Origin of the sequence: Ferdinandcohnia sp. QZ13 (assembly GCF_031324165.1) — a bacterium.
GTDB lineage: Bacteria > Bacillota > Bacilli > Bacillales > Bacillaceae_L > Ferdinandcohnia.
The window spans coordinates 748306-805976 of the sequence record NZ_JAVIVW010000015.1 but is presented as its reverse complement, the minus strand read 5'-3'; the positions used below and the strand labels follow the sequence as shown (position 1 = coordinate 805976).

Annotated in this window: 58 protein-coding genes, 1 riboswitch and 1 other annotated feature (2 of these 60 only partly in view); of the genes, 39 read left to right on the top strand and 19 right to left on the bottom strand. The window is 38.2% G+C overall.

Annotated features, from left to right (window positions below):
- The 6 genes from RGU12_RS17640 to menC form a co-directional block, all read left to right on the top strand.
- On the top strand, positions 1-901 hold the 3' portion of the coding sequence (locus RGU12_RS17640; RefSeq protein WP_309537217.1) for an isochorismate synthase. Its footprint begins 491 nt before the window's first position; only the last 901 of its 1392 coding nucleotides appear in the window; the start codon falls outside the window, past its left edge; its stop codon occupies positions 899-901.
- A complete protein-coding gene (menD, locus tag RGU12_RS17635) occupies positions 894-2642 on the top strand; it encodes a 2-succinyl-5-enolpyruvyl-6-hydroxy-3-cyclohexene-1-carboxylic-acid synthase (protein WP_309537216.1) in 1749 nt (582 codons plus the stop codon). The genes RGU12_RS17640 and menD overlap by 8 nt, the downstream gene beginning before the upstream one ends.
- Position 2643: 1 nt before the next feature.
- The gene (menH, locus tag RGU12_RS17630) at positions 2644-3462 is read left to right on the top strand and encodes a 2-succinyl-6-hydroxy-2,4-cyclohexadiene-1-carboxylate synthase (protein WP_309537215.1); all 819 of its coding nucleotides are present in this window, start codon (positions 2644-2646) and stop codon (positions 3460-3462) included.
- Positions 3463-3495: 33 nt separating this feature from the next.
- Positions 3496-4317, top strand: coding sequence for a 1,4-dihydroxy-2-naphthoyl-CoA synthase (gene menB / locus RGU12_RS17625; RefSeq protein WP_116351855.1), 822 nt, complete (start codon positions 3496-3498; stop codon positions 4315-4317).
- Between the two features lie 75 nt (positions 4318-4392).
- Complete coding sequence (locus RGU12_RS17620; RefSeq protein ID WP_309537214.1) at positions 4393-5871, top strand: o-succinylbenzoate--CoA ligase; 1479 nt, start codon at positions 4393-4395, stop codon at positions 5869-5871.
- Positions 5867-6973, top strand: coding sequence for an o-succinylbenzoate synthase (gene menC, locus RGU12_RS17615; protein ID WP_309538281.1), 1107 nt, complete (start codon positions 5867-5869; stop codon positions 6971-6973). Before RGU12_RS17620 ends, menC begins: the two co-directional genes overlap by 5 nt.
- 31 nt (positions 6974-7004) lie before the next feature.
- Here the strand turns inward: menC and zupT are convergent, their stop codons facing one another.
- The 3 genes from zupT to RGU12_RS17600 all read right to left on the bottom strand — a co-directional run bounded on the left by zupT (position 7005) and on the right by RGU12_RS17600 (position 9209).
- Entirely contained in the window at positions 7005-7814 is an 810-nt protein-coding gene (gene zupT / locus RGU12_RS17610) for a zinc transporter ZupT (RefSeq protein WP_309537213.1), read from the bottom strand.
- A gap of 222 nt (positions 7815-8036) precedes the next feature.
- Positions 8037-8192, bottom strand: a complete 156-nt coding sequence (locus RGU12_RS17605; protein WP_116351852.1) for a DUF1540 domain-containing protein — start codon at positions 8190-8192, stop codon at positions 8037-8039.
- Positions 8193-8288: 96 nt separating this feature from the next.
- Complete coding sequence (locus RGU12_RS17600) at positions 8289-9209, bottom strand: metal ABC transporter substrate-binding protein (RefSeq protein WP_309537212.1); 921 nt, start codon at positions 9207-9209, stop codon at positions 8289-8291.
- A 216-nt stretch (positions 9210-9425) separates the two neighbouring features.
- Between RGU12_RS17600 and RGU12_RS17595 the strand changes: the two genes are divergently transcribed.
- Positions 9426-9986, top strand: coding sequence for a beta-class carbonic anhydrase (locus RGU12_RS17595; protein ID WP_309537211.1), 561 nt, complete (start codon positions 9426-9428; stop codon positions 9984-9986).
- Positions 9987-10127: 141 nt separating this feature from the next.
- Positions 10128-10892, top strand: a complete 765-nt coding sequence (locus tag RGU12_RS17590) for a FixH family protein (RefSeq protein ID WP_309537210.1) — start codon at positions 10128-10130, stop codon at positions 10890-10892.
- Between the two features lie 17 nt (positions 10893-10909).
- Here the strand turns inward: RGU12_RS17590 and yidD are convergent, their stop codons facing one another.
- Entirely contained in the window at positions 10910-11149 is a 240-nt protein-coding gene (gene yidD, locus RGU12_RS17585; protein ID WP_116351848.1) for a membrane protein insertion efficiency factor YidD, read from the bottom strand.
- Between the two features lie 153 nt (positions 11150-11302).
- On the opposite strand from yidD, the gene RGU12_RS17580 reads away from it, so the two are divergent.
- Positions 11303-11776, top strand: coding sequence for an S-ribosylhomocysteine lyase (locus RGU12_RS17580; RefSeq protein WP_116351847.1), 474 nt, complete (start codon positions 11303-11305; stop codon positions 11774-11776).
- 32 nt (positions 11777-11808) lie between these two features.
- On the opposite strand, the gene RGU12_RS17575 is transcribed toward RGU12_RS17580, so the two are convergent.
- Together RGU12_RS17575 and ytzI are read right to left on the bottom strand one after the other, a co-directional pair.
- Positions 11809-13272, bottom strand: a complete 1464-nt coding sequence (locus tag RGU12_RS17575; protein WP_309537209.1) for an amidase family protein — start codon at positions 13270-13272, stop codon at positions 11809-11811.
- The gene (ytzI, locus tag RGU12_RS17570) at positions 13262-13426 is read right to left on the bottom strand and encodes a YtzI protein (protein ID WP_309537208.1); all 165 of its coding nucleotides are present in this window, start codon (positions 13424-13426) and stop codon (positions 13262-13264) included. Before ytzI ends, RGU12_RS17575 begins: the two co-directional genes overlap by 11 nt.
- A gap of 177 nt (positions 13427-13603) precedes the next feature.
- Here ytzI and RGU12_RS17565 point away from each other — a divergent pair, with 177 nt between their 5' ends.
- Both RGU12_RS17565 and ltaE read left to right on the top strand, forming a co-directional pair.
- Entirely contained in the window at positions 13604-14044 is a 441-nt protein-coding gene (locus tag RGU12_RS17565) for a Dps family protein (RefSeq protein ID WP_309537207.1), read from the top strand.
- A gap of 75 nt (positions 14045-14119) precedes the next feature.
- Positions 14120-15136, top strand: a complete 1017-nt coding sequence (gene ltaE / locus RGU12_RS17560) for a low-specificity L-threonine aldolase (RefSeq protein WP_309537206.1) — start codon at positions 14120-14122, stop codon at positions 15134-15136.
- Positions 15137-15316: 180 nt separating this feature from the next.
- Here ltaE and RGU12_RS17555 read toward each other — a convergent pair whose 3' ends face one another.
- Entirely contained in the window at positions 15317-15577 is a 261-nt protein-coding gene (locus RGU12_RS17555; protein ID WP_116351842.1) for a DUF6154 family protein, read from the bottom strand.
- A 177-nt stretch (positions 15578-15754) separates the two neighbouring features.
- On the opposite strand from RGU12_RS17555, the gene RGU12_RS17550 reads away from it, so the two are divergent.
- Both RGU12_RS17550 and ytkD read left to right on the top strand, forming a co-directional pair.
- Positions 15755-16093 (top strand): hydrolase, encoded by a 339-nt coding sequence (locus RGU12_RS17550; RefSeq protein WP_116351841.1) that lies wholly within the window; start codon positions 15755-15757, stop codon positions 16091-16093.
- Positions 16094-16458: 365 nt separating this feature from the next.
- Complete coding sequence (gene ytkD / locus RGU12_RS17545; RefSeq protein WP_309537205.1) at positions 16459-16947, top strand: RNA deprotection pyrophosphohydrolase; 489 nt, start codon at positions 16459-16461, stop codon at positions 16945-16947.
- A gap of 20 nt (positions 16948-16967) precedes the next feature.
- On the opposite strand, the gene RGU12_RS17540 is transcribed toward ytkD, so the two are convergent.
- Genes RGU12_RS17540 through RGU12_RS17530 form a run of 3 tightly spaced genes read right to left on the bottom strand, consistent with a single transcriptional unit; the run spans position 16968 to position 19531 of the window.
- The gene (locus tag RGU12_RS17540) at positions 16968-17777 is read right to left on the bottom strand and encodes an ABC transporter permease (protein ID WP_309537204.1); all 810 of its coding nucleotides are present in this window, start codon (positions 17775-17777) and stop codon (positions 16968-16970) included.
- Positions 17755-18534, bottom strand: a complete 780-nt coding sequence (locus RGU12_RS17535; protein ID WP_309537203.1) for an ABC transporter ATP-binding protein — start codon at positions 18532-18534, stop codon at positions 17755-17757. The genes RGU12_RS17540 and RGU12_RS17535 overlap by 23 nt, the downstream gene beginning before the upstream one ends.
- Before the next feature lie 10 nt (positions 18535-18544).
- Positions 18545-19531 (bottom strand): ABC transporter substrate-binding protein, encoded by a 987-nt coding sequence (locus RGU12_RS17530; protein ID WP_309537202.1) that lies wholly within the window; start codon positions 19529-19531, stop codon positions 18545-18547.
- 158 nt (positions 19532-19689) lie between these two features.
- Between RGU12_RS17530 and RGU12_RS17525 the strand changes: the two genes are divergently transcribed.
- Complete coding sequence (locus RGU12_RS17525) at positions 19690-20499, top strand: alpha/beta hydrolase family protein (RefSeq protein ID WP_309538280.1); 810 nt, start codon at positions 19690-19692, stop codon at positions 20497-20499.
- A gap of 27 nt (positions 20500-20526) precedes the next feature.
- On the opposite strand, the gene pckA is transcribed toward RGU12_RS17525, so the two are convergent.
- On the bottom strand, positions 20527-22116 hold the full coding sequence (gene pckA, locus RGU12_RS17520) for a phosphoenolpyruvate carboxykinase (ATP) (protein WP_309537201.1): 1590 nt from the start codon (positions 22114-22116) through the stop codon (positions 20527-20529).
- Between the two features lie 266 nt (positions 22117-22382).
- Positions 22383-22544: riboswitch (SAM riboswitch) on the top strand.
- A 257-nt stretch (positions 22545-22801) separates the two neighbouring features.
- On the opposite strand from pckA, the gene metK reads away from it, so the two are divergent.
- A complete protein-coding gene (gene metK, locus RGU12_RS17515) occupies positions 22802-24001 on the top strand; it encodes a methionine adenosyltransferase (RefSeq protein ID WP_116351835.1) in 1200 nt (399 codons plus the stop codon).
- 525 nt (positions 24002-24526) lie between these two features.
- Entirely contained in the window at positions 24527-25810 is a 1284-nt protein-coding gene (gene ltrA / locus RGU12_RS17510) for a group II intron reverse transcriptase/maturase (protein WP_309534225.1), read from the top strand.
- 84 nt (positions 25811-25894) lie between these two features.
- On the opposite strand, the gene RGU12_RS17505 is transcribed toward ltrA, so the two are convergent.
- On the bottom strand, positions 25895-26437 hold the full coding sequence (locus tag RGU12_RS17505) for a gamma carbonic anhydrase (protein WP_309537200.1): 543 nt from the start codon (positions 26435-26437) through the stop codon (positions 25895-25897).
- 150 nt (positions 26438-26587) lie between these two features.
- On the opposite strand from RGU12_RS17505, the gene tbcS reads away from it, so the two are divergent.
- Positions 26588-27625: a tetraprenyl-beta-curcumene synthase gene (tbcS, locus tag RGU12_RS17500; RefSeq protein WP_309538279.1), complete on the top strand. Its 1038-nt coding sequence runs from the start codon at positions 26588-26590 to the stop codon at positions 27623-27625.
- Between the two features lie 192 nt (positions 27626-27817).
- On the opposite strand, the gene mnmM is transcribed toward tbcS, so the two are convergent.
- Together mnmM and mnmL are read right to left on the bottom strand one after the other, a co-directional pair.
- On the bottom strand, positions 27818-28390 hold the full coding sequence (mnmM, locus tag RGU12_RS17495) for a tRNA 5-(aminomethyl)-2-thiouridylate-methyltransferase MnmM (RefSeq protein ID WP_309537199.1): 573 nt from the start codon (positions 28388-28390) through the stop codon (positions 27818-27820).
- Positions 28387-29349, bottom strand: coding sequence for a tRNA modification radical SAM protein MnmL/YtqA (gene mnmL / locus RGU12_RS17490; protein WP_309537198.1), 963 nt, complete (start codon positions 29347-29349; stop codon positions 28387-28389). The genes mnmM and mnmL overlap by 4 nt, the downstream gene beginning before the upstream one ends.
- A gap of 398 nt (positions 29350-29747) precedes the next feature.
- Between mnmL and RGU12_RS17485 the strand changes: the two genes are divergently transcribed.
- The 6 genes from RGU12_RS17485 to RGU12_RS17460 all read left to right on the top strand — a co-directional run bounded on the left by RGU12_RS17485 (position 29748) and on the right by RGU12_RS17460 (position 35797).
- On the top strand, positions 29748-30029 hold the full coding sequence (locus tag RGU12_RS17485) for a YtzC family protein (protein ID WP_309537197.1): 282 nt from the start codon (positions 29748-29750) through the stop codon (positions 30027-30029).
- A 15-nt stretch (positions 30030-30044) separates the two neighbouring features.
- Positions 30045-30206, top strand: a complete 162-nt coding sequence (locus RGU12_RS17480) for a glycogen biosynthesis protein GlgD (RefSeq protein WP_116351830.1) — start codon at positions 30045-30047, stop codon at positions 30204-30206.
- A gap of 518 nt (positions 30207-30724) precedes the next feature.
- The gene (locus tag RGU12_RS17475; protein WP_309537196.1) at positions 30725-31915 is read left to right on the top strand and encodes an MDR family MFS transporter; all 1191 of its coding nucleotides are present in this window, start codon (positions 30725-30727) and stop codon (positions 31913-31915) included.
- A gap of 92 nt (positions 31916-32007) precedes the next feature.
- A complete protein-coding gene (locus tag RGU12_RS17470; protein ID WP_309537195.1) occupies positions 32008-33381 on the top strand; it encodes a sigma-54 interaction domain-containing protein in 1374 nt (457 codons plus the stop codon).
- Between the two features lie 304 nt (positions 33382-33685).
- Complete coding sequence (locus tag RGU12_RS17465; RefSeq protein ID WP_309537194.1) at positions 33686-35005, top strand: GntP family permease; 1320 nt, start codon at positions 33686-33688, stop codon at positions 35003-35005.
- A 15-nt stretch (positions 35006-35020) separates the two neighbouring features.
- The gene (locus RGU12_RS17460; protein WP_309537193.1) at positions 35021-35797 is read left to right on the top strand and encodes a 3-hydroxybutyrate dehydrogenase; all 777 of its coding nucleotides are present in this window, start codon (positions 35021-35023) and stop codon (positions 35795-35797) included.
- A 132-nt stretch (positions 35798-35929) separates the two neighbouring features.
- Here the strand turns inward: RGU12_RS17460 and RGU12_RS17455 are convergent, their stop codons facing one another.
- A complete protein-coding gene (locus tag RGU12_RS17455; RefSeq protein ID WP_309537192.1) occupies positions 35930-36991 on the bottom strand; it encodes a multicopper oxidase domain-containing protein in 1062 nt (353 codons plus the stop codon).
- 407 nt (positions 36992-37398) lie between these two features.
- Positions 37399-37630 (top strand) — a binding site (T-box leader).
- Positions 37631-37690: 60 nt separating this feature from the next.
- Here RGU12_RS17455 and leuS point away from each other — a divergent pair.
- Positions 37691-40108, top strand: coding sequence for a leucine--tRNA ligase (leuS, locus tag RGU12_RS17450; protein WP_309537191.1), 2418 nt, complete (start codon positions 37691-37693; stop codon positions 40106-40108).
- Positions 40109-40158: 50 nt separating this feature from the next.
- Here the strand turns inward: leuS and RGU12_RS17445 are convergent, their stop codons facing one another.
- Positions 40159-41214, bottom strand: coding sequence for a M42 family metallopeptidase (locus tag RGU12_RS17445; RefSeq protein WP_309537190.1), 1056 nt, complete (start codon positions 41212-41214; stop codon positions 40159-40161).
- A gap of 136 nt (positions 41215-41350) precedes the next feature.
- On the opposite strand from RGU12_RS17445, the gene RGU12_RS17440 reads away from it, so the two are divergent.
- From RGU12_RS17440 to RGU12_RS17425, 4 genes are all read left to right on the top strand, one after another.
- The gene (locus RGU12_RS17440) at positions 41351-41653 is read left to right on the top strand and encodes a rhodanese-like domain-containing protein (RefSeq protein ID WP_309537189.1); all 303 of its coding nucleotides are present in this window, start codon (positions 41351-41353) and stop codon (positions 41651-41653) included.
- A 174-nt stretch (positions 41654-41827) separates the two neighbouring features.
- Entirely contained in the window at positions 41828-42358 is a 531-nt protein-coding gene (locus tag RGU12_RS17435; RefSeq protein WP_309537188.1) for a hypothetical protein, read from the top strand.
- Positions 42359-42559: 201 nt separating this feature from the next.
- On the top strand, positions 42560-43144 hold the full coding sequence (locus RGU12_RS17430; RefSeq protein WP_309537187.1) for a hypothetical protein: 585 nt from the start codon (positions 42560-42562) through the stop codon (positions 43142-43144).
- A 48-nt stretch (positions 43145-43192) separates the two neighbouring features.
- Entirely contained in the window at positions 43193-43378 is a 186-nt protein-coding gene (locus tag RGU12_RS17425; RefSeq protein ID WP_309537186.1) for a sporulation protein Cse60, read from the top strand.
- Between the two features lie 31 nt (positions 43379-43409).
- Here the strand turns inward: RGU12_RS17425 and RGU12_RS17420 are convergent, their stop codons facing one another.
- Together RGU12_RS17420 and RGU12_RS17415 are read right to left on the bottom strand one after the other, a co-directional pair.
- Positions 43410-44684, bottom strand: coding sequence for a BaiN/RdsA family NAD(P)/FAD-dependent oxidoreductase (locus RGU12_RS17420; RefSeq protein ID WP_309537185.1), 1275 nt, complete (start codon positions 44682-44684; stop codon positions 43410-43412).
- 13 nt (positions 44685-44697) lie between these two features.
- The gene (locus RGU12_RS17415; RefSeq protein WP_309537184.1) at positions 44698-45090 is read right to left on the bottom strand and encodes a thiol-disulfide oxidoreductase DCC family protein; all 393 of its coding nucleotides are present in this window, start codon (positions 45088-45090) and stop codon (positions 44698-44700) included.
- Positions 45091-45307: 217 nt separating this feature from the next.
- On the opposite strand from RGU12_RS17415, the gene RGU12_RS17410 reads away from it, so the two are divergent.
- Together RGU12_RS17410 and RGU12_RS17405 are read left to right on the top strand one after the other, a co-directional pair.
- Complete coding sequence (locus RGU12_RS17410) at positions 45308-46942, top strand: putative polysaccharide biosynthesis protein (protein ID WP_309537183.1); 1635 nt, start codon at positions 45308-45310, stop codon at positions 46940-46942.
- 440 nt (positions 46943-47382) lie between these two features.
- The gene (locus RGU12_RS17405; protein WP_309537182.1) at positions 47383-48102 is read left to right on the top strand and encodes a pseudouridine synthase; all 720 of its coding nucleotides are present in this window, start codon (positions 47383-47385) and stop codon (positions 48100-48102) included.
- Positions 48103-48618: 516 nt separating this feature from the next.
- Here the strand turns inward: RGU12_RS17405 and RGU12_RS17400 are convergent.
- Positions 48619-48837, bottom strand: coding sequence for a DeoR family transcriptional regulator (locus RGU12_RS17400; RefSeq protein WP_309537181.1), 219 nt, complete (start codon positions 48835-48837; stop codon positions 48619-48621).
- A 357-nt stretch (positions 48838-49194) separates the two neighbouring features.
- On the opposite strand from RGU12_RS17400, the gene RGU12_RS17395 reads away from it, so the two are divergent.
- From RGU12_RS17395 to RGU12_RS17355, 9 genes are all read left to right on the top strand, one after another.
- Positions 49195-49917 carry an ABC transporter ATP-binding protein gene (locus RGU12_RS17395; protein ID WP_309537180.1) on the top strand — a complete coding sequence of 241 codons (723 nt, stop codon included), beginning with the start codon at positions 49195-49197 and terminating at the stop codon, positions 49915-49917.
- On the top strand, positions 49910-51070 hold the full coding sequence (locus RGU12_RS17390) for an ABC transporter permease (RefSeq protein WP_309537179.1): 1161 nt from the start codon (positions 49910-49912) through the stop codon (positions 51068-51070). Before RGU12_RS17395 ends, RGU12_RS17390 begins: the two co-directional genes overlap by 8 nt.
- Positions 51071-51545: 475 nt before the next feature.
- Positions 51546-52955, top strand: a complete 1410-nt coding sequence (gene pepV / locus RGU12_RS17385) for a dipeptidase PepV (protein WP_309537178.1) — start codon at positions 51546-51548, stop codon at positions 52953-52955.
- A gap of 237 nt (positions 52956-53192) precedes the next feature.
- Positions 53193-54161 (top strand): nuclease-related domain-containing protein, encoded by a 969-nt coding sequence (locus RGU12_RS17380; protein ID WP_309537177.1) that lies wholly within the window; start codon positions 53193-53195, stop codon positions 54159-54161.
- 75 nt (positions 54162-54236) lie between these two features.
- Positions 54237-54806 (top strand): RNA 2',3'-cyclic phosphodiesterase, encoded by a 570-nt coding sequence (gene thpR / locus RGU12_RS17375; RefSeq protein ID WP_309537176.1) that lies wholly within the window; start codon positions 54237-54239, stop codon positions 54804-54806.
- Between the two features lie 15 nt (positions 54807-54821).
- Positions 54822-55211, top strand: coding sequence for a CidA/LrgA family protein (locus tag RGU12_RS17370; protein WP_309537175.1), 390 nt, complete (start codon positions 54822-54824; stop codon positions 55209-55211).
- On the top strand, positions 55208-55894 hold the full coding sequence (locus RGU12_RS17365) for an LrgB family protein (RefSeq protein WP_309537174.1): 687 nt from the start codon (positions 55208-55210) through the stop codon (positions 55892-55894). The genes RGU12_RS17370 and RGU12_RS17365 overlap by 4 nt, the downstream gene beginning before the upstream one ends.
- A gap of 15 nt (positions 55895-55909) precedes the next feature.
- Positions 55910-56653 carry an NERD domain-containing protein gene (locus RGU12_RS17360; protein ID WP_309537173.1) on the top strand — a complete coding sequence of 248 codons (744 nt, stop codon included), beginning with the start codon at positions 55910-55912 and terminating at the stop codon, positions 56651-56653.
- An 89-nt stretch (positions 56654-56742) separates the two neighbouring features.
- On the top strand, positions 56743-57671 hold the 5' portion of the coding sequence (locus tag RGU12_RS17355) for a diacylglycerol/lipid kinase family protein (protein ID WP_309537172.1). The gene runs 7 nt beyond the window's last position; only the first 929 of its 936 coding nucleotides appear in the window; the start codon lies at positions 56743-56745; its stop codon lies off the right edge, out of view.

The following is a 57671-nucleotide window of genomic DNA, read 5'->3' as shown; positions in this document are numbered from 1 at the left end:
TTTTGGTGGATCCGACTTGGAACAATTGGAAGTGCTGCTTGAGGAAAGTTATACATTTCAAAAGAACAATTCATTTACTAAAGAGGAAGTTCAGCCACAGGAATGGATGGATTCAGTTCGTAATGCAACCAAAAAGGTACAGAACGGTGAAGTTGAAAAGGTTGTATTGGCAAGAGAAATTAAGCTGCATTTTGACGATCCGATTGAAGCTGACGCAGTGTTGGCGCGTCTAAAAGAAGAGCAACCGATGAGTTATTTATTTGCAATTGAATATAAAAATTCATGCTTTATCGGAGCATCCCCTGAACGACTTATTAAGAAAAAGGGAGAGGAATTCTTAACTACTTGCCTTGCAGGTTCTATCCGACGTGGTAAAACGTCGTCAGAGGACAAGCAATTAGAAAATGAATTACTACACGACCCGAAAAATCTACATGAACATGATGTCGTTGTTCAAATGATTAAAAATGCAATGAAAGAGTCCTGTACAAGTATTTCATCACCAAGACAACCAGGTATCTTAAAAATGCGCGATATTCAGCATTTATACACACCAGTAAAAGGTATAGCTAAAGATGACGTTTCATTGCTTACTGTTGTCAATCGTTTACACCCAACACCTGCTCTAGGAGGCCAACCTAAACAAATGGCATTTGAAATTATTCGTGACCTTGAAATTCTTGACCGTGGTTGGTATGGAAGCCCTGTAGGTTGGTTTGATATAAATGATAATGGCGAATTTGCCGTTGCCATACGTTCAGGTTTACTGAATGGAAACAATGCTTCCTTGTTTGCTGGTTGTGGGATTGTAGGAGACTCCCAACCAGAAAGTGAATATACAGAAACGATGATAAAGTTTAGACCGATGCTATCTGCATTAGGAGGCTTAGACAATGAATAATCAAGCATTAACGCGTTATGTGGCATCCTTTGTTGATGAATTAGTGCGAGTAGGGGTTACCGAGGCTGTTGTAAGCCCGGGTTCACGCTCCACCCCGATGGCGATTTTAATGGCAGAACACCCTGACATGAAAGTAACCATCAATATTGATGAACGCTCGTCTGCGTTTTATGCGCTAGGAGTAGCTAAAGCAACGAAGAAACCTGTTGCAATTCTATGCACGTCCGGAACAGCTGCAGCGAATTATTTCCCAGCAATTGTAGAGGCCTATTATTCAAGGGTCCCACTTATCGTGTTGACAGCCGACCGACCACATGAGTTACGAGATGTAGGAGCACCGCAAGCTATTAATCAAAATCAGTTATATGGAAATCATGCAAAATGGTTTGTCGAAATGGCACTGCCAGAAGAGTCAGAACAAATGCTATCGTATGTTCGAACAATGGCTGGAAGGGCTGCGGGTACTGCATTATCTGCACCAGCGGGACCGGTTCATTTGAATTTTCCATTCCGTGAACCGCTTGTACCAAACTTAGGTTTAGAAAACCTATGGGGAACAAATGAGTACCTACGTAAAAATGTGAATGTTGTCGTAGGAAAACCGAAAATGGGTGAAGAGCAGGCTCAGTATATTAGCGACCTCGTTAGCAGTAAAAAGAAGGGTATTATTGTTTGTGGTTCACATTATGAAGAAGAGTTTGGGTATGCCGTTGCGAATTTAGCAGAAAAACTTCAGTTTCCAGTTTTAGCTGACCCATTATCACAGCTAAGAAGTGGTGAACATCCGAAATCTTATATAGTAGACGGGTATGATGCCTTTTTACGAGGTGAAGAATTCCGAGATGTATTTTCTCCAGATATCATAATTCGATTCGGTGCGATGCCTGTCTCAAAGGCACTTCTTCAATATATCCAAAAACATAAGAATACACCTCAAATCATAGTAGATGGAGATGGAGGCTGGAGAGACCCCACTTTATCAGCAACTGATATGGTTTATTGCGATGAAATTGAATTTTGTGATGCAATCGTTAGTAGAACAGAGAAACGAAAAGGTTCTAGTTGGGTGAACGATTGGATTAACATCAATAATCTGGTAAAAGAAAATGTAAATAAGGTACATAAGGAAGAGACTTTATGTGAGGGGAAAGTATTTACTGAACTACAAGAAATTCTCCCGGCGGGTTCCACTTTATTTGTTGGAAATAGTATGCCTATCCGTGATCTGGATACTTTCTTTTTGAATAATGAAAAGTCGATACATGTCTTAGGGAACCGTGGTGCCAACGGAATTGATGGGCTTGTTTCAACTGCGATGGGCATCAGTTCACAAAATGAACATACAGTTTTAGTGATTGGTGACCTTTCTCTCTATCATGATTTAAATGGATTATTGGCGGCAAAGCATCACCACTTAAATATTACCATCGTTTTAATCAATAATGACGGTGGCGGTATTTTTTCTTTCTTACCACAATCACAGGAGGAAAAGCATTTTGAAACCCTTTTTGGGACTCCTATTGGTCTAAATTATGAACATGCAGTTAACATGTATGGTGGGAAATTTACAAGTATCAAGGATTGGACAGAGTTCCGTCATGCCATCACTTCTTCGTTTGAGGAAAAAGGATTACATGTTGTTGAGGTAAAAACAGACCGCCATGAGAATGTCATGATTCATCGAAAAATGTGGAATAATGTTTCCCAGGAAATAAGCGAAGCACTCAAAAGGAACCAATAAAATGTATATTTCTTCAAATGGATCTACCTATCATGTGAAAGTATTGGGAGAAGGGACGCCGATTGTATTACTTCATGGTTTTACAGGAAGTATGACAACTTGGAATCAAACAATTAATATCCTGAAACAACAATTTCAATGTGTTCTAATCGATATTGTTGGACATGGTAAATCAGATTCTCCACGTGATTTTACAAGATATCAAATTGAAAAGGTCGCTCATGACATCATTCATATATTAGATGTATTGATGATCCCACTCGCACATATTGCTGGTTATTCAATGGGAGGAAGATTGGCTTTAGTGACTGCTATTCTTTATCCAACCAGAGTTGCCAGCCTTATTTTAGAGAGTAGTTCACCAGGGTTAAAAACAATTGAAGAAAGAGCTGCCCGAAGAAAGTCGGATGAGCAGTTAGCGAAACTCATAGAACAAGAGGGAATTATTAAGTTTGTTGACTATTGGGAGAACATTCCGCTCTTTACTACGCAAAAAGCACTAACCAAGGAGAAACAACTAGAAATTCGTAAACAACGTCTAGAAAACAATCCTGTCGGGCTAGCAAACAGCTTAAGAGGAATGGGGACAGGTGCACAACCCACATACTGGGATCGTTTAAATAAGGTAAAATGCCCAACATTATTGCTTTGTGGAGAACTTGATCAAAAGTTTTGCACGAATGCTGAAGAGATGGGCTTAAGCATTCAAAATGCAAGAGTGGAAAAAATAGTAGAAGCGGGACATGCAATTCATGTGGAACAACCGTATTTTTTTGGTAAAATAATAATTGAGTTTGTTTCTGATCATTTTTCTTTATGATCAAATATACATACATAGAAGGAGGACAAGCTAATGGCTACAGTTGAATGGGTTGCAGAACGTAAGTATGACGAAATCTTATATGAAACATACAATGGCATTGCAAAAATCACCATTAACCGTCCACATGTTAGGAATGCATTTACTCCGAAAACAGTGGCAGAAATGATTGATGCTTTTGCCTATGCAAGAGATGATTCAAACATTGGTGTAATCGTTCTTGCCGGTGCAGGAGATGAAGCATTCTGTTCTGGTGGAGACCAAAAGGTAAGAGGACATGGTGGGTATGTTGGAGATGACCAAATTCCACGATTAAATGTTCTTGATTTGCAACGACTAATCCGTGTTATTCCAAAGCCAGTTATCGCAATGGTATCAGGCTATGCAATTGGTGGAGGACATGTATTACATGTGGTTTGTGACTTAACAATTGCTGCAGATAATGCTATTTTTGGACAAACAGGACCAAAGGTTGGAAGCTTTGATGCAGGTTATGGTTCAGGATATCTAGCTCGCATCATTGGTCATAAAAAGGCACGTGAAATCTGGTTCCTATGTCGTCAATATAATGCTCAAGAAGCATTAGATATGGGGCTTGTTAATACAGTTGTTCCTTTAGAACAGCTTGAAGAAGAAACAATTAAGTGGTGTGAAGAAATTCTTGAAAAGAGTCCAACAGCACTTCGTTTCTTGAAAGCAGCAATGAATGCTGATACAGACGGCTTGGCTGGTCTTCAACAAATGGCTGGCGATGCTACACTTCTGTATTACACAACCGATGAAGCGAAGGAAGGCCGTGACGCGTTTAAAGAAAAGCGTAAGCCAGACTTTAAGCAATTCCCTCGTTTCCCTTAATCATTCATTTTCAGCTTGATGAAAACCTCATCAAGCTGTTTTTGCATTTTATTTACGCTAGGAGATTTAACAAAGATGAATTCAACAGAAATACCAAATTGGCTTAAGCAACGTGCATTTTTAACACCTAATCGAATTGCCATTAAAACTGAATATGAAGAAATCACATTTTTAACTTTACATAAAAATGTTGTAAGGAAAGCAAATCAATTAACATGTGCAGGTATTCAAAAGGGGGATGTTGTTTCTGTCCTCATGAAGAATAGTGTGGAGATGGTCGAAGTTATTCACGCAATAAAATATATTGGTGCGATAACAGTACTCTTAAACATTAAGCTAACGAGTAATGAGTTAGAATTTCAATTAAGCGACTCTGGCACAAAAATGATACTAACAGAAGATGCTCTAATTGAAAAAGTAAATGAAATTGATATCAAAAAAATTCTGGTTAAGGAACTACAACAACTCCCCGAAAAGGAGTGCCATATCCAGGAATACTTTTCGTTGGATCAAGCGGATACCATTATGTATACATCAGGGACGACTGGACGACCAAAAGGAGTAATCCATACCTACGGAAATCATTGGTGGAGTGCAGTGGGGTCTACTTTGAATCTAGGGTTGCACCAGGATGATTGCTGGTTGCTAGCTGTTCCAATGTTTCATATTAGTGGATTATCGATTTTGTACAGAAGTGTGATTTATGGGATTCCTGCTGTCATTCACGAAGGCTTTGATCCCAAAAAGGCGAATGCTGCGATCATGAATCAAGGTGTTACCATCATGTCTATTGTAAGTGTTATGCTTTCACGAATGCTTGCTGAAATGGGAGATGAACAGTATCCAGACAGTTTTAGATGTATGCTTCTTGGAGGAGGACCTGCGCCAAAACCTTTATTAGAAAATTGTTTGGTACATAATATCCCCGTTTTCCAAACCTATGGGATGACTGAAACAGCTTCACAAGTTGTTACACTAGCTCCTGAGTACAGTATTTCAAAACTTGGATCTGCTGGAAAACCACTCTTTCCTGTACAAATCAAAATTGAAAATGAGGGAAGACCTGCAAAACCAAATGAAGTTGGTGAAATTGTCGTAAAAGGACCCAATGTAACGAAAGGCTATTTAAATCGAATGGATGCAACGAAAACATCGATTGTTGATGGATGGCTCTATACAGGTGATATCGGCTTTTTGGATGAGGAAGGCTTTCTCTTTGTGATGGATCGCCGTTCCGATTTGATCATCTCAGGGGGAGAAAATATATATCCAGCTGAACTTGAAGCTGTGTTATTGGCACATCCAAACATTTTGGAAGCAGGAGTCACAGGGGTTGAAGATGCAAAGTGGGGCCAGGTGCCAGCTGCTTTTGTTAAAAAAGAGGAAGGAAGCCATTTAACCGAAGCAGAGATTATTGCCTTTTGTTATGAAAAGCTAGCACGTTTCAAGGTTCCAAAATCAATCTATTTCGTCGACCGCCTTCCACGAAATGCTTCTAATAAGCTCTTGCGGCGAAAACTAATGGAGTTATTAAAGGATGAAAACAATGATTAAGGTAAAGAAAGCTACACTTCATCTCATTGAACAAAACCTACTTTCCCCATTTGTAACAAGCATGGGGAAGGTTGACAAAAGGGAGAGTATTCTTGTTGAAGTAGAGGATGTTGATGGTGCTGTAGGGTGGGGAGAGGTTGTTGCTTTTTCGTCCCCATGGTATACCGAAGAGACGATAAAAACATGCTGGCATATGCTTGAAGATTATTTAGTGCCAAAAATATTAAAAGAAGAGTATGAACACCCAGAACAGCTACACAATGATTTTCAATTTGTTAAACGTAACAATATGGCTAAGGCTAGTCTAGATATGGCGATATGGGATTTATTTTCAAAAAAGCAAGGAATCTCACTTTCTAAGGCGTTGGGTGGGACGAAAGACTTTATTGATTCGGGAGTAGTCGTGAGTATTGATTCCATTGACCGAGTATTGGCTAAAATGGAGGAGCATGTGAAATCAGGCTATAAGCGAATCAAAATAAAAATCAAGCCAGGACAGGATTATGATTTACTCAAACAAATTAGAAATGAGTTTCCAGCCTTGCCATTAATGGTGGATGCTAATTCTGCTTACACATTAAAGGATATAGATCAGCTTCAAGCCTTAGATGAGTTTAGTTTAATGATGATTGAACAGCCACTAGCAGATGATGATATTTTTGACCATGCAAAGTTGCAGAGAGAAATTTCAACACCGATTTGTTTAGATGAAAGTATTACGTCAGCTGATGATGCAAGAAAGGCAATTGAAATGGGGAGCTGTCAGGTAATCAATATTAAAATCGGGCGTGTAGGTGGAATCACTGAGGCTAAAAGGATTCATGATATTTGTAAAACACATCATATCCCTGTGTGGTGTGGAGGAATGCTTGAAACCGGCATTTCGAGAGCCCATAATATTGCCTTAGCAAGCCTTCCTAATTTTACGATTCCTGGAGATATATCCGCATCCTCAAGATATTGGAATAAAGACGTCATTACGCCTGAAGTGATGGTTGAAGATGGTTGCATTGCCGTTCCACGTATTCCTGGAATTGGATATAAAGTTGACCGCGAGTGGGTTCATCAAATAACTAAACAAAAATTAGTATTGGGACTATAGAGTGGAATCGGCAATGCACATTTTTCAATTATTAGATAAATAATAGTAAACTCAAGGCCATTACAGCCATGCCTGCAATTAAACCGTAAATAGATAAGTGTCCACTGTCATATCGTTTTGACGCTGGAAGCAATTCATCCAGTGAGATAAACACCATAATTCCTGCCACAGCGGCAAAAATCATTCCGAACATCACATCATTTATAAATGGCATTAATATTAAGAACGCTACGATTGCGCCAATAGGTTCTGCTAAACCGGAAAGGAAAGAGAGCTTAAAGGCTCTTTTTTTATCACCTGTGGCAAAATAGACTGGAACGGCAACAGCAATGCCTTCTGGTATATTATGAATCGCTACAGCCACTGCAATGGCGATTCCAAGCCCTGGGTCTTGGAGGGCAGAGGTAAAGGTGGCTATGCCTTCAGGAAAGTTGTGAATTCCGATAGCAAGTGCGGTGAAAGTTCCCATTTTTAATAATGCTGCTTCTTCGACTTCTGATGAGGAGAGATTCATATCCTCCACTTTTTTGACCTCATGGGGATTGCTACTTGCTGGGACAAATTTATCAATTACCGCAATTAAGAGCATTCCCCCAAAGAAACCGATAACTGTCATCCAATTTCCCAATTGATCACCTAATTCAGAGGTTAAGGCAACTTTTGCTTTGAAAAAGATTTCAATCATTGACACATAAATCATCACACCTGCTGAGAAACCGAGTGTCAGGGATAGAAATTTTGTATTTGTTCTTGATGTGAACAGGGATATTAAACTACCGATACCGGTTGCAAGACCGGCAAATAAGGTTAAGCCAAAAGCGAGTAATAAATTCTCATACATCGCTTATTCTCCTCTCGAGCTGATATTTGAATGTTTTTTTGTCTACATGAATAAATGTTTCCTTTGTGCAACTTTTAAAAGTATCATATGTTCATTTTTTTATTTTGTCAATTATTTTATTTCAAAAAATTCGACATGTTCATAAGGAAATGCGAACTTTAACTCCAGTGATATAAAAAAAGACAGCTGAGTAATCAGCTGCCTTTGACTAGTCTTTATCATTTACCCTTCAGGAACGAACGTTTTACAGTCTGTTTCAGTTTGTTCTGATGCGGTTTTACCTGTGTGACTCACAACATAGATCGCATCGGCACTACATTTATTACCATTTGCCCAATAATGACAATTTTTCACTTCACATAATACGTCTTGTGCCAATTTACTACACCTCTTTCATTGGAATATGGTCTAGCATCCTTTATTTTCTCCATGTAAAGAGAGTGGATAACAAGCAACATATCCCAAGGTAGGTAGTTAATTTAGTGCTTTTTTTAATGTTTCAAGATTTTGCCTCATTAAGCTAAAATAATCTTCGTTGCTTTCAATTTCTTGTTCCGTTAGGGACTCTAAATTGTGAAGGGTTAAGCTTTCTGTACCCGTTTCTTTTTGAACCGTTTCTGCAATCTTTGATGATATATTTCGTTCGAAAAGAATATATTTAAGATTGTGCTCCTTCACTACATCAATAATATTTTTGAGTTCTTTTTGGGATGGTTCATTCGTTGGTGAGTACCCTGTGATACTAATTTGCTTGATCCCATAGCGGTCTTCCCAATAGCCATATGCAGAATGGGCTACTAGAATTTCTTTTTGTTTAGCGGCATTTGTAACTTCCGTAAAATCTGTGTTTAATGCTTCTAATTGTCCCAATAATTCTTTAAAATTTCGTTCGTACAATTCTTTATTCGAGGGATTAATTTCGGATAATGCATTTTTAATATTCTCGGCAATTTGAATGGAATAAATAGGATCTAACCAAATATGTGGGTCGATATCACCATGATTGTGTTCATCATCGTGATGGTCATCGTCTTCAGTGTGTAAAAACTCAATCCCAGTCCCCGCTTCAAATAATGCAACTTTTTCGTTTTTCAGTGTTTTTTGGGCAGTTTTAACAAAGCCCTCCACACCAACACCTGTATATATAAATGCATCTGCACCTGCAATATCCGTCATATCTCTTGGAGTTGGCTCAAATGAATGAGCATCTGCTCCTGGTGGGTATACGCTTTTCACTGAAACATCTTCACCACCAATTTTTTGTGTGAAATCTGTTAAAGGGAATACGGTAGTATAAACCGTAAGTTTACCTTCTTTATTTGTTTGATCTGCTCCGCAAGCCGAAAGTATGCTAATTAACAAAAGGAGCACAAAGTATCCGATTGTTTTATTCATATATTGTCTCCTCTCAAGTACCAAAAGGTCTCTGTTTAAGTCCTTTCATATTATATCGTAATTATTACGATTTGAGAACTAGAAACTTTTTTAGATAGATAATGTCTTTTTATTATCTCTGACTGCTTAGAAATTAATTGAACAATTGCATAAAAAGTTATTAATACAGACTGGTTTTTGATAAAATAATATGAAATAAAAGAAAAAGGTGATTAAATGTCTCAATTGGATAGTATATTAGAGTTCAACAAATCATTTGTTGAATCAAAGGAATATGAAAAATACCAGACCACAAAGCTTCCAAATAAAAGAATGGTTATCGTAACTTGTATGGATACTCGACTTATTGAGCTATTACCAAAAGCAATGAATATGAAAAATGGAGATGTAAAAATCTTAAAGGTTGCTGGTGCAGTTGTTTCACATCCATTCGGAAGTGTAATGAGAAGTATTTTAGTTGCGGTTTATGATTTAAATGCAGACGAAATTTGCATCGTTGGCCACCATGATTGCGGTATGAGTGCACTCGATGCTGATTCGATTTTACATAAAATTAAAGATCGAGGCGTTACTCAAGCAAGAATTGATACATTAAAGTATTCAGGAATTGATCTGGAAGAATGGTTTCAAGGTTTCAGTAGTGTAGAGGAAAGTGTCCGACACAGTGTTGAAATGGTTGAAAATCATCCACTTCTTCCAAAAGACGTTCCTGTTCACGGTCTCGTTATTAACCCTGAGACAGGTAAATTGGATGTAGTTATTAATGGATATAAGTAAGAGGTCATGTATTTGACCTCTTTTTGGATTATCATGTTAAACAAATTCTTTATTTGGTTAAAATGAATAATAGATGATTGTCATAAAAAAGACACAGGAATAAATGGGCTTTTGTTGTACCATGTAATTGAGGTGAAGGTTATGAGAAAAGGTCTCCTTTTTCTTTTTATAGCTGCTATTATAACGCTTGCAGCATGTAATAATGAAACGGAAACGGGAAATGCGAATAAGGAAGAGTTAACTCCTATTGCAGTTGATGTAAAAATTGATCCTGAAAAAATTAACCCAGGCGATGAAGTTACCCTCCATGCTTTTGTGACACAGGGAGAAGATAAAGTGGAGGATGCGGATGAAGTCCGATTCGAAATTGTTCAAAAGGGCAGTGAAGAAAGCGAATTTTTAGATGGGGAGCATACTTCTGGTGGAGAATATACGGCTGTTAAAACGTTCGATGCGGATGGTGTTTATTTTGTCACTGCACACGTAACAGCTAGGAGCATGCATACAATGCCAAAGGTTGAAGTCGTTATCGGCAATCCAGAAGTTAGCGATGAGCCGACGGATGAAGCAACAGAAAACAGTGATCATCATGCAGGTGAGAATCATCATGGAAGTGGCGATGTTACAATCGATTTTCCGTTAGAAGCGGAGTATTCCAAAGGGGAAGCTTCTGCATTGCAAGTATCTTTTGAACAATCAGGAACTCCATTGACTGAAGCAAGGGTTCGATTTGAAGTTTGGAAGACAGGTGCTGAAAAGCATGATTTTATAGATGCCAACGAAATAAAAGAGGGCGTTTATCAGTCTGATTATACATTTGCTGAAACTGGGAATTACAATATTCAAGTACATGTTGAAAAGGGAGAAATCCACGAACATCTTGAAAAAGCAACAAATGTTAAATAAAGAAAGGAAGGCTAGCATCAATGGTGATGCTTACCTTCCTTTTTTTCTGGAACAAAATCAATTCCACCTGGGTGAAGGGGATGACATTTTAACAATCGTTTTATGGTTAACCAGCCACCTTTAATTGCACCGAAGCGCTTGATTGCTTCAAGTCCATATTGCGAACATGTCGGATAAAAACGACAGGTGGGTGGTTTTAATGGAGATATAAATTTTTGATAGAAACGAATGATTCCTATAAATAACGCTTGAAGCAATTTTTTCTACTTCCCTTATCGTTTTTTAGTATTTATACTATACTATATGTAATGGATAAAAGCATCTTATACGTCTAATCCTAATTAAACAGATGAAAAAAATCGGAATTAGCGTTATGATAGAAATAAAGAAGAAAGAGGGAGTGGAAGAACATGCCATCAGTAGAAAGCTTTGAACTAGACCATAATGCTGTAAAAGCACCATATGTAAGACACTGTGGTGTCCATAAAGTTGGGACAGATGGAGTCGTAAATAAATTTGATATTCGTTTTTGTCAGCCAAATAAACAAGCAATGAAGCCAGACGTTATTCATACACTTGAGCATTTATTAGCTTTTAATCTTCGTGAGCATTGTGAGAAATATGACCATTTTGATATTATTGATATTTCTCCAATGGGTTGCCAAACAGGCTATTACTTAGTTGTTAGTGGGGAGCCTACTGTTTCTGAAATTATTGATTTACTTGAAGCAACCATGCAAAGTGCATTAGAAATTACAGAAATTCCAGCCGCAAATGAAACTCAATGTGGGCAAGCAAAACTTCATGACTTAGAAGGTGCAAAGCGCCTTATGCGTTTTTGGCTATCACAATCAAAAGAAGACCTTCATAAAGTATTCGGATAATAAAAAAGACCTCAGCCATAGTGGCTGAGGTTTTATAGTGTTGGTGGAATACGATATTTCGTTCCTTGCTCAAAGGAATAGGCTAATTTAATCAATAAGGGTTCCGAAAATGCAGTTCCGGTGAACGTAATTCCGACTGGTTCACCTTCAGGTGTATATCCAGCAGGAACTGTAATCGATGGATAACCAGCTTTAGCTGGGATTCCAGCTCCAACATTATTAGGAAATACGATTGCATCCAATTGATGCTCTTTTAAAACATAATCAATACCATTGTCCGTGGAATGAAAATGATCATTTTCAAGTGCCTCAAGATACTCTTTTTCTCTCAACGTTCCACTCGTCTTTTCTGCCTCTTCTAAAATAATTTGGCCGTATTTTAGCATTTTTTCTTCATTTTCCTTATTATATTTGATAAGGTCTGCTAAATTTCGGACTTTTATGGATGGGTCTAATCGACGTAAATAAGCGTTAAGGTCAACCTTAAATTCGTAAGTTAACACATCGTAGCTCCACTTATTCTTGCTAGATGGAATTTTTACATCATCTACGACAGTTGCCCCTAGTTCTTCAAGTTTCTTAACGGCTTTATCCATAACTGTCCGTTTTTCTTCGCTAAGGTAGTCAAAATATACCTCTCTTGCGATACCGATCCGTGCACCTTTTAAACCGTCGACATCTAAATATTCTGTGAAATTAGTAGAAGGCACCACTCTACTTGTATAAGTAATTGGGTCACGGTCATCTATTTCAGCAATGACAGATAAAAGGTAAGCAGCATCTTTCACTGTACGAGCCATTGGACCTGCTGTATCCTGTGTATGGGCAATTGGAATAATACCTGCACGACTTACTAATCCCACTGTAGGCTTAATACCCACAAGTGAGTTTTGACTAGATGGACTTAAAATTGAGCCTGATGTTTCTGTACCAACTGCTACAACTGCAAAATTTGCAGCAATGGCTGAACCTGAACCCGCGCTAGAACCACCAACATCAAATGTACCTGGTCCATAAGGGTTTAATGTTTGACCACCGCGTGAACTATAGCCACTAGGCATTCCTTCTGTCATGAAATTCGCCCATTCTGTCATATTGGTTTTGCCTAATATAATTGCACCAGCTTCTCTTAAAAGATAAGCAACATATGAATCTTCAGGAGCATATGATTCTGCTAAGGCAAGTGAGCCGGCTGATGTGTGCATCTTATCATACGTATCTAAATTATCTTTAAGCAAAACAGGAATACCATGAAGCGGGCCACGGGGACCGATTTCTTTTCGTTCAGCATCTAACATCATTGCGATATGAAGGGCGTCAGGGTTAATCTCAATAATTGACTTTAACTTTGAATCATGGCTTGAAATTCTATGTAAATACATGAGTACCAATTGTTTGGCAGTAAGTTCTTCTTTTTCATATTTTTCTTGAATGGAATCAATTGTAGCCTCAATTAACCAATCATTAGCTAATTCTTGAAGGATTTTATTTTCCATCTGAATTCTCCTCATTTTCAAGATGATTTAAATGTGGATTCTCTTCTAAGTCATCGACTGTGTGCTTGTACTGATATGCTTTTGATGTTGTACTAACAGCTAAAAATAAGACTACAAACACAATAATGATTGAAACAATAATTACTGTAAGCATGTCACATAGCAACCCCCTCTTTTTTTCTCCTTTCATTTTAACATGGTACGGAGGATGAAGGTATTGATATTCATTTTAAAATAGGCAAAGCATGAAATTTATTAAAAAACAATCGAAAAATTTATGTTTCACCGTGTTATAAAGGGGGTATGTTAACAAATAAGGAGGAGATTTTTAATGTCAACACAATTAATCGAAATCGTAAATAAGCAAGTTGCAAACTGGAGTGTACTTTACACGAAGCTACATAATTACCATTGGTATGTAAAGGGACCTCAATTCTTTACCTTACATGTAAAATTTGAAGAGTTGTATAATGAGGCTGCTGTTCACATAGACGAATTAGCTGAACGACTTCTTGCAATTAGTGGACAACCTGTAGCAACCATGAAGGAAATCCTTGAAATATCTTCTATCCAGGAAGCAAACGGAAATGAAAATGCGGAAGAAATGGTTGCAAGCATTTCAAATGATTTTTCCATTCTAACCGGGGAGTTAAAAGAAGGTATGAAGGTAGCTGCAGATGTAGATGATGAAACAACTGGTGATATGCTGCTTGCGATTCACCAAGCTCTTGAAAAGCATATTTGGATGCTTCAATCCTTCCTAGGAAAATAAAAAAAGAACATGCCCTTCTTTCTTGTCGAAAGAAGGGTTTTATATTATTTTTAAATATAAAGGGGAGGAGAAAGTATGATCGATTTACGAAGTGATACCGTTACAAAACCAACAGCCGAAATGAGAAAAGCAGCATACGAAGCTGAGGTTGGTGATGATGTTTATCAGGAAGATCCAACAGTGAAGGAGCTTGAACAAACAGCTGCTGAAATGCTTGGGAAAGAGGCTGCTATGTTTGTAACAAGCGGGACACAAGGAAATCAAATTGCGGTGCTAACTCACACTAGAAGAGGGAATGAAATTATCGTCGAGCAGGAATCCCATATTTTTAATTACGAAGGGGCTGCCATTTCTGCATTTGCTGGGGTACAACCTCGTACGATTAAGGGAAATAGAGGAGCTATGGACCCAGTGGAAGTGGAGGCAGCTATTCAAGCAGAGGATGTGCATAACCCTGAAACGGGGTTGATTTGTATTGAAAATACTCATAACCGCGCGGGTGGGGCAGTCATCCCACTTGGAAATATGGACGCCATTTATAAAGTTGCATCGGCAAATCATATTCCTGTTCATTTGGACGGTGCACGCTTATTCAATGCAGCGGTGGCACTAGGTTGTCCTGTAAAGGATATTGCTCAATATACAGATTCTGTACAATTTTGTTTGTCAAAAGGACTAGGTGCTCCAGTTGGCTCGATCATTGCTGGCAGTGAGGATTTTATAAACCAAGCAAGAAAGTGGAGGAAACGCCTCGGTGGTGGATTAAGACAGGTTGGAATTATTGCAGCACCAGGACTTGTTGCACTCCGGACAATGGTTGAACGCCTTGCAATCGATCATGAGAACGCTTCGTTTTTAGCGCAAGGACTCAGCAATATTAGCGGCATGAACGTTGTTAACCAGGTTGATACTAATATTATCTTAGTAGAAGTAAGTGAAAGAGAATTAACCTCAAGTCAATTTGCTGCATTACTAAAAGATCATGGCGTATTAGTTTCAACATTTGGACCTAAACTCGTACGATTCACGACACATTACGATGTAAATCGAGAGTCAATTGAAAAAGCTTTACAGATTGTTAGTAAACTTTAATACCGATTACTTTAAAGGATTGCTCGTTAGCGGACAATCCTTTTTTTAAGGTGTTTCGAGCTTATGTTGCTAGAAAGAAAATAAAGCCAATAGAATTCAATTATCGTCGATAGAATTCAATTAACCCCGATAGAAATAAAATAACGTTGATAGAATTAAATTATCGCTGATAGACTCAAACTAATGGATATTCCTCAGTTCATCCACCGTCATCATTTTTGACTGACCGATTCCATCACGGGCCATTTTCGCTTTTAGGTTTTCAATCATATAAAAACCGACTAAATTACGCAATTCTTGGTCGGTTAAATCACTTAAAAGGTCAATTAGATCTTCGCGCGCAAATTGTTCAAGTACGGAGAAAGCGATGATGTCTGCATCTTCTTCATCCCCCGTTAATTTATTTCGATACATTTCATAAATTTCATCAATGATTTTCATATCTGTTTCCCCTTTATCTGTTTTTTAGAGGGTTTCTTGGAAATTAGTATATGGGGGAACCAAACAAAAGATACTCATGTATTGAAAATAGGCAATAAAACAGTTTCCGGCTAAGTGCATATTTTTCAAACCAGAGGAAAAAGCTAAAATAACGGAATGACATTGTTAGGAGTGAACATGTTGGAACAACAGCCAAGGAAAACCTATTATATCTCTGTTGGAAGTGGAGAAATTTCTCAAGTCAAGTCTGGTTCTACATGGGAGTATAAAATTGAAGCAACCGACGAAGAAGTTCGTCAGTTGAGAAACCTTTTTGATGCAAACTATTCGAATGAGGTTGAAAACTTTTTACGTGCACATGTGCCTTTTGTTGAATATCATTATGATTCTTCCAATGACAAATATGACTCTAATATGCTACAGGTTTATCAAATCATCTATCAGTTGGGAGACCAGGAGGCCAGGAACTTCATTGAATCAGAAGGGATCCTAGATATCTTACGAACAATTGATTAAGCCACTTCTACATGAAGCGGCTTGTTTTTATGTTATCATAATAAAAAAGGCTCATTTCTAAAAGATTGTTGCTTTTAAAACATATGGTGATTTCCACTCCTGGTACTCGCTTACCGCGGGCGATCCGCAAGCCTCCTTGCTTCACTGCGGGGTCTCGCTTGGTTTGCTATTCCCGTAGGACGTTGAGTTTGCTTCCTTGAAGCTGCACCGCACGAAGAAAATGCATGCATTTTCGAGCATCTCGTACCATCCACTGAAATCACAGGATGCCCAATAATTCCTATGTTCCTTTGCACAATCATTTCTAATAACAACAAAGTTTACGAAAACAGCCAAAAAACCAACAATAATGGAGACTAAACAAAATGATTGTTTTTCATGATATGTATCATAATGAAGTGAATTTATCGTTTACACCGGATCCTTTTTCTACTCACCCTAAACATGTTTGGGTAATCTGTCGTTATGATGGCCATTGGCTATTGACCGACCATTCGGAACGTGGGCTTGAATTTCCAGGTGGTAAGGTAGAAGAGGGGGAAAAACCGGAAGCTGCTGCTATACGAGAGGTAATGGAGGAGACGGGAGCAGAGGTTTCAGAACTTGCATACATCGGTCAATATAAGGTTATTGGAAAAGGAAAAACGATTATTAAAAATATATATTTTGCTGAAATTGAAAGGCTCCTTGAGAAGAAGGATTATTTTGAAACGAAAGGTCCTGTTCTGTTAAAGGAAATTCCTTTGGATACGGTTAGGTCAGATCGTCGCTATAGCTTTATCATGAAGGATGATGTGCTCACGCATAGCATGGACTATGTAGAAAAATACATAAAAACGAAGAAAGCTCTCTAGCAATCAACTAGAAGAGCTTTTTATTTGGAGTCTTTTATTAATTTTTTTTCAAGGTACTCGACGCCTTGGTACATGAGTGTCGCACAGATTGCGATTAATAATAAGCTTAGGAAGATCAATGTGAAATTGAACACCTGGAATCCATAGATAATGAGATAGCCTAATCCCTGCTTTGAGACAAGAAACTCCCCAACGATGACCCCAACCCATGATAATCCAACATTTACCTTTAATGTTGAGATAATTGCCGGGAAAGACGAGGGAAGTATGACATTGCGGAAGATTTGTTTCCGATTCGCTCCAAACGTTAACAAGACTTTAATATAGTTATAATCCACTTCTTTAAACGAGGTGTAGACGACAATCGTGGTGATAATGATGGATATAATTGCTCCCATTGCGATGATTGAAATATAACCTGTTCCTAATGCCACAATTAAGATCGGACCAAGCGCAACCTTTGGCATTGCATTGAGAACAACCAAATATGGATCAAGAATGTTTGATAGACGTTCAGACCACCATAAAAGTGCCGCAATCAAAGCTCCTAAGAGGGTTCCTAAAATAAACCCAAGAACGGTTTCAAACAATGTCACCGCAAGATTATTAAACAATGTTCCATCATTCATTTTCTCTAAAAAGAGAATCCAAATTTTAGATGGTCGACTAAAGATTAAAGGGTCGATCCAATGATATCGACTTGCAATCTCCCATATACCGAAAAAGACGAGAAAAATTAGGGCTTGATAAAAACGAACCACCTTTTTCTCTTTTTGAATGTTCTGTAAGAAATGATTATGGAGTTCTTTAATGTTGAGATGTTGTTTCAAGTTTATCTAACTCCTCCCATATTTGCTGAAAAATGTTCGAATATTCTGGGTGCTGTCTTGCATCAAATGGAGTCTCATTTCGTAGGTTTTCTGGGATATCAAATACTCTTGCAATTTTTCCTGGACTCTTCGATAGGAGATAAATTCGGTCACTCATAGCAATGGCTTCTCCGATATCATGTGTGACTAGGACGGCTGTTTTGCGATATTCCTTGAGTGTATCAGAAACGAGATCTTCTAATTTTAGCTTTGTTTGAAAATCTAATGCGGAGAATGGTTCATCAAGTAGGAGTATTTTTGGATTTGTCGCCAAGGTTCGAACCAAAGCAGCTCTTTGTCTCATTCCACCTGAAAGCTGGTTTGGATACGACTTTTCAACCCCTTTCAACCCAATTTCTTCAAGTAGTGCTAATGTGTTTTTTCTTGATTGATCGGTTTCTTGATTCATAATTTGAAGCCCTACAAGAATGTTCTCCTCAATCGTCTTCCACGGAAACAAGTAATCCTGCTGTAACATATATCCAATATCAGACTTTGCCTTTTCAATCGTCTTTCCTTCAATTAAAACCTCCCCGAATGTTGGTTTTAATAATCCAGCGATAATGGAGAGTAATGTTGTTTTACCACACCCACTTGGGCCGAGGAGGGAGATGAACTCCCCTTCCTCGATTGTGAGCGAAATGTCTTCGAGTGCAGTCGTTGTAGAATCCTTTGTAAAATAAACATGGTGTAGATCTTTTACTGACAAAAAGTTCATAGTAACACTCCTATTTTGAGATGACTTTTTCGGCAATACTTGTGTTCACAAGTGTGTCATAATCAATTCTCTTTGGTAATTCACCTGCTTCATCCATGATGTCCTGCAAATTATTCCACGCTTCTTCCGATAGGACAGGGTTTGTTGCATAAGAGCCTTGATTCTTATAACGTTCAATAGAGGATGTGATTAAATCCATAGGTGTATCTGGAAAGAATTCTTGAACGGATTTTGCAATTTCTTCTGGACTATGTGAATCTACCCATTGCTGCGCTTTGTAGACTGCGCGTGTGAATTTTTCAACAGCATCGCCATTCTCATCCATAAAGCTTTGCTTTGTCATAAATGTTGTATAGGGCACCTTCCCAGATTCTTCACCGAAGGAAGCAACAATATATCCACGCCCCTCTTTTTCAAACAAACTAGCAGTCGGTTCAAATAATTGGACAAAGTCACCTGTACCTGATGCAAAAGCGCTAGAAATGTTTGCAAAGTCAATGTTTTGTATTAAATTTAAATCGCCATGTGGATCAATATCATTCTTCTTTAAGACAAATTCCCCAACCATTTGTGGCATTCCGCCTTTACGTTGACCAAGGAATGTACTATCTTTAATTTGGTCCCAGCTAAAGTTTTCAATATCTTCTCTTGCCATTAAAAACGTACCGTCCGTTTGTGTAAGAGCTGCAAAGTTAATAACAGGGTCGGTTGAGCCTTGTGCTTCTACATAAATAGATGTTTCCGAACCAACTAAGGCAACATCAGCACCGCCAGAAATTAGCGCTGTCATGGTTTTATCGCCACCTGGAACGGTTGTTAATTCAATTTCTAGACCTTCTTCTTCAAAAAATCCTTCTGAAATGGCTACATACTGAGGTGCGTAAAACACAGAACGCGTTACCTCGGCAATTCGGATTTTTTGAACCTGGTCATTATTACAAGCGGCTAATGGAATAATAAGCAATAATGCAAAAAGGCTAGCAAAAAAACGACGCATGTCTTCATTCCTCCTTGACAGATGTTCTGTCTGCTTAAGTACTATCTAAGATAGATTATGAAACGTGATAAAAATGTGTGAATGCCTATTTTTTCTTTTTATTGAGGAGGGTTTATAAAATTTTTTTCAAAAATAATGTGGTAGAGAGGATGGATAAAATGGTGGATGGCACAATTATTGAAAAGCAAAAATTTCCGTCTCCTAGCCCTAAAATTAATCTTTATTTAATAACATATTTGAGTAAAGGATTGAAAATAAAAGGGTATCTTGCTGAACCAAAGGAAGAAGGGGTTTATGACGGATTTTTATATTTGCGTGGCGGAATTAAAAATGTAGGGAAGGTTCGAATTGGTCGGATTATTCAATTTGCCTCAGAGGGTTTTGTGGTGATGGCACCTTTTTATCGTGGAAATCAAGGGGGAGAGGGGAACGAGGATTTTGCAGGACATGATCGATATGACGCATTTTCTGCGGTTAAAGTGTTGGAAGAACATGAAAAAGTGAATCCGACTCGAATCCATGTTTTTGGTTTCTCACGTGGAGGTGTGATGGCCCTACTCACGGCAATTCATCACCCACAAATTTGTTCGATTGTTTCATGGGGAGGCGTAAGTGATTTAAGTCTTACATATGTAGAACGAAATGATTTGCGACGAATGCTGAAGCGGGTAATTGGAGGTACACCTACAAAATACCCGGAACGTTATAAGTGGAGAACGCCTTTGTATGAAATTGAAAAGCTTGAAGCCCCATTACTTATTATCCATGGTGAAAAAGATGAAAATGTTTCTGTCGAACACGCATATCGACTTGAAAAAAGAGTAAGAGAGTTAGGAAAACAGGTAGAAAGCTGGTATTTTCCACAATACGATCATTATTTTCCGCCGCATGAAAATAGGGAAACGGTGAGAAGATTAACGGAGTGGATGAAAACAAGGGAGCCCAAAACCCAAAAGCTCGAGGGGTGATTTTCCTCGAGCTTTTAAACATTGAAATTATATTCTAGGTCCACCCAATAATTCAATTTCCTTTGCAACATTAGGGAACTTTTTGAAGTTTTCTTTGAATTTAATAGCTAATTCTTTGGCCTTTACATAGTACGTACTTTGGTCTGCCCATGTTTTTGCAGGTTGTAGTACATCATCAGGAACACCAGGAATGTGAATTGGAATTTCTAAACCGAAAATATCATTTTTCACGGTTTCCGCATGAGTAAGTTCACCCTCTAACGCAGCTTGAACCATTGCACGCGTATATGAGAGTTTCATGCGACTGCCTACTCCATACTCTCCACCTGTCCACCCAGTATTCACTAAAAATACCTGAACATTGTGCTCGTCAATTTTTCTTCCAAGCATCTCAGCATACTCAGTTGCCGCAAGTGGAAGGAAAGGAGATCCAAAGCAAGTTGAGAATGTGGCTTCAGGTGCTGTCACTCCTCGCTCTGTTCCTGCAAGCTTACTTGTATAACCACTTAGGAAATGGTACATGGCCTGTTCTTTTGTTAGCTTACTAATTGGAGGAAGCACGCCGAAAGCATCTGCCGTTAGAAATACAATGGTATTTGGATGTCCTGCAATGCTAGGTACAATAATATTATCGATATTATCGATTTGGTAGGCAGCTCTTGTATTTTCCGTCAATGAATTGTCATCATAGTCAGCTATTCTTGATTCTTCATCAACAACCACATTTTCTAAAACTGAGCCAAAACGAATCGCATCAAAAATTTGCGGTTCCTTTTCACGTGAAAGATTGATGCATTTCGCATAGCAGCCACCTTCAATATTAAACACTCCAGAGCTAGACCAACCGTGCTCGTCATCTCCAATAAGTCGACGGTTTGGATCTGCCGATAGAGTTGTTTTTCCTGTTCCGGATAGACCAAAGAAAAGCGCAACGTCCCCTTCTTGACCTACATTAGCAGAACAGTGCATGGAAAGTATGTTTTGCTCAGGCAATACATAGTTCATCACCGAGAAAATTGATTTTTTAATTTCACCAGCATACTCTGTTCCTCCTATTAAAACCGTTCGTTTTTCAAAGGAAATAATGATGAAGGTTTCAGAACGTGTACCATCGACTTCAGGATCTGCCTTGAAATTAGGTGCACTAATAACTGTGAATTCAGGTTGATGTGTTTTTAAGTCTTCTTCAGTTGATCGAACAAACAATTGTTGGGAAAAAAGATTATGCCATGCATATTCGTTTATCACTTGGATTGGCATACGCACTTTTTTATCAGCACCTGCATACCCATTGAATACAAAAATTTCATCTTTTTCTTTCAAATATGAAAGCACCTTTGTGTAAAGGTTTTCAAATGCAGCTTCAGAAATTGGCTTATTCACCTTGCCCCAGTCAATTCTATCTTTCGTAGATGTTTCTTCCACGATGTATTTGTCTTCTGGTGATCTTCCTGTATATTTCCCAGTTGTTGCACACACAGCCCCAGTCGAAGTAAGAATTCCTTCTTGTCTAGCAAGTACTTTCTCAACTAAAATAGGAACAGATAGGTTTTGATGTACATTTTTTCCATTCACTAATGCTACTAGCTGCTCATTTGAAACTTCAACTGAATTCATGTAAAACCATCCTTTACCTTTTTTTATATAATCGAAATTTACAATTAGTATAACACATTAACGAAAATAGTCTATACTATTTACGTATTTTACGTAACATATCTATAAAAAGTGCGTACAGAATCAAAAATAGTCCGATATAATTCATGTGTTTGGATATATATCTTTTTCTTTAAAAAATTTGCCCCATTTTGATCGTTTTTTTTTCCGAATTTGGTTGACACGAAAAGGATGACTACGTTATGATAATTCATTGAACGGATACTCTCTTATCCCGAGCTGGCGGAGGGACAGGCCCGATGAAACCCGGCAACCATCACTTTTTACATATCAAGCGAGTTTTTTAGAATCCTATATATATGTAGGTTTCCATTGATAAAGGTGATAAGGTGCTAACCTGAGCAAGGTATGTCCTTGATCGATAAGAGTGAAAGGCGAGATAAATGATAATACCTTTCCTCAAAAAAGTAGGGAAGGTTTTTTATTTCTTTAATAAGAACTATGTTACTTATAGCGGTTATATGTGTTCACCACAGATAACTAGTCTACATATGCTGTATTAATGGTTGTTAATATAGGATAGAAAATCGTGAAGGTAACAATACTAAGGGAATGAGTACCGTATCAATGAATGTCAGAATTTGAGGATAACTTGATTCTGAATCCGAAAAAGGAGGAAGCGTTTGTGACAACTAGACGCCGTTTATTTACTTCTGAGTCTGTTACGGAAGGACATCCAGATAAAATCTGTGACCAAATTTCAGATTCTATTTTAGATGCCATTTTAGCAAATGATGCAAATGCACGCGTAGCGTGTGAAACTTCTGTTACAACAGGTCTTGTACTTGTTGCGGGAGAAATTACAACCTCTACATATGTAGATATCCCAAAGATTGTCCGTGAAACGATTAAAGAGATTGGTTATACCCGTGCAAAATACGGATTTGACTATGAAACTTGTGCTGTCTTAACATCAATCGATGAGCAATCTCCAGACATTGCGATGGGGGTTGATCAAGCATTAGAGGCTCGTGAAGGTCAAATGACAGACGAGCAAATCGAAGCAATTGGTGCAGGGGATCAAGGCTTAATGTTTGGTTATGCATGTAATGAAACAAAGGAGTTAATGCCTTTACCAATTTCGTTAGCTCATAAGCTTTCACGCCGTTTAACAAAAGTTCGTAAGGATGAGATTCTTCCATATTTACGTCCAGATGGTAAAACTCAGGTTACCGTTGAGTATGATGAGAATAATAATCCTGTCCGTATCGACACCATTGTTATTTCAACTCAACACCATCCGGAAATTACATTGGAACAAATTCAGCGAAATCTTAAAGAACATGTGATCAATCCAGTTGTTCCAAGTGAACTAATTGATGAAAATACGAAATACTTTATTAACCCAACTGGCCGCTTTGTAATTGGTGGTCCTCAAGGGGATGCTGGCTTAACAGGTCGCAAAATTATTGTTGATACGTATGGTGGTTATGCACGCCATGGCGGTGGTGCATTCTCAGGTAAGGATCCAACTAAGGTTGACCGTTCTGCTGCATATGCTGCACGTTATGTTGCGAAAAACCTCGTGGCAGCAGGATTAGCGGATAAGTGTGAAGTTCAGCTTGCGTACGCAATCGGTGTTGCTCAGCCAGTTTCTATTTCTGTTGATACTTTCGGTACAGGAACTGTATCTGAGGATGTTCTTGTAGAATTGGTTCGCAATAATTTTGATTTGCGTCCAGCGGGTATTATTAAAATGTTGGATCTTCGTCGTCCAATTTATAAACAAACAGCTGCATATGGTCACTTTGGTAGAAACGATCTTGATTTACCATGGGAGCGTACTGATAAAGCAGAAACTCTAAAGACACAAGCTGCAAAATAAGATAGAAAAGCTCGCCGATTTGGCGAGCTTTTTGTGTTCGCCCAGCATGGGCGAACTCTAACGGGTGAAAGTCCCGAGTGCGACCTTGTAGCGGTAAGCACATAGCTAAAAGCAAGGGTGTCCATGGAGACGTGGAATCTGAAGGAAGCTCACGGCAAACCTCCGGTCTGACGAACAGAAACCATATAGGAGGCAACGTATGAGGATAAGACTGCACAAGAAGTTAAAGTCCAATAGCTACAGTAATCATACGGTGTAAATATGGCAGATAGATGGAGGGAAAGAGTTCGTACCTTAACTGGGGAGGTCTCACTAAGCTATACCAAAATCTTATAGAGATATAAGACTGGATGGTGAGAAGTCAGCAGAAGCCGTAGTAGTGAAGATGTCTAATGAAAGTTAGAAGGAGCGAAGGGCTGAACAATTTTATCGTTATAGAAATCTCAATTGGAAGAGGAAATAGACCACTGGCACATCGCGACAAAGTGGATACCGCCTTCACGAGACAGAAAGGAAATAACAAGCATGTATGAAGGAAAACTACTTGATAAAATCCTAAACAGGGATAATCTTAACCTGGCATTCAAGCAGGTGGAAAAGAATAAGGGTGCAGCTGGTATAGATGGAATGACTGTAGATGAATTGGGGGCATATATGGCATTAAATAAGGATGAAATCATCTTACAAATTCGCCAAAGAAAATATCAACCCTCTCCCGTATTAAGAGTGGAGATTCCTAAACCAAATGGCGGAGTTAGACTTTTAGGAATACCAACGGTCAAAGACAGGGTCATTCAACAAGCAATTGCACAAGTACTTACACCTATATTTGATAGGCAATTTAGTGAATATAGTTATGGATTCAGACCAAGACGGTATGCAGAGATGGCTATATTACAAGCTCTAGAATTTCTAAATGAGGGTCATGATTGGATTGTAGATATTGACCTAGAACGTTTCTTCGACACGGTCAATCACGATAGACTAATGAATCTTGTATCAAAAACAGTAGATGATGGTGACGTCATTTCTCTCATTCGTAAGTTTTTAGTGAGTGGGGTACAAATAGATGAAGATTATGAAGAAACAGTTATAGGAACTCCGCAAGGAGGAAACTTATCACCCTTACTCAGCAATATCATGCTTAATGAATTGGATATGGAACTTGAAAGACGAGGTCTCCGTTTCGTCAGATATGCGGACGACTGCATTATTATGGTCAAAAGCGAGATGGCTGCGAGACGAGTGATGAGGTCAGTGACAAGGTTTATAGAAGAGAAGCTAGGCTTGATTGTTAATGCCAGTAAAACGAAAGTAACAAGGCCAAATGACCCCTCCATGAAATTTCTAGGATTCGGTTTCTTCAAAGATTATCAAATGGATTTGTACAAAGCAAAACCACATCAAAAGTCAGTAGAAAACTTCAAGTTTAAGTTGAAACAATTAACACGGAAAAACTGGAGTGTTGATACGAAGTATCAGGTTGAAAGAGTCAACCAAGTAATACGAGGATGGATAAACTATTTCAAAATTGGTTATATGAAAAAGCTGTTGGGAACAATAGATTCCCACACAAGAGTTAGACTACGGATGTGTATTTGGAAGAAATGGAAAACAGCCAAAAACCGTAGAAAGAATTTAATTAAACTGGGAATGAACAAATATAATGCTTATAAATATAGCCACACCAGTAAAGGAATAGTACGTATCGCTTACTCATGGGTACTTACCACAACAATAACGAATAAGAGATTAGCCCAATTTGGACTAATCTCATGCGTGGAACATTATAACAAAGTACATGCTTAGTATAAAATTGAACCGCCGTATACGGAACCGTACGTACGGTGGTGTGAGAGGACGGCACGAAAGTGCCTCCTACTCGATTCGTACTTATTTTTCTGTATTTAGCTCCAGGCGCTTTTCTTTTTGTAATTGTTTATAATGCTGTCCTTTTTCAACATATTCACGACGAATTCTAGCCATGTCTTTTTTATCCACTTCGTTTAATTCACGAATCACCTTAGCGGGTCTTCCAAAGGCGAGTGTGTTGGGCGGAATTTTCTTACCTTGTGGAACGAGGCTCCCAGCACCAATAAAAGCACCTTCACCAATTTCAGCACCATCAAGAATAATCGAACCCATTCCAATGAGAGCATTTTTACGAATAATCGAGCTATGTAAGATAACCTGATGCCCAATTGTGACATCATCTTCAACGATTAAGGGATTGTTGGGGCTTTGATGCAAAGTCGAATTGTCCTGGATGCTCACTCTTTTTCCGATAACTGTTGGTGCTACATCACCTCGAATCACAGTATTAAACCATATATTTGTTTCATCACCAATTTTAACGTCACCGGTAACTGTTGCATAGTCCGCAATGAATGCAGATTCCGCAATTTCAGGATATTTCCCTTTGTATGGATAAATCATAATAGGTACCCCCAGTTAATTGTTTGATATTCGCTGTAATATCATTTAATGTTAGTGTATCAACTTTCACAAGTATCGTAAATCGACATATATTCAATCTATCTAAAATTTGAGGTGATATCTTTGGTACCAACACAACCAATAAGTTTAATGAAGAAAGTGTATCGTGAGGTATTTCCAATTGTACATCGTGAATTAGCTATTTGGAAAAAGAAAGCTGAGGAGATTCCAAATGAGGAGCTTCGGAAGCAGGCTTTGGCTAGCATTCATTCAAAAACATTTCACTGTGAAGGTGGATCCATCCTCGCCTTATTAGCAGAAGGAAAAATGGAGGAATGCATCCGTTTTATCGTAGCTTATCAAACAATTAGTGACTATCTGGATAATCTATGTGATCGAAGTACCTCATTAGACCCTGTCGATTTTCGTTCGCTCCATGATTCCATGCCAGATGCATTGCGACCAGGGCAACCAACAAAAAATTATTATCAGTATCGCGATGAGCAGGATGATGGTGGCTATTTAGAAAGCCTAGTCTTAACTTGTCAGGATGTTCTTCAAAACATCAACCATTATGATAAAATAGATACTTTTTTACAGGAATTAGCAGCCTATTATTGTGATCTGCAAATACATAAACATGTAAAAGTAGAAGAGCGTGTCCCAAGGCTTGAGAACTGGTTTAAAAGCCATCAAGATCAACTTCCACGTATGGAATGGTATGAATTTTCAGCGTGCTCAGGGTCAACACTAGGCATTTTTTGTTTAGTGGCTTATGCGTTTCATGAGGAATTCAACCAGGAAATTGCAGTTAAAGTTAGAAATGGATATTTTCCTTATATACAAGGGCTCCACATCCTTCTTGATTATTTCATTGACCAAGAAGAGGATCGTCAAGGTGGGGACTTGAATTTTTGTTTTTACTATCCACATGAAAATGAACTTGTGGCTCGTCTTAAGCATTTTATTAATGAAGCGGACAAGCATACAGCAGGATTACCAAATGAAAAATTCCATCGAATGATTAATCGAGGATTATTGGGCCTCTATTTGTCAGATGAAAAGGTTCGAACACAGCGAAGTGTTTTAAAAATTGCAAAGAAAATCATTAGACTTGGTGGGAAGACATCGTTTTTCTTTTACATGAATGGACGGGCTTACCGTAGATTTCAACAAGTAATTGGATAAAAAAAGATAGAGCGGTGGAGCTCTATCTTAATTTTTATAAGTAAAACTTTGGGCATAACATTTCAGACTGACTTGAAAACGCTTGTCAGACAAGGCGCGCAGTCGATTGAAGACGCGAATAGAAGTTGCCTTCATGAGCGGACGAGAGAGGCAAGCAACGAAGAATGCGAGCGTTTGTCAACAGTCTGGGCTCTATCTTTTTTCAATACCGATAATAAAAGGCGGATTATTCATTTGATTCATAAAACGATACATTAATACATGAGCGCGTTGTTGGTCAAGTGTTGAACAGTATTCCAGAAGGCGATCTCGCTCGACAGCTCCTTCATCATGACCGTGATACACCACAAGGACAATAATACCCTCAGGCTTCATAAGAGATAATAATTGCTCTATCGCTTCAATCGTAGAATCTGGCTTTGTGACAATTTTCTTATTTCCACCGGGTAAATATCCTAAATTAAAAACGGCACCAGCAATTTTCCCGTGGGCTTCTGTCGGTATTGTCGTTAAAAGTTGATTATGGCTTTTATGAAACAAGCTTACACGATTGAGTAATTCTTGCTCTTTCAGTCGGGAAGTTGTACTTTCGATTGCTTCTCTTTGAATATCGAAGCCAAAAACATGTCCACTATCACCAACTAAGGACGCTAGCATAGCGGTGTCATGTCCATTTCCAATCGTTGCATCAACGGCATAATCTCCTTCGTTAATAGCAAGATTGAGTACTTTCCGGGCGAACGGAAGAATTCGATCTAATTTCATACGCTTTCCGCCACCTTTTGATAATATTTACCTTGATAGCTGTCACGACGATTTAATTCAGCATCAATTGTATTAAGAACCTCCCATTTGTTAACGCTCCACATTGGTCCTACCATTAAATCAATTGGACCATCCCCTGTTATGCGATGAACAATCATTTCTGGGGGTAAAATTTCAAGTTGGTCACAAACTAATTGTACATATTTATCAAAAGAGAGGAATTCCAAAAGTCCTTTTTCATATTGTTTGACCATCGGGGTTCCTTTTAATAAATGAAGCAAATGAATTTTTATTCCTTGTACATCGAGTTTCGCAACCTCCCTAGCCGTATCCATCATCATCTCTGGAGACTCCTGTGGAAGTCCATTAATAATATGGGAGCATATTCGAATATTGTGCTTGCGAAGTTTATTGACCCCGTCAACATAGCATTTAAAGTCGTGAGCACGATTAATAAGCTGGGCTGTTTTTTCATGAACGGTCTGTAGCCCAAGTTCAACCCAAAGATAAGTCCGTTCATTTAGCTCTGCTAAATATTCAACAACATCATCTGGAAGACAATCAGGTCTTGTTGCAATCGAAATGCCGACAACCCCTTCTTGATTTAAAACTGGCTCGAAACGTTCACGTAATACTTCTACAGGTGCGTGAGTATTTGTGAAGGCTTGGAAATACGCCATGTATTTACCGTCCTTCCATTTTTCATGCATTCTATTTTTTATTGTATGGAACTGTGTGAGGATATCATCTGCACGGTTTCCAGCAAAATCACCTGATCCTGCGACACTACAAAACGTACAGCCACCATGTGCCACTGTACCATCTCGATTAGGGCAATCAAACCCTCCATCAAGCGCTACTTTAAATACCTTGTGTCCAAATGTATTTCGTAAGTGATAATTCCATGTATGATATCGTTTATTATCTGTTGAATATGGAAATGGGTTAACCTGAGGCATTTGTTTGCCACTCCTAACTAAGAAAAAATTCCTATAATCAAATACACCTTGCGTCAGCTTAACTGGCAAATTAACACCCATGAGGGCTAGTGCAGTTTCATGCAGAAAAGCTTCTACTTAAAATTGCATGTCTCCCCCGAAGGCTTTAACTTTTTCAGCAAAATAGAGGCTTCTGCAGAATTAAGTTAATATTAGCATGCAGTCTTTTAAGAACTCAAATGGAAAATTCAAAAGCTCAAAGACTAAGAACGTCACATCCTGTGGCAACGTCTTTGTTACCCACGTCATGTGGGCCTCATAAATTGGTAATAATTTTTCTGAGAGAAGAAATCAAGGATGAACACACTATAAAGGAGAAAGCTTTCGTTTTTCTCATTTTGGAATTAGGAGGGGGAAGTATGGCTACTCGACAATCTGTTGAGGCATTTTTGCAGCGCTGTGAGGATTCTCTTCGTAATGCCCAAGAACAAATCAACACTGCTAGAAGACAAGAAGCTTATAATGCAACGGAGTATACCTACGCACAAATGCAATTGGAGGATGTCACAAACGAATTGGCAAAGCTTGCACAAAGCTGTAATGAGCAGCAACGGGAGCAATTGCATCGAATGAGACTACAATTGCAGCAACTCCAAAATGATATGACTTTGGATGCGAATATCATTCAAGAGTATAAATAGGGGATGAAGATATCAATGAAAAAGCGTTCAGACCAAAACAATCCTGAGCAAAAGACGAAAAATGGTAGAAATAGCAATGATGTAGAATTTGGACAGGATTTTGACCCTGTGAAAAAATCAAAGCAAAATTACCTTAAAAAAGGGCAACCGATAAAATCAAAGCAACGCCCTGAATAAATGTTGAACCGACAAGTGTTTTTGCTTGTCGGTTCTTATCGTTAGTCCTTATCTCACTTACTAATCAGTAATCTACCGTTACTCTGTTCTTGCGTACCAGGGTCGTGTTGAACTACCCCATCATGTACCGCAACAAGGCTCTTGCGGTACATGCATACCCAAAATTCGCCCAAGCATGTACCGTGAGTTCGTTCTTGCGTAGCATGCTCATGTTGAAATTCCCCAAGCATGTATCGCAACAAGGCTCTTGCAGTACATGCACACCAAAAATTTGCCTCAGCACGTACTGTGACATCGTTCCAGCGTACCGCGATAATAAAGCTCTTCATTTTTTCTATACTCCCATTTTGGCGTATACATCCATCCAAATTTCCCAAAAAGTACGTATTTCCAAAGATTCTCCTACAACTGTTGCTTGTCCTTTTATCGGAATACTTTTTTAAATTGATTAAAGGTATGGAAAGGAATAAAATTTATTTTGGTATGTGAACGAAAGAGGAAAAAAAGGAGGTGCCCGTATGCCGAGAGCGCTTTGGATGATCATCATCGGAATGGTAATTAATGTAACTGGTTCATCTTTTTTATGGCCGTTAAATGCAATTTATATTCATGGACATTTAGGAAAGTCTTTATCTGTGGCAGGTCTTGTGTTAATGGTGAATGCGGGTGCGACTGTTATCGGAAATTTAGTGGGCGGTGTCCTATTTGATAAAATTGGTGGTTACAAGTCAATTCTTGCAGGAATCCTCATTTCCTTGGTGGCTCTTACAGGCTTGACCTTCTATCATGGGTGGCCACATTATGTTATTTTTCTTACCATCATCGGCCTAGGTACGGGGATGGTGTTTCCAGCCATGTTCGCAATGGCAGGAGCTGTTTGGCCAGAAGGTGGAAGAAGGTCATTTAATGCTGTCTATATCGCGCAGAACCTCGGAGTAGCAATAGGCTCAGGTCTTGGTGGTTTTGTAGCTTCTTACTCGTTTGATTATATATTTATGGCAAATACATTGATGTACGTCTTATTCTTCCTAGTAGCATTATTCGGTTATCGTGGAATACATGCTGAAAAAGGAAAGCAAACAAGTATGCTTGAACAACCTAAAGCAATCAAAAACCGTTCGAAATTAACTGCTTTATTGATTCTATGTATCGGTTATGTCTTATGTTGGGTGGCCTATGTGCAATGGCAGGCTACAATTTCAAGCTATACACAGGACATCGGCATTACATTAAAACAATATAGTTTATTATGGACTGTGAACGGTGGATTAATTGTTCTCGGACAGCCGTTACTGAACATGGCGATAAAAACCATTGCTAAATCCTTGAAAAAACAAATTATCCTTGGAATTCTTATTTTTATTTGTTCGTTTCTACTTGTCTCGACTGCCGACTCATTTAGTGGATTTTTAGTGGCAATGATTATTTTAACGGTTGGTGAAATGTTTGTTTGGCCGGCTGTCCCAACGATTGCAAATGATCTTGCACCAAAAGGGAGAGAAGGTTTTTATCAAGGGATTGTAAATAGTACGGCTACCGGTGGCAGAATGATTGGACCTGTCCTTGGTGGAATGCTAGTTGATTTATGGGGAATGAGTATGTTATTCACAGTTTTAGCAGTTTTATTGATTGTTTCTATTTTTACAACAGTGATCTATGATAGAAAACTAGAAGAAAATAGCAATATTGTACTAAGTGCGAAGGCCTGATACATGACTTGTATCGGGTCTTTATTTTTTTTATCCTCTTTAATGAATCACGATTCAGATGATATGATGTACGTAGGGGAGAGTGTGGGAACATGTTTAATCAAGATGATTTGGAATTCAAAAATAAGATTCTAGAAACGATTATTGATACTGCTTATGAATGGATTGTCGTCGTAGATCATCAGGGGAAAATAGTGTATATCAATCACAATTATTGTGAGTTCTTAGAGGTCAATCGAGAAGAAGTCATTGGAACACACGTAACAGAGGTTATTGAAAATAGTAGGATGCATATTGTCGTTCAAACTGGGGAAGAGGAAATTGGGAGCCCTCACTATATTAAAGGAAACTATATGATTGCCAATCGGATTCCGATTCATTCAGATAACAAAATTATTGGGGCTGTTGGCGCCGTTATTTTCCGAGATACAAAAGCCTTAAATAAAATGAACACTCATATTAAAAGCTTGATGTCACAGCTCCAAACATATATAGAAGATTGGCAGGAGAATAATGGGGCGAAATATACATTAAATGATATCAAGACGGAATCTAGGCAAATTCTTGAATTAAAGGAAAAGGTTAAAAATATCGCATCAGGGGATATTTCCGTTCTAATTAGAGGCGAAAGCGGAACCGGTAAGGAATTATTCGCCCATAGCATTCACCAATTAAGTGAGAGAAGTAAAAATCCTTTCATCAAAATTAATTGTGGTGCAATTCCAGAGCATTTGTTGGAATCTGAGCTGTTTGGGTATGAGGAAGGTGCATTTACTGGTGCAAAAAAGGGTGGTAAAAAAGGTAAATTTGTTCTTGCGGATGGAGGGACCATTTTTTTAGATGAAGTCGGTGATATGCCGTTACATATGCAAATAAAGTTATTGCGCGTACTTCAAGAAAAAGAAGTCGAACCAGTGGGTGCATTAAATCCTATTCCTGTGGATGTTCGAGTGATTGCAGCCACTAATCGACCATTAGAGCAAATGATCGTTGAAAAACGATTTAGGGAGGATTTATTTTATCGGATCAATGTCATTCCATTTACAATCCCTCCACTAAGAGAAAGACCAGAGGATATTATTCCTTTAACAAAGTATTTTATCGAGAGAGCCTCAAAGCGAATGGGAAAGCGTATCACCGCTATCGATGATGAGGTGATGAATATTCTTCAAGTCCATCAATGGCCAGGAAACCTCCGTGAACTGGAAAATGTAATAGAAGCTGCCATTCATTTAACAACTGGAGAAAAAATTGAACTTAGTTCATTACCAGATTATTTGGTGGATGATCCGAAATTATTAATTGGTCAAAAATCATTAAAGGAAATTCTTGAGGATACTGAAAAAAGGGTCCTCACGAAAACACTGCATAAATACAATAATGATAAGCAATTAGCAGCAAAAGCACTCGGTATTAGTAAGTCTAGCATGTACGAAAAACTTAAAAAGCTAGACTTCGAAAGATAGATTCCAGTTTTCCGGAACGTAATTCCGGTTTTCTGGAATCGTTTTTTTATCCAAAATACAGGCTTTTATACGGAACTTAAAATCTAGCATTCCAGAATTCCGGAATTTATATAAAAATAGAAAGTAAAATATGGCGAATTTCTGAACTTTACAAAGTTGGCACGCCACTTGCAAATAAGTAAATTGAAATTTATTAAAATGGGTGGTGAAAAATTCTGAAATGCATCTAGCCGGTAGTACATTTATCAAATGATCTATGAAGAGAAATGAAAACGGTTACTATTTTGAGTGAGGGGGAAACACAATGCTTAGTATGATCGGCCTTATTGGCGGTTTATTATTGCTGATTTATTTAACAATGAGGGGGATGAACCTATTAATCGCAGGTCCTTTATGTGCCCTGTTTGTTGCCGTGTTAAGTGGACTACCGTTATTTCCACAGTTGGCAGGTGAGGGGGAAGCCAATTTTGTTGGGAACTATATGGCTGGATTTTCAAGTTTCGTTACTTCCTGGTACCTCATGTTCTTACTTGGTGCCATTTTTGGAAAGGTGATGGAGGACAGTGGTGCTGCAGATAGTGTATCAAGGTGGATTGTTGATAAATTAGGTATGAAATATGCAGTTTTCGCTATAGTACTTGCATGTGCTGTTTTAACGTATGGGGGAGTAAGTTTATTCGTTGTTGCTTTCTCAGTTTATCCGATGGCAATCAGCTTATTTAAAGAAGCGAATTTACCAAGAAGATTTATTCCAGCTACGCTGGCATTCGGTTCTGTTACATTCACAATGACTTCTGCGGGATCTCCAGAAATTCAAAACTGGATTCCAATCGAATATTTAGGTACATCACATTTAGCAGGCTGGGAAGTAAGTGCAATAGTAGCTGTGTTTATGATGATTTTCGGTGGCTGGTGGTTAAAACGGATGATTAATAAAGCAGTTGCAAAAGGTGAGACCTTCGTTTCAAGAGAGAATGACCCAACGGTTGAAAATAAAGAACTCCCTCATCCGATTATGGGACTCATTCCATTGGCGGTAGTTCTTATCATTTCGTTCATCTTTCATGACAAGCTTGCTCAATCTGCACTTATTATTGCTTTATTAGGTGGGGTTATTTCAACTTACTTATTAAATCGTAAGTATTTTACATCTATAGGAAAGGCTCTTTCAGATGGAACGATGGGTGCGTTGATTGCAATTGGTAATACCGCAGCTGTTGTTGGATTTGGTGGAGTTGCAAAGGCAGTACCTGCTTTTCAGGTAGCTGTCGATGCAATGACAAGTATCCCTGGAAGTCCTTTAATCGGTGGCGCAATTGCAGTTAGTGTGATTGCTGGGATGACGGGGTCGGCCTCAGGTGGTCAGGTAATTGCACTTCCACTTATAGCCCCACATTACATGGATTTAGGGGTTAATCCAGAAGCACTTCATAGGGTTGCTGCTATATCGTCAGGTGCTTTAGATTCACTTCCACATAATGGATATGTTGTCACGACAGTCCGTTCCATTTGTGGAGAGTCACATAAAGATGCATATGGTGCAGTTGGAGCTTTAACAGTTATTGTTCCTACAATAGGGCTTATTTTAGCCATTATTTTGTTTTCACTAGGCCTAGGGATTTAGGAGGACATTTATTTTATGGTTAAAAATCAGGTTATCTTAATTACCGGTGCAGCACGTGGAATTGGCTTTGAAATTGGAAAAGTCTTTGCTGAAAATGGCGCACGTGTGGTGTTAACGGATATGGATGAAGCGGAGGTAAAAAATTCTGCATTACAGCTTCAACAATCAGGTTATGAAGCAATCGGATTAAAATGTAATGTCACGAATGAAACAGAAATTATGAAGATGATCAATGAGTCTGTTTCAACATACGGAAGAATTGATTGCTTAATCAATAATGCAGGGCTGCAGCATGTGTCTCCAATCGAGGATTTTCCAACGGAAAAATTCGAGCTACTATTATCAGTTATGCTAACTGCCCCATTTGTTGCCATTAAGCATGTTTTTCCGATTATGAAACAGCAGAAATTTGGTCGGATCATTAATATGGCATCCATAAATGGGTTAATTGGCTTTGCGGGCAAAGCCGCCTATAATAGTGCAAAACATGGTGTTATTGGTTTAACGAAGGTTGCCGCATTAGAGGGAGCAGAGCATGGGATTACGGTGAATGCTGTCTGCCCGGGATATGTGGATACACCACTTGTAAGAAACCAATTAGTTGATTTAGCAAAGACAAGGAATGTTGATTTGGAAAAGGTTTTAGAAGAGGTTATCTATCCGCTTGTACCACAAAAACGATTGCTAGCTGTGGATGAGATTGCAAATTATGTACTATTTTTAGCAAGTGAGCACGCAAAGGGAATAACAGGTCAGGCATGTGTAATCGATGGTGGTTATACGGCTCAATAAAAATAGAAAAAGAATCTCAGATTTTGAGATTCTTTTTCTGCTATTTTTCTATTTTTGTGTTAAACTTTATTTAGACTTTTTGTTGACTGTATTAAGAAGTGCCAGTTGTGTACTTTTTTAATATGGTCTTTTTTAATGCCCAGCTGCTGTACTTCCATCATCTTTCCCATCTGCAGTTACCTTTAACAATGCTGCTGCTCCTTTTTGAACGTGGTTAAATTGATGGGTAACGATTGAGTATGTTCCTTCTTTCATTACAGTGAATTCTACAACCGCACCACCGCTCGCAGGAAGCATTACTGTTTGTAGTCCTTCCATATGATTGTATGGGTTACCGTCGATATATACGTCGTCAAAGATTGTACCAACTACGTGGAAAGAGCTCACTTCATTTGGACCTACGTTGTTAATGTAAAGTCTAACTTTGTCGCCCACTTTTGCAAGTAGTGGTGTTTCTTTTAATGAGAAAGTATCACCATTTGTGTTTAAGTCGCCTTCTTTAAGAGCTTTTGTTGAAAATACGACCTGGCTAGGTACACCGTTTGTCATGTCATCTAAATCATTGTATTTGTACCATTCGTTTTGGATGATAAGGTATTCTCTGTCAATCTCATTATCTGTTGGATAGCCATTTTTCGGTTTAACAATAATGGTTCCATGCATGCCATTTGCAATATGTGATAACACAGGTTTTGTACCACAGTGATACATGAACACTCCTGGTTTGTTTGCTGGATAAGAGAATGTTCCACTTTCATCAGGCATGACATCAATGAAATCCTTTGAAGGTGAAGCATGTACTGCATGGAAGTCCATACTATGTGGAATAGCTGGATCCATATTTTTTAATGTAAAGTTAATAGTGTCACCTTCGTTTACAACTACAACAGGTCCAGGTGCTTCACCATTAAAGGTCCAAGCCTTATAGGTATAGCCTTTGTCAATTTCAATGTCCGTAATCTGTGCAGTCATTTCAACATTTACAACATTTTCTGAAACTCTTTCTACTTTTAAAGGAACTGGTTCTTGGTTAAGGTCTTTGTGTGGGGCAATAATTTCCCCAGTTTTTGTTTCAGTAGCAGTTGTTTGAGCCTCCACCTTTTTCTCTAATGTCACATCTTGCTTTCCACAACCAGATAAAACAATTGAAGTTCCAACCAATGATGCGAGTAACCATTTCACTTGCTTGTTCATAAAATTTTACCCCCTTGACTTGGTTATTGATTTGGTTTTTGATTTCCTTCTACACCTTAATCATATTCAGAGAGGGGACCCCAAAGAGTGATTTAAATCACGATATTGATGGTAATCTGTGTACAGTTTGTGAAAAGGTGAACATATAAACAACTTTCCAATAGTGGTAAGGGTTTAAAGGCCTTCGAAACATCATTTTTAGTCAAAATTACATCACAATTTAGTGCTGTTTTCACAAAGTACGATTCGTCTTATTTTAGAAGGAAAATGAGCTAATTTGAAAAATAAACCGTCCATGTTTAGTAAAAGATAAATTGGGTATAATGTTGGGGGAAAAGCCCAAATTTTCCTATTTTACTTGCAGTTCTATCACAAATTCTATACAATACTGAATATAATCAAAAATACATGAAGCGTTGAAAAGGAGTAGTAGTGTTCTACACACGTGTTAGAGAGTTGACGGGTGGTGCAAGTCAATCGTTGATGAACATGAACTCGCCTTAGAGCAATAAGTATGAAATGCAGGAGCAAACTAGTGCTTATCGACTGGTCCGCGTTAAGGATAAATGAAGTGAGTGCACAATTTGTCACTAATGTGGGTGGTACCGCGGGAAGAATACATATCCTCTCGTCCCTTTTTGGGATTAGAGGTTTTTTGTTTTTTTTAGAGGTTTTTAGGATTATTAAGGAGGAAGTCTTATGAGTTTTAATCACCAAAAGATCGAAAAAAAATGGCAGCAGTATTGGGAACAGAACAAAACATTTAAGACAACTGAAGACAAAGGTAAGCGTAAATTTTATGCGCTAGACATGTTTCCATATCCATCTGGTGCAGGACTACATGTAGGTCACCCAGAAGGCTATACTGCTACTGATATTTTATCAAGAATGAAGAGAATGCAAGGGTATAATGTTCTACACCCAATGGGATGGGATGCATTCGGGTTACCTGCTGAGCAATATGCATTAGATACTGGAAATGACCCTGCTGAATTCACTGAAAAAAATATCAATACCTTCCGTCGTCAAATTAAAGAACTCGGATTTTCATATGATTGGGATCGTGAAATTAACACAACAGATCCTAAATATTATAAATGGACACAATGGATTTTCACAAAGCTTTATGAAAAAGGTTTAGCATATGTTGATGAAATTCCTGTTAACTGGTGTCCAGCATTAGGAACAGTACTTGCTAATGAAGAAGTCATTGATGGAAAAAGTGAACGTGGAGGCCATCCTGTAGAAAGACGCCCAATGAGACAATGGGTGTTGCGAATTACGGCATATGCTGAGCGTTTACTAGAAGACTTAGAAGAACTAGACTGGCCGGAAAGCTTAAAAGAAATGCAGCGTAACTGGATCGGTCGTTCTGAAGGAGCACATGTAACTTTCAACATTGATGGACATGATGAAACATTTACTGTTTTCACAACACGTCCAGATACTTTATTTGGTGCAACTTACGCGGTACTTGCTCCTGAGCACCCATTTGTTGATAAAATCACGACACCTGAACAAAAAGAAGCAGTTAATGCTTACTTAAATAAAGTTAAAAGTAAGAGTGATCTTGAGCGTACAGACTTAGCAAAAGATAAAACTGGGGTATTCACAGGTGCATATGCCATCAACCCTGTAAATCAGGAAAAAATGCCAATCTGGATTGCGGACTATGTCTTAATGAGCTATGGAACAGGCGCAATTATGGCAGTTCCTGCCCATGATGAGCGCGACTATGAATTTGCTGTGAAATTTGAATTGCCGATTAAAGAAGTAGTTGCTGGTGGAGATGTTACTAAAGAAGCATATACAGGTGACGGTGAACATGTAAATTCAGATTTTCTTAATGGCTTAAATAAAGAAGAAGCCATTACTAAAATGATTGCATGGCTTGAGGAAAATAAGATTGGTAAAAAGGAAATTACCTACAAACTTCGTGATTGGTTATTTAGCCGTCAGCGTTATTGGGGTGAACCGATTCCAATTATTCAATGGGAAGATGGAACAATGACAACTGTTCCAGAGGAAGAACTTCCACTTATGCTTCCAAAAACAAAGGAAATCAAACCGTCCGGAACAGGCGAATCGCCTCTTGCGAATATCGCTGATTGGGTAAATGTGGTTGATGAGAAGACCGGTAAAAAAGGTCGTCGTGAAACAAACACAATGCCACAGTGGGCAGGTAGCTGTTGGTACTATTTACGTTATATTGATCCACATAATGAAGAAGCTCTAGCAGATCCGGAAAAATTAAAAGAATGGTTACCAGTTGATATTTACATCGGTGGAGCAGAGCATGCGGTGCTACACTTGCTATATGCAAGATTCTGGCACAAAGTTCTGTATGATATTGGCGTTGTTTCAACGAAAGAACCATTCCAAAAGCTTTTCAACCAAGGAATGATTCTTGGTGAAGGTAACGAAAAAATGAGTAAGTCAAAAGGAAACGTTGTAAATCCTGATGACATTATTGAATCACATGGTGCAGATACACTTCGTTTATATGAAATGTTCATGGGACCATTAGATGCATCCATCGCTTGGTCAACAAACGGACTTGATGGGTCACGTCGATTCCTAGATCGAATTTGGCGCTTACTCGTTGATGACAATGGAAACATATCATCAAAAGTAAAAGCTGATTCTAATGACACTTCACTTGAACGTGTGTATCACCAAACAGTGAAAAAGGTAACAGAGGATTACGAAGCATTACACTTTAACACTGCGATTTCACAATTAATGGTTTTCATTAATGAAGCTTACAAAGCATCAGAATTGCCAAAACCATTCATTGAAGGGTTTGTAAAACTTCTTTCTCCAGTTGCTCCGCATCTTGCTGAAGAGCTTTGGGAGCAGCTTGGTAATACAGGTACTATTGCTTATGAATCATGGCCAGCATTTGATGAAGCAAAATTAGTGGAAGCTGAAATTGAAATTGTTATTCAAGTGAATGGAAAAGTAAAGGCGAAGCTTCATGTTCCAGCGGATGCTTCAAAAGAAGCACTTGAACAAATTGCAATGGGTGCAGACCCAATCAAAGAACAAATCGAAGGCAAAACTGTCCGTAAGGTAATTGCGGTACCAGGAAAGCTTGTAAATATTGTTGCGAATTAAAAATAAAGCCCTCCAAGTGGAGGGCTTTATTTTTGTAACAGGTAATACGCTTATTCAACCATTTCAGATTGTAGATAGTGATAAATCAATTTTGTTGTGTTTTCGATTGAATCTTTATGTGTGCGTTCAAATGCATGAGAAGAGTCAATTCCAGGACCGATTAATCCGTGGATAATATCATGTCCAGAACGAATCGCAGCAGAAGCATCAGATCCATAGTAAGGATAGATGTCTAGCTTGTAGCCAATTTCATGCTTTTCAGCAAGCTGGACTAGCTTTTTACGGAAAGCATAGTGATATGGACCGCTTGCATCTTTCACACAAATGGAAACTGTATATTCATCTGTTGATTGACCATCACCCATAGCTCCCATATCCACTGCTAAATATTCGACAGTTTCAGGGGTGATATTGGAATTTCCACCATAGCCGATTTCCTCGTTATTCGAAATAAGAAAATGGGTTGTATATGGAAGTTCAATGTTTTCGGCTTTGATTTGTTTAATCAGTTGAAGCAGAATACCAACACTTGCTTTATCATCTAAGTGACGAGATTTGATATAGCCTTTGGATGTAACCTCAACTCGTGGATCGAAGGAAACAAAGTCCCCAACCTCAATCCCAAGAGCTCGAACCTCATCTGCATTTTTAACTTTTTCATCAATACGGACTTCCATATTTTCTTGATTACGCTCTGCCTTCCCAGCATCTTTATAGACATGTACGGATTGTTGATGCATCAGGATTGTACCCGTATAGAATTTTCCTGTTGAAGTTTCGATGCGGCAATATTCACCTTCAATGGAGTTATATTTAAAGCCACCAATGAGATCAAGTTTTAATCGACCGCTGGGTTTGATTTCTTTTACGATAGCCCCCAATGTGTCCACATGTGCAGTGAGCATACGGTGTTTTTGTGTGTCCTTTCCAGGAAGTGTAGCGATGAGACCGCCTTTGCGATTTCGATATGTATCCACATTTGCTTCTGTTAAAAGCTTCTCAACGAATGTAATTACTTCATTGGTGTTCCCGGATGGACTTGGAATCGAAACAAGTTCTTTTATGAGTTGAACCGTTTCGTCAGTATTTGGATAAGTCAACTTCATTTCCCCCTTGATGTTCAGCTAGTTACATCATACTCTTTTTTATATAGAAATTCTAGTTTGACAAAACGTGGAAAATTGTATTCTTTATTTCCACTTTGTTATAATAGTCGAGACGATTTTTGAAAGGATGGGACCTATGATTGAAGAAATCACAACAGAAGAATTAAGACAAAAGCTTGAGAATGGGGAAAAATTAGAGCTTGTCGATGTCCGTGAGGATGAAGAAGTAGCAGAAGGCATGATTCCGGGCGCTAAGCATATCAAAATGGGGGATATTCCAGATAACCTTGGGTATTTTGATAAGGATACAGAATACATTATCATCTGCCGCTCTGGTGGAAGAAGCTTCAACGTTTGTGCTTATTTAGATGACCAAGGTTACAAAGTCCGAAACATGGTCGGTGGGATGATGAATTGGACGGGTGAAACAAAACGATAAAAAAGATACTAATACATATCTAGCGTGGATTCTTATATGAATTCACGCTTTTTATTATAGTTGGAATAATAAACAATAATATTATGTTTAAAATTAATAAAAATTTATTGATAAACAATAAAAAATCCTATAAAATCAAACTAGAAAGAATGAATTGTTATAAAGGAGGAAAATATGACACTATTTTTAATAGTCGGTATATTGTTAATCATTTTAGTAGGGGTAAATCGAAATAAACTGGTAAATAGTATTGGTCTCAATAATGGTCTAGTAAAAAATCTATCAAGCTATGAGTGGTTCCAAAATCCATGGCTTAGTGGGCTATTTTTATTTGTGTTAAATGCAATTCTATTTGGCTCAACTCTACTAATACTCTTTTTATTGGGCTTTTTAACCATTCCTTATATTCATTTATTGATTATGTTTGGAGCTGTTATTGTAAGCTTGGTAGCCTGGATTATTCTATTACATGCATGGACTGGAGATAAGAAGGGTCGGATTATAAGAGGGTTTATCGGTAGTAGCTTTTATTTACTACTCACACTTGTATTCACCTACATGATTGTAACACTTGAACCACAATTCCCAGGCCACGATACATTCATGGCATTTATCGGTCTTGTAATGGCAATTACAGTAACATTGGTAGCTTTCATAACCTGCTTTTTATTTACAGGTTTGTTTGAAAGAAAGGAAATTCATTAATTTTAGATTTTAGTTAATCAAGGAAGAATATTCAAGATTTTTTGATGATAATGGCAGAGGAGGGCATAGAACAAATGCCTGATAAGCTATGACTATTATAAAAATAAATAGTGGAAATATGAAAAAAACGCGATGCGTTCAGATCATTTATGCAACCTTTCACATCCCTTTTCGACTATACCTAAAAAGGGGGTCGACGATTTGAAATATTTAAAAGGACTACTTGTCCTGCTGTTACTTTTTCTGATTTTTATTAGCCTTTTTCCTCGTCAGGCATCTGCATGTGATTGCGCTCGGCCGGAATCCGTAAATGATGAGTTAAATAGAAAAACAGCGGTTTTTTCTGGAAAAGTGATTGATCTTGTTGATGAAAATAAATTTTCCTACAGCCAATCGAGTGCAGACCCAATAAACGTGTTATTCGAGGTTAAGGAAAGTTGGAAAGGTATTCATACTTCCCAGGTTATCGTAAGCACTGCAAGATCAGGTGCGAGCTGTGGATATGAATTTGAATTAAACAAGGAATATCTTGTATATGCGTACGGTGATAAAGAACAATTAGAAACAGGATTTTGTGAGAGAACGGAATTATTATCTGCAGCGGGTGAGGATCTAGATATACTTGGAAAAGGGAAGGTTCCAACTGAAAAAGTGGATTTGCAAGGAGAGCTAAGGGAGCCAGAAGAACCAGGAAAATCAAATCTTGTTTTGTACCTTTCCATAGTCGGAATCTTATTCATTGTAGGGTTCGTAATCCTTAAAAGAGTGAAAAAACCTAGTTTATAAGCTTAAGAATCTAAAACTCTGTCAATACTAGTAGTGGAGGTGGAGTTTATGGCATTAAAGGTTAAGGTTTTTGATGAAGAACATGAAGAGGATTTAGAACATAAGATGAATCGTTTTTTTGAAAAAGTGGATGAACATGATATTGTTGAGATTAAATTCCAAGTTGGGGTATCCTGTGACCAAGAGGATGATCAAATTTTTTGTTTTTCGGCTATGATTATATATAGAGCCTAACCCACTAGTTACTAATGAGTTAGGCTCTATTTTAGTTTCGTAAGGCAGTTGCATGCTTTCCTGCGTTTTCACCGGCTAATCTCCCTGTCACAAGGGCTGATGTAATGTTATAACCGCCCGTATATCCGTGAATATCAAGGATTTCCCCACAGAAAAAGAGTCCCTTCATTAATTTTGATTCCATTTCCTTTGGATGAATCTCTTTTATTGACACCCCACCACCCGTTACAAATGCTTTTTCAATTGGCAGCGTTCCGTTGACTGTAAACTGAAATTGCTTGCAATCTTTTGCAAACGCACGAATACGATCATGAGATAAGTTTGCATAGGTAACAAGAGGGTCGATTTCATTTTTCTCCAGCAAAAATAGTAGGTATCTTTCTGGTAAAAAGCCTTTTAAGATATTTTTTAAAGATTTCTTTGGGTCCTCTTTTGATTGTTTTAAAATCTGTTGGAAGATTTGGTCCTCGTTTAATGATGGCAGTGCATCAATACTGATAACTACACGGTTTACATTAAACTTTTTCATCGTTTTTACAACAAATTGACTACAGCGTAAAACCGCCGGTCCCGAAATGCCAAAGTGAGTGAACAGCATGTCCATTTGATGGGTGATAACTGTTTTTCCTTTGGGGTTTAGGACACTCACAGCAACATCCCGTAGTGCTAAACCTTGTAAGGTTTTGTTTTTAATGAATTCCTCATCCGATGTAACCGGGACTTCAGTTGGAAAGAGATCTGTTATCGTATGACCGGCTGCTTCTGCCCAAGCATAGCCGTCTCCAGTCGAACCTGTTTGTGGCACCGATTTACCACCGACAGCGACAACGATGCAGCCAGCTTCTACATATTCACCGTTTTTTAAATGTACACCAGCAACATGGCCATCTTTATATTCAAGCCTAGCAACAGGCGTGTTCGTTTCGATATGGACATCTAATGACTTGAGCCTAGTTAACAAAGCATCAACAACAGATTGCGCTTTATTGGTTGTTGGGAACATTCTGCCATGGTCTTCTTCTTTAAGCTGAATTCCTAATTTTTCAAAGAAAGCTATAATATCTTCATTATTAAAAACAGAAAATGCACTATATAAAAATCGACCATTTCCTGGAATGTGCTTAATAATTTCATCGATTGGAAGACGGTTTGTGACATTACAGCGCCCTCCACCTGAAATCGCAAGTTTTCTTCCAAGCTTATTCCCTTTATCTAAAAGAAGTACCTTCGCGCCTTGCTCACCGGCGGCGATCGCAGCCATTAAGCCAGAAGGTCCTCCTCCAATTACAACAACATCATACTGCAAATTTAAACACTCCTTAATCTAAAAATCGCTTCCGAACTTCTGGAGAAGGTAGCATACAGCTTTCCTGTTTTCCAAACCATTTATAACGATTATTGGCAATTATATGATAAAGTATGTCCCTGAGGGGGGCCGGTATCACTTTAAAACTATACAGAAAGCGGTATGCACCACTTAGATTACGACAGACTCTAAGAGCTGCACTTGATTTTGTAAAATAATGATCGCCTTCAATTAATACGAAACTATTAATATCCTCAGGAATGTTATGTTTTTTCAATAATGACTTTCCTGCTTCACTTTGCAGGGACGCAAAATGGTACATTTGTTTCGAATCTCTTTTCAGGATAAATTGCACACTGCTATTGCAAAAATGACACACTCCATCAAACAAGATAATATGATTCATGGCCTTCCACACTCCCATATTTTCTTATCTACATCATATCATGGGAACAGTACATAGAATAACGTTGAATTTCAAATTCAATAAGTCTAAACTATACATGAAAAAGCGAAAGAATCCAATATGTCATGAAACTGACAAATAAATATAGGTTATTAATTTTTATAAATATGATAAACTTGATTAGTTAGTCTTCAAAAATAGAGATTGGGGATTTAATATGGCAGATTCAAATTCAAAATTACTGCGTGGGACGTTTGTCTTAACCCTTGCTACATATATTTCTCGAGTACTTGGAATGATTTATGTTTTTCCATTCGTTTATTTAGTTGGAGATATTGGTTCTGCTCTTTATTCCTATGGGTATGCTCAATATACCATCTTTTTATTTATTTCAACTGCTGGAATTCCAGCTGCTGTTTCTAAATTTGTTTCGAAATATAATTCCCTTGGCGATTATCATACTGGAATGAGGATGTATAAATCCGGACTTATCGTAATGGGACTTACCGGTCTATTAGGCTTTACAATCTTAAACTTACTTGCACCCATTCTTGCACCCATTGTTCTTGGTGGAGAAGATGCAAAAAATACAGTTGATGATGTTACGTATGTCATTCGAATGGTCAGTTTTGCTCTACTTGTCGTTCCGATTATGAGTATTCAAAGAGGCTTTTTCCAGGGACATCAATCAATGGGACCAACGGCTGTTTCACAGGTGGTGGAACAAATTGTCCGAATTCTTTTCGTCTTGTCTGCAACCTTTATTGTGATGCAGGTAATGGCCGGTGAAAGGGTATTCGCAGTTGGATTAGCTACATTTGGTGCGTTTATCGGAGCGTTGGGAGGTTTGGCAGTCCTCATCTGGTATTGGTTTAAGCGAAAACCATATTTAGATGAAATGCTTGCAAAAAGTAGACCACAAACGGATATGACAACAAAAGAAATGTTTAAGGAGCTTTTCTCTTATGCAGGACCTTTTGTCCTTGTGGGACTTTCAATTCCTCTTTATCAATACGTTGACCAACTAACCTTTAACAGGACAATGATCGAAAACGGTTTTGATAAAGATGTATCAGAGGGATTATTCTCATATGTCACATTTATGGTTCCGAAATTAGTCATGATTCCCGTTTCTTTGGCAACTGCGTTTAGTTTAACACTTGTTCCAACGATTACAAATTCGTTTACATCTGGTGATTTTAAACTACTTAGAAGCCAAATTGATAAGACATTTCAAATTTGTGTACTGTTGGTTTTACCGGCAGTTGTTGGTTTATCCGTATTAGCGTACCCTACCTTCAATGCGTTATTTGAAATGAATGAGGCTGGTGGCAGAATTTTAAGATGGTATGCACCTGTTGCGATACTATTTTCTTTTTATTCGATTTCAGCTGCTATTTTACAAGGAATAAATAAGCAAAAATTTGCAGTTGTAAGTTTGTTCATGGGGCTAATTCTAAAAATCAGTTTCAATAGTTTGTTTATTACCTGGTTTGGCGAGATAGGTTCAATACTTGCAACAGCTTTAGGTTATACGATAGCAATTGCGTATTGCTTCTGGATGATTTCAAGACATGCGGGGTATAGTTATTCATTGTTTGCAAGGAGAACGCTTTTAATGGCTATTTTTGCGGCAGTGATGGCTTTAACGATACTGTTGATTGAGTGGTTACTATCGTTTATTGTCGGATATGAAAATGGCAGATTACAGTCGGTCTTTGTTTTATTAGTAGGGGTTGCAGTTGGCGCTGTTGCGTATCTATATTTAGCATATCGTTCACGCCTATTGGAGGCTCTAATTGGAAATCGCTTTTCATTTTTATCAAGAAATAGGAAGAAGGCTGTGCAGTAAGTGACAGCCTTTTTTTAGATTCTAATGCTCCAGTGTGTGTGTGATTAGGTTTTCCCGGGTGTTAGAAGGTTCTCTTTATGAGTTAGCCTTGGAAAGTACCAAAGCCAAGACGGCGCTCTATTCGGTTTACACGGCGGTCTAAACGAACAATCTGATTTTCTAGTCTTTGCATTTGGCGCTCAATACGGTCGAGACGAAGGTTTACGTTTCCGCCGCCGCCCCCTCCAGGGAATCCAGGGGATCCAGGGAATCCAGGACTGCCTGGGAAGAAACCCTGAGGTTGTTGACGATAATCATAGTCATAATAAAACATTGTGGTTTCGCTCCTTTTTCTTTTTAAAAGTACAGTAATAGTGTATGTTAATAGGGCGTTTGTGTAATGAATAAAACGCCTATTCTTAGTTAGATAGGTATTCGCACAGGTAAAGGAGGTTATTGCATTGCGAATTGATAAATTACTTGCAAATCGAGGCTTTGGAAGTAGAAAAGAGGTAAAGAGCTTATTAAAATCAGGAGCCGTTCAAATAAATGGCATACCGGTTAAAGATTCTAGTAAGCATGTAAAAGTCGAATCAGATATAGTCACCGTTCATGGAGAAGTGATTGAATACAAAGAATTTATCTATTTAATGTTAAATAAGCCTCAAGGTGTCATTTCCGCAACAGAGGATCATCTTCATGATACAGTCTTAGATTTGTTAGAAATGGAAGATGCAGTCTATAAGCCTTTTCCAGTGGGGCGGTTGGACAAAGATACGGAAGGGTTATTACTTTTAACGAATGATGGTCAGCTTGCACATCAATTGCTTTCCCCAAAAAAACATGTTCCCAAAACGTATGTAGCTATCATTGAGGGAGAGGTAACAGTAGAGGATGTGGAGGCTTTCCGAAACGGAGTTATCCTTGATGATGGATATGAAACGATGCCAGCTGTTCTGACGATTATTAGCAGTGGATTACGTTCTGAGATTGAAGTTGTAATCGAGGAAGGAAAATTCCATCAGGTAAAACGAATGTTTGAAGCAGTAGGAAAACGAGTCGTTTATTTGAAAAGAATGAAGATGGGACCATTACCACTAGATGAAACACTTGAGCTTGGTGAATACCGAGAGCTCACGGATGAAGAGGTTACCTTATTAAAAACGTATACGAAAAAGTAACAAGGGCTGTCTTAGTGACAGCCCCTCAGACTGTTGACAAACGCTCGCATACTTCGTTGCTTGCCTCTCTCGTCCGCTCATGAAGGCAACTTCTATTCGCGTCTTCGATCGGCTGCGCGCCTTGTCTGACAAGCGTTTTCAAGACAGTCTGGGGTGAGTAATTTACATCTAGATATCTTGTGAAAAAACGTGTAGACAAAGTCAGTACTGACTTTGTCTACACTCTGAAGGGCTGTCTTAGTGACAGCCCCTTTTTTAAAAGATAAGAAAGTATAAAATTTTATGCGTAGTTTTCGATGTCTAGCTCCAGGCGCCATCGGCTCTTTGGTCTAAGCCAATCGCTTCGGAAGGCTAGAAGCGCCTTCTGCCAGCGCTCGTCTTATGCTTGTCGCCGATAGACGGGCGCGCTTAGCGCTTTTATTATTAGAATCTAGTTTCTCCATATGTATCTGTATGAAAAGGCCTTCTAGTGTGAAGTTATTTGCTACCTTCTTCAAATGCCCCTTATGTTTGTTGCTAAGATATTTTGACTTTCTTCTTTGTGATTGTCCATTTTCCACGGCTAGGGCTTTTAACCAAATCATTATATGCTAACACATTCAAATCGCGCTGAATGGTACGTGAAGTAGTCCCAAATTCATCCACAAGCTCCTGAGTTGTTACAGTCCCTTTTTCGTTAATAAACATGTAGACTGATTTGATACGAGTTAACATACGGTTTGTTGAAGGTTTCAAAAAAACACTCCTTATCATTTTTGTACATGATAGACATGCCTCAGTCGTACTCTTAAAAACTAATTTTCTCAAAATAACGATTCGCTACAGTTTTTCTTATTGTTAAAACCAAATCTTATATATATGTCCCATTTCACCTCATTTCTTTACAGGTGCGTTTGCTATATATATATAGTTGTATCTGAATAGTATGACTCTTTCTACATAAATTGTCAAAAATCTTCATTTGGTTCTATTATAATCATAAATTATTTCTACTATTCTGTTTTTTACATTTTTATTACAGTTTGGTAAACCTTGTCTAAAATAGGGAACTTTTTTGATGTGTTTTCGTAAGTAGTAGCGGAGGGATTGTTAATGGAACAGACCTTATTGGAAGTCTCAATACAGAATTCAGGTTATGAAGAAAATAGTAAGATTGTAGAGGATCTTTCTTTTTCAATCAACCGAGGTGAGATTGTTGGGCTCATAGGACCCAATGGTGCTGGAAAAAGTACAACAATAAAAACGATTCTTGGATTATTAGAAAATACCAATGGGAAAATTGATTTTTTCAATAATCATACATATTCGTATATCCCGGAGAGACCGGTTTTTTATGATGAATTGACATTATGGGAGCATCTTGATTTGGCAGCGGGGGTAATAGAGATTGAAGATGCTTACTTTAATGAGCGGGCAATGAGGTTAGTTAAACTCTTTCATATGGAAAAAGTGATTCATAAGCTTCCAAGTACATTTTCAAAAGGAATGCAGCAAAAGGTTATGCTTATTACTGCATTTCTCATAAAACCCGATATTTATATAATTGATGAACCATTTGTTGGATTAGATCCGATGGCAATGCAGAATTTTTTAACGCTTATTGATTTGGAAAAACAACGTGGTGCTGGGATTTTGATGAGTACACATGTCCTAGATACTGCTGAAAAAGTGTGTGATCGTTTCCTATTAGTGGCAGATGGTAGACTGAAGGCACAGGGAAAGCTTGATGATATCCGTAAAAAAGCTAATCTACATGATGGCTCGCTTCTCCGATGTTTTAACCAAATTGTGCAAGGTGAGTCGTCATATGAATAAAAGCCTTTTTTTAACCCGATTTCGTAAGGAACTAGCGTATCAATGGGGCGTATTTAGAAGTGTTGTAGACTGGACAATTTTTCTATATTTATTCATTCCAGTCATTGTGATTGGCGGTTATCATTATTTTACATGGTGGGCAGACATTCCAAGTTGGATAAATGGTATCCCACTTTCATTTATAGTTAGCTTGCTTTATTTGAATTGCTGGCAGGGACGTATTCGGACATTTTTGGAGGAAGCGGACCAATTATTTTTATTACAAAAACGGCCCCTTGTTATCACTTTGAAAAAATGGACAAGAAATCTATATGTGACTGGACATAGTATTGGCATCCTAGTTTTAATTGCTGTTTTGGCTCCATTTTTATTCAATCATTACACCCTATCCATGGGTGAAATTTTTGTAATTGCTATTTATTTTATTAGCTTAAAGGCACTCATTCTTGGATGGAAACAGTACTTAGATGGTATTGTTTCAACATGGAAAAAGAGCCTTTATACGATTTTGATTTTCCTTGCATGTTGGATTTTCACTACAAGACTAGTCATGTGGACCCTTGATACGTCTGTCTTATTTTTATTTATCATCAGTGGTATTCAATGGTTGTTATTTATAAGGAACTCTTCTAGAAGGATAAACAGGCTTACAACCTTTTCTAACGATGTTGACATAGAGAAGCAAGCAAAGCTCGTATATGTAAAAAGTATTTTTCTTTTTTCAGAATACGTCGAAAAAGTACCGAGTCAAAAAAAACGGAGCCCACTGTTTTATCGAAACTCAAAACGAATTTTTAAAAACCGCAATCCCAGGAGAAGCTTGCAAGAATTATGTATAAAAGTATTTTTTCGGAACAGGTCTTATTTGTTTCAATGTCTTCAAATCACAAGTATTACAACAGGGGCTTTGTTAATCATTCCACCGATCTGGATCAAATGGTTAATCTTTTTTGGATTTATTATCATTCTTAGAATGTGGGTTAAGATTGTAGTAAATCGGGTTATGGCCAATCATTTTATCGTCAACGTAAGAAAAGATGATATTATTCGTATTCAGGCGGAACACTATATTGTGAATTTCATTTCGCTTCCTGTAATATTAATAGTAGGACTGATATTAATTTTAATCAGCATAAGTAGAATACTTCTATAGTGGTTGGCGAATGTATTAAAAGAAAACCGTTATTATGACGGTTCCCTGGGCTGAATAAAATTAAAGCCTCCGGCGGATGCTACGATTTTTCAAAGGAAATTTTTCGAGCTTAGGATCAAAGACTAAGGCTGTTTTTGTAAACTTTGTTGTTTTTGGATTTGATGTACGAAGGGACATAATAAATATTGGCCTTCCTGTGATTTCAGCGTATGGCACGAGACTCCTGCGGGAACAGCGAGCCAAGCGAGACCCCGCAGTGAGGCACGAGCGAGGAGGCTTGCGGATCGCCGGCGGAAAGCGAGTGCCAGGAGCTAAAATCACCCTGAGTTTGAAAAGCAACAATCTTTTAGAAATGAGCCAAGACTAAAAACGCCACGTCTTTGTGACCCACCTCGTTTGGGCCTAAAAAAATCAAGCGCAAATACGCCATGGTGTATTTGATTTTTATTTTGATCATTTTGTAAGGAGAATTCAGATGGAACAGATTAACTGGCATGAAGAAGTAGAGAAACGTAAAGATCAACTTATTAAAGATACTCAGGATTTCTTGAAAATAAAAAGTGTCCTTGATGAGGAGAATGGAAGCCCGACTGCACCATTTGGGGCTGGGATTGATGAGGCACTTCATTATCTATTGGAAAAAGGTAGTGAGGATGGTTTTACCTCGAAAAACCTTGATGGATATGCTGGCCATCTCGAAATGGGCTCTGGAGAAGAATTAATCGGGATTTTATGCCATATTGATGTTGTGCCAGAAGGAGATGGCTGGTCCAGTGATCCATATGGCGCAGAAATTCATGATGGAAAAATGATTGCCAGAGGTTCATTAGACGACAAAGGACCAACAATGGCTGCGTATTACGCGATGAAAATCATTAAGGAATTAAATCTTCCGCTCTCAAAGCGTGTACGAATGATAATTGGAACAGACGAGGAAAGTGATTGGCGTTGTGTTGACCATTATTTCAAACACGAAGAAATGCCGACAATGGGCTTTGCCCCCGATGCAGATTTTCCAATCATTTACGCTGAAAAAGGAATTGCAGATTTTGACCTAGTTCAAAAATCTCAGTCAACTTCAGTTGCTGAGCTTCAATTGGCGTCTTTCAACTCAGGTCGTCGCTATAACATGGTTCCGGATTTTGCCGAGGCGAAGCTTGAAGGGAAAGGCAATTTGCAGGAAATGGTGAATGAATTTCAGGCGTTTTTAGACAAGAATTCATTAATGGGACGAGGCCTTTGTGATGAGGACACCGTTGTGTTTGAATTAGAAGGCGTGTCCGCACACGGAATGGAGCCGGACCATGGGAAAAATGCGGGTTTATATTTAGCATCCTTTTTACAAGGGTATTCATTAGATGAACAAGCAAAGCATTATTTAAGTATGGTGACTGAGTATTTTGTAGGAGATTCCAGAGGAAGAAATTTAGGTGTTGCTTATAGTGACGACATCACAGGTGATTTGACCATCAATGTCGGTAAGCTTGCTTACACGAAAGCAGATGGTGGAAGCCTTGGTTTAAATCTACGTTATCCAGTAACCAATGATATGGATGGTACGAAAAAGAAAATTGAAGAGGTATGTGAGAAGATTGGGTTCGAGCTTGTAAATTACAGCAATTCTTCACCTCATCATGTCGATAAAAATCATCCATTGATTCAAACCCTTCAAAATGTGTATGAAGAACAGACAGGCGAAGAAGCGACATTAGTTTCAATTGGTGGAGGTACCTATGCAAGATCTTTAGAAGCAGGCGTTGCGTTTGGACCATTGTTCCCTGGACGACCTGATGTTGCCCACCAAAAGGACGAGTTTATTTTAGTAGAAGACTTACTAAAAGCTACCGCTATTTATGCTCAGGCGATATATGAACTGGCAAAATAATTGAGGAAGTTAGTGGCCCGCCATGGATGGCGGGCTTTTATATTGTATTTTGCTAAAATCGATAGAACTTAAATAAAGTTGATAGAACCGAAATAAAATTGATAGAACTCAAATAAAATCGATAGAACCAAAATAAAGTCGATAGAAATTTTCAAGCGGAAAACTTCGTGTGAAATTTAAAGGATTTTAGCTGTTTATGTAGAAAAAAGAGTTATCGATAATAAAGGAGTTGGTTAAATGATCAAAAAAGAATTAGAAATGCCACTTAGATTACGAAAATTGGAGGCGCTTCTAAGAAGAGTAGATGAATTTCATCCAAAATATGCAGAAATTCGTGAGGAATTCAGAAAAAGAATGTCAGGATACCGAGGCGAGCAATCTTTAAAGTATTATTTAAGCTTTTTAAAAGAAAAAGACTATCTAACTCTACATAATTTACGTCTTCCAGATATCTCCGGTGAACATTTCTTTGAAATAGACATCCTTTTAATGAGTCCAACGTATATCTTAATCATTGATGCTAAAAATTATCGTGGAGAGCTTTATTTTGACGGGAAGTTTGAACAATTGATTCAAACAATTGACGATAGAAAAAAAGCATACTCCTGCCCAATTGCACAAATAAATAGACACCAGTTGCAGTTTAGGCGTTTGTTACAACAATTAAAATTCCCCCCAATCCTAAGCGAAAGTTTAGTTGTTTTTACAAATCCAACTTCTATCATTTCTGCAAGTAAAGGTCACAATCAAATTCAAAAGGTCATTAAAAGTACCAGTTTTCTTTCAAGAATAGAACTATTTGAAAAGAGACATAAAAAAATAATTTACGAGAAAAAACAACTTCAAAAATTGTCAAAATCACTTTTGAAAAAACATACTCCATTTGATGGAGATATTCTTAAACAATTTGGGATAAATCAGAAGGATTTAATTAAAGGGGTAGCTTGTCCGAAGTGTGACAAACTTCCCATGTATAGAACTGAAAGGCAATGGCATTGCAAATACTGTCAACACTCCTCAAATAAAGCTTATCTCGAATCAATAATTGACTATCAATTAATCATTAGCAACACAATTACAAACAGCCAACTAAGAGACTTCTTAAATCTCCCATCCCCAACGGCAGCAAGAAATATTTTGTACTCTCTTCAATTAAAACACGCTGGCACTAGACGTCACCGAGTTTATTTCTTCAACGAAATCTAATCCCCCACCCTAAGTTTCCCTTTACCCGTAAGTTTGCTAAAATGATACAATAAATACTGTAAAAGGGGCTTTTATATGGAGCAGCAAACCCATTATTTTCTTGCACTCGCCCTTCCAGCCGAGACAAAAGAGTTATTACACAAATGGCGAGAAATGCTGGAACCTAGGCTAAAGTTCAAGTCTTGGGTTCATCCTGAGGATTTACATATTACGCTTGCTTTTTTAGGAGGGCAGGCATCATTTAAACAACTGACTGACATTAAGAAGAAAATGCCCGAAATTGCGAAGAAGCACGAACGTTTTACGCTTCAAATAAATGAAATGGGCACCTTTGGAAAGTCGGATTCTCCTCGCATCCTATGGGCTGGAGTAGAGGAGAACGAGAAATTACGTGCACTAAGACGAGATGTGTATGGAGCGTGTACAGATTTGGGATTTTCCCTTGATAAGCGATCATTTACCCCGCATATTACAATGGCACGAAGGTGGAAATCGGAAAGTCCATTTTTGCCCACACAACTGAAGGATATCGTACAACCGAAGGAAGAAAAATCAATCTTTGAGGCAGGGCATTTTGTGTTATACCAAACCCACTTGAACCGCTCGCCAAAATATCAGCCGTTATCTATCTTTTCGTTGAAATAAAAAGGGGAACTTTCGATGAGATTTGTTAAAGTTTTTATTCAGATTGCGTTTTTGTATCTGATTTATTGGCTAGGGACCTTGATTCAAGGGCTTTTACAAACAGCCATACCGGGAAGTATTATTGGGATGATTTTGTTGTTTTTCTTGTTGCATACAAAAATCGTCAAAGAAAAATGGTTAGGGGATGGAGCACAATTTTTGCTTACCTATTTAGCCCTTCTCTTTGTACCGGCAACCGTTGGGATCATGGATTACTTATCCTTTTTTAATGGGAAGGGCATTATCACGGTAGTCATTGTATTATTGAGTACATTTCTTGTTATGCTGATCTCCAGTGTAGTTGGTGAAAAAATTGCAACTAGGAAAAAGCAAAGCAAGGATCTCGGGGAGGGTTACGGGGCATGAATATCGTTTTAACAATTATTTCCGTCATTAGTACGATTGTTATTTTCTTATTGATGACAAGGCTGTATAAACGAGTAACTCATCCATTACTAGTGCCCATTGCTACGACTACTTTTGTCATCCTTATCTTCCTACTTATTTTCTCCATACCATATGAAACATATATGTTGGGAGGAAAATGGATTGATGAACTGCTTGGACCTGCTGTGGTGGCATTAGCCTATCCTTTATATCAAAATCGAAAATCTTTAAAAGAATTTTTCATGCCCATTATAATAGGTGTCTTTGTAGGCTCTACTACTGGAATTGCCACAGGGCTTTATTTTTCAAAAATAGTAGGAATAGATCCTACAATCATACTTTCCATTTCTCCAAAATCAGTTACGACACCGGTTGCGATGGATATCGCTAGTGTAACAGGTGGAATCCCTGCACTTGCAGCCGTCTATGTGATGATTGCCGGAATTTCGGGTGCTATGTTTGGTCCAATCCTATTAAAATGGGTCAAGGTCGATCACTTTGTTGGAGTGGGTTTAGGGTTTGGGACCGCTTCACACGGAATTGGTACATCACGAGCATTGGAAATTGGCACAAATGAAGGGGCAATTAGCTCGATTGCGATGATTTTAAGCGCTGTTTATACGTCAATTATATTGCCGGTGCTGGTTTCTTTTTTATTATAATGAGGTGTAATAAAGTTGGGACAATTAATCAAACTGCAAGATTATATTTCACGATATGAGGTGGATATGTTCCGGTATCCCGGACAGTTTATCCGCCTAAAAAAGCAACAATGGGGTAAGACGAAAGATAAAAGTACAGATGCACACGATGAGCACAAGCAACAATTTCTGGACCATATTTTTGAATTTCAGTTGAAGTGGGCGAGCTCTACAATCAGAGAAAAATCATATGTCGACAGGGAATTTTACCATGATCCGAATTTAAAATATTTTCTTCAACGGTTCCCAGACACCAACCTGGTGCTATATAAACCTATTTTTAAATTAAAAAATGCACCTGTTGAAGTGGAAATTATTATCATCAGCCCCACAACAACCTGGTTAATTACTATCCTTGAAGGTGAAGAAAACAGTGTGTTTTTAGGCTCAAATGAACGGTTTTGGACGGAAAAAAGGGGTCGCCATGATAAAAAAGTCTTATCGCCAATGATTGAACTTGATCGCATGGATGGGATTGTCCGCACGATATATTCTTTATATGGTATTGAACTACCGATTCGAAAAGTAATCTTGAATCGGACAGGTTTCTTTGATTTTCCGCTTGTTCCTTATGACATAGAATTAGTGGAAAAGAGAAATTATGAAGAGTGGTTTACCTCTTTAAGAAAAATGAGTTCTCCATTAAAGCACATGCAATTAAAAGCTGGCAATGCTTTACTGCAATACTGTCAGACAGTTTGTGTTCGTAGAATGGACTAGGGTGCATGAGCATCCTTTTTTATATTGCCTTCTTTAAGAATATAAAATACTATTAAAGCATGTATGTCGAATTTTCTAGAGGGTAAACTATGAAACTATTCATTTTTATTGTGAATCAAAAGGCCGGTAATGGAAAGGGATTAAGGGTTTGGAACAAGCTTAAGCAAGAACTTGAAAAGAAAAAAATCGATTACCGATCCTTTTTTACAAAATACCCAAACCATGCAGCAGAATTAGCACGACAAATAGGTTCTATGTTTGAAGACAAGGTCGAGGCTGTAATTGCTGTTGGCGGGGACGGTACGATTAATGAGGTTGTAAATGGGATGGTGTATTATCCTGAGATAAAAGTGGGCTACGTCCCTGCAGGATCAGGAAATGATTTTTCTAGAGGATTTAATGTTCCAAAGTCCCCACTAGACGCACTGTCCTTCATCGTTCGAAACAAGGCTAGTAAGGGAAAATGGTTTGACATTGGAAAATGTAAGGTCCGAGGTAAATCGAACAGCTCTTATTTTGTTAGTAGCTTAGGTACAGGCTTTGATGCAGCCGTTTCAAAGCTAACAAATGAATCGAAAATGAAAAAGTACTTAAATAAAATACATATAGGGTCTATAGCCTATGTTGGCGCTTTAATACGCCTTCTTTTTACCTATCGCCTTACAAATGTCTCGTTACACATTGATGGCAAAGACTATCAATATGAGAATGTTTGGTTTGTAACAGTATCAAACCAACCATTTTATGGAGGGGGTATGAAAATTGCCCCAAAGGCTAATCCAAAGGATGGTTTTTTTGATATAACAGTTGTTCATAATCTTTCAAGAGTAAAGCTGTTATTTGTCTTTGTAACTGTGTTCTTTGGCGCACATACAAAGTTTAAAGAAATTGCTCAACATAAAGGAGCAAACATTAAGGTAGAATCAGATGAGAAAATACTAGTGCATGCAGATGGTGAATTAATTGGACAAACTCCTATACAGGTGGAAGTCCAACATAGGAAACTTTCCTTTATGGT

Bases quoted from the DNA above. Each gene is read 5' to 3' on its own strand.
- menD (WP_309537216.1), top strand. From the start codon at position 894: ATGAATAATCAAGCATTAACGCGTTATGTGGCATCCTTTGTTGATGAA.
- menH (WP_309537215.1), top strand. From the start codon at position 2,644: ATGTATATTTCTTCAAATGGATCTACCTATCATGTGAAAGTATTGGGA.
- menB (WP_116351855.1), top strand. From the start codon at position 3,496: ATGGCTACAGTTGAATGGGTTGCAGAACGTAAGTATGACGAAATCTTA.
- RGU12_RS17620 (WP_309537214.1), top strand. From the start codon at position 4,393: ATGAATTCAACAGAAATACCAAATTGGCTTAAGCAACGTGCATTTTTA.
- zupT (WP_309537213.1), bottom strand. From the start codon at position 7,814: ATGTATGAGAATTTATTACTCGCTTTTGGCTTAACCTTATTTGCCGGT.
- RGU12_RS17600 (WP_309537212.1), bottom strand. From the start codon at position 9,209: ATGAATAAAACAATCGGATACTTTGTGCTCCTTTTGTTAATTAGCATA.
- RGU12_RS17595 (WP_309537211.1), top strand. From the start codon at position 9,426: ATGTCTCAATTGGATAGTATATTAGAGTTCAACAAATCATTTGTTGAA.
- RGU12_RS17590 (WP_309537210.1), top strand. From the start codon at position 10,128: ATGAGAAAAGGTCTCCTTTTTCTTTTTATAGCTGCTATTATAACGCTT.
- RGU12_RS17580 (WP_116351847.1), top strand. From the start codon at position 11,303: ATGCCATCAGTAGAAAGCTTTGAACTAGACCATAATGCTGTAAAAGCA.
- RGU12_RS17575 (WP_309537209.1), bottom strand. From the start codon at position 13,272: ATGGAAAATAAAATCCTTCAAGAATTAGCTAATGATTGGTTAATTGAG.
- ytzI (WP_309537208.1), bottom strand. From the start codon at position 13,426: ATGCTTACAGTAATTATTGTTTCAATCATTATTGTGTTTGTAGTCTTA.
- RGU12_RS17565 (WP_309537207.1), top strand. From the start codon at position 13,604: ATGTCAACACAATTAATCGAAATCGTAAATAAGCAAGTTGCAAACTGG.
- ltaE (WP_309537206.1), top strand. From the start codon at position 14,120: ATGATCGATTTACGAAGTGATACCGTTACAAAACCAACAGCCGAAATG.
- RGU12_RS17555 (WP_116351842.1), bottom strand. From the start codon at position 15,577: ATGAAAATCATTGATGAAATTTATGAAATGTATCGAAATAAATTAACG.
- RGU12_RS17550 (WP_116351841.1), top strand. From the start codon at position 15,755: ATGTTGGAACAACAGCCAAGGAAAACCTATTATATCTCTGTTGGAAGT.
- ytkD (WP_309537205.1), top strand. From the start codon at position 16,459: ATGATTGTTTTTCATGATATGTATCATAATGAAGTGAATTTATCGTTT.
- RGU12_RS17535 (WP_309537203.1), bottom strand. From the start codon at position 18,534: ATGAACTTTTTGTCAGTAAAAGATCTACACCATGTTTATTTTACAAAG.
- RGU12_RS17530 (WP_309537202.1), bottom strand. From the start codon at position 19,531: ATGCGTCGTTTTTTTGCTAGCCTTTTTGCATTATTGCTTATTATTCCA.
- RGU12_RS17525 (WP_309538280.1), top strand. From the start codon at position 19,690: ATGGTGGATGGCACAATTATTGAAAAGCAAAAATTTCCGTCTCCTAGC.
- pckA (WP_309537201.1), bottom strand. From the start codon at position 22,116: ATGAATTCAGTTGAAGTTTCAAATGAGCAGCTAGTAGCATTAGTGAAT.
- ltrA (WP_309534225.1), top strand. From the start codon at position 24,527: ATGTATGAAGGAAAACTACTTGATAAAATCCTAAACAGGGATAATCTT.
- RGU12_RS17505 (WP_309537200.1), bottom strand. From the start codon at position 26,437: ATGATTTATCCATACAAAGGGAAATATCCTGAAATTGCGGAATCTGCA.
- tbcS (WP_309538279.1), top strand. From the start codon at position 26,588: ATGAAGAAAGTGTATCGTGAGGTATTTCCAATTGTACATCGTGAATTA.
- mnmM (WP_309537199.1), bottom strand. From the start codon at position 28,390: ATGAAATTAGATCGAATTCTTCCGTTCGCCCGGAAAGTACTCAATCTT.
- mnmL (WP_309537198.1), bottom strand. From the start codon at position 29,349: ATGCCTCAGGTTAACCCATTTCCATATTCAACAGATAATAAACGATAT.
- RGU12_RS17485 (WP_309537197.1), top strand. From the start codon at position 29,748: ATGGCTACTCGACAATCTGTTGAGGCATTTTTGCAGCGCTGTGAGGAT.
- RGU12_RS17480 (WP_116351830.1), top strand. From the start codon at position 30,045: ATGAAAAAGCGTTCAGACCAAAACAATCCTGAGCAAAAGACGAAAAAT.
- RGU12_RS17475 (WP_309537196.1), top strand. From the start codon at position 30,725: ATGCCGAGAGCGCTTTGGATGATCATCATCGGAATGGTAATTAATGTA.
- RGU12_RS17470 (WP_309537195.1), top strand. From the start codon at position 32,008: ATGTTTAATCAAGATGATTTGGAATTCAAAAATAAGATTCTAGAAACG.
- RGU12_RS17465 (WP_309537194.1), top strand. From the start codon at position 33,686: ATGCTTAGTATGATCGGCCTTATTGGCGGTTTATTATTGCTGATTTAT.
- RGU12_RS17460 (WP_309537193.1), top strand. From the start codon at position 35,021: ATGGTTAAAAATCAGGTTATCTTAATTACCGGTGCAGCACGTGGAATT.
- RGU12_RS17455 (WP_309537192.1), bottom strand. From the start codon at position 36,991: ATGAACAAGCAAGTGAAATGGTTACTCGCATCATTGGTTGGAACTTCA.
- leuS (WP_309537191.1), top strand. From the start codon at position 37,691: ATGAGTTTTAATCACCAAAAGATCGAAAAAAAATGGCAGCAGTATTGG.
- RGU12_RS17445 (WP_309537190.1), bottom strand. From the start codon at position 41,214: ATGAAGTTGACTTATCCAAATACTGACGAAACGGTTCAACTCATAAAA.
- RGU12_RS17440 (WP_309537189.1), top strand. From the start codon at position 41,351: ATGATTGAAGAAATCACAACAGAAGAATTAAGACAAAAGCTTGAGAAT.
- RGU12_RS17435 (WP_309537188.1), top strand. From the start codon at position 41,828: ATGACACTATTTTTAATAGTCGGTATATTGTTAATCATTTTAGTAGGG.
- RGU12_RS17425 (WP_309537186.1), top strand. From the start codon at position 43,193: ATGGCATTAAAGGTTAAGGTTTTTGATGAAGAACATGAAGAGGATTTA.
- RGU12_RS17415 (WP_309537184.1), bottom strand. From the start codon at position 45,090: ATGAATCATATTATCTTGTTTGATGGAGTGTGTCATTTTTGCAATAGC.
- RGU12_RS17410 (WP_309537183.1), top strand. From the start codon at position 45,308: ATGGCAGATTCAAATTCAAAATTACTGCGTGGGACGTTTGTCTTAACC.
- RGU12_RS17395 (WP_309537180.1), top strand. From the start codon at position 49,195: ATGGAACAGACCTTATTGGAAGTCTCAATACAGAATTCAGGTTATGAA.
- RGU12_RS17390 (WP_309537179.1), top strand. From the start codon at position 49,910: ATGAATAAAAGCCTTTTTTTAACCCGATTTCGTAAGGAACTAGCGTAT.
- pepV (WP_309537178.1), top strand. From the start codon at position 51,546: ATGGAACAGATTAACTGGCATGAAGAAGTAGAGAAACGTAAAGATCAA.
- RGU12_RS17380 (WP_309537177.1), top strand. From the start codon at position 53,193: ATGATCAAAAAAGAATTAGAAATGCCACTTAGATTACGAAAATTGGAG.
- thpR (WP_309537176.1), top strand. From the start codon at position 54,237: ATGGAGCAGCAAACCCATTATTTTCTTGCACTCGCCCTTCCAGCCGAG.
- RGU12_RS17370 (WP_309537175.1), top strand. From the start codon at position 54,822: ATGAGATTTGTTAAAGTTTTTATTCAGATTGCGTTTTTGTATCTGATT.
- RGU12_RS17365 (WP_309537174.1), top strand. From the start codon at position 55,208: ATGAATATCGTTTTAACAATTATTTCCGTCATTAGTACGATTGTTATT.